Source organism: Vibrio olivae (genome assembly GCF_042428525.1).
GTDB classification, from domain to species: Bacteria; Pseudomonadota; Gammaproteobacteria; order Enterobacterales; family Vibrionaceae; genus Vibrio; species Vibrio olivae.
The window spans coordinates 1-55960 of record NZ_JBHMEP010000001.1 but is presented as its reverse complement, the minus strand read 5'-3'; the positions used below and the strand labels follow the sequence as shown (position 1 = coordinate 55960).

Annotated in this window: 60 protein-coding genes, 2 tRNA genes and 1 rRNA gene (1 of these 63 cut by a window edge); 16 read left to right on the top strand and 47 right to left on the bottom strand. The window is 45.6% G+C overall.

Annotated elements, in window-relative coordinates; genetic code table 11:
- Both tsf and rpsB read right to left on the bottom strand, forming a co-directional pair.
- A protein-coding gene (gene tsf / locus ACFFUV_RS00310) for a translation elongation factor Ts (RefSeq protein ID WP_390188927.1) crosses the window boundary here: on the bottom strand, positions 1-514 show its 5' portion. Its footprint begins 329 nt before the window's first position; the window shows 514 of its 843 coding nt (coding positions 1-514); it begins with the start codon at positions 512-514; its stop codon lies off the left edge, out of view.
- Between the two features lie 131 nt (positions 515-645).
- A complete protein-coding gene (rpsB, locus tag ACFFUV_RS00305; protein ID WP_390188926.1) occupies positions 646-1374 on the bottom strand; it encodes a 30S ribosomal protein S2 in 729 nt (242 codons plus the stop codon).
- A gap of 364 nt (positions 1375-1738) precedes the next feature.
- On the opposite strand from rpsB, the gene map reads away from it, so the two are divergent.
- The 3 genes from map (at position 1739) to ACFFUV_RS00290 (ending at position 5851) form a co-directional block, all read left to right on the top strand.
- A complete protein-coding gene (gene map / locus ACFFUV_RS00300; protein ID WP_390188925.1) occupies positions 1739-2617 on the top strand; it encodes a type I methionyl aminopeptidase in 879 nt (292 codons plus the stop codon).
- Positions 2618-2724: 107 nt separating this feature from the next.
- On the top strand, positions 2725-5349 hold the full coding sequence (gene glnD / locus ACFFUV_RS00295) for a bifunctional uridylyltransferase/uridylyl-removing protein GlnD (protein WP_390191775.1): 2625 nt from the start codon (positions 2725-2727) through the stop codon (positions 5347-5349).
- Positions 5350-5467: 118 nt separating this feature from the next.
- Positions 5468-5851 carry a DUF3461 family protein gene (locus ACFFUV_RS00290; RefSeq protein WP_390188924.1) on the top strand — a complete coding sequence of 128 codons (384 nt, stop codon included), beginning with the start codon at positions 5468-5470 and terminating at the stop codon, positions 5849-5851.
- Between the two features lie 71 nt (positions 5852-5922).
- Here the strand turns inward: ACFFUV_RS00290 and pgpA are convergent, their stop codons facing one another.
- From pgpA to vcdP, 15 genes are all read right to left on the bottom strand, one after another.
- Positions 5923-6438, bottom strand: coding sequence for a phosphatidylglycerophosphatase A (gene pgpA, locus ACFFUV_RS00285; RefSeq protein ID WP_390188923.1), 516 nt, complete (start codon positions 6436-6438; stop codon positions 5923-5925).
- 8 nt (positions 6439-6446) lie between these two features.
- Positions 6447-7415: a thiamine-phosphate kinase gene (gene thiL, locus ACFFUV_RS00280; protein WP_390188922.1), complete on the bottom strand. Its 969-nt coding sequence runs from the start codon at positions 7413-7415 to the stop codon at positions 6447-6449.
- Positions 7416-7523: 108 nt separating this feature from the next.
- Complete coding sequence (gene nusB, locus ACFFUV_RS00275) at positions 7524-7991, bottom strand: transcription antitermination factor NusB (protein WP_390188921.1); 468 nt, start codon at positions 7989-7991, stop codon at positions 7524-7526.
- Positions 7991-8461: a 6,7-dimethyl-8-ribityllumazine synthase gene (gene ribH / locus ACFFUV_RS00270; RefSeq protein ID WP_390188920.1), complete on the bottom strand. Its 471-nt coding sequence runs from the start codon at positions 8459-8461 to the stop codon at positions 7991-7993. Before ribH ends, nusB begins: the two co-directional genes overlap by 1 nt.
- Positions 8462-8609: 148 nt before the next feature.
- Positions 8610-9722 carry a bifunctional 3,4-dihydroxy-2-butanone-4-phosphate synthase/GTP cyclohydrolase II gene (gene ribBA, locus ACFFUV_RS00265; RefSeq protein WP_390188919.1) on the bottom strand — a complete coding sequence of 371 codons (1113 nt, stop codon included), beginning with the start codon at positions 9720-9722 and terminating at the stop codon, positions 8610-8612.
- A gap of 61 nt (positions 9723-9783) precedes the next feature.
- The gene (locus ACFFUV_RS00260; protein ID WP_390188918.1) at positions 9784-10440 is read right to left on the bottom strand and encodes a riboflavin synthase; all 657 of its coding nucleotides are present in this window, start codon (positions 10438-10440) and stop codon (positions 9784-9786) included.
- A gap of 7 nt (positions 10441-10447) precedes the next feature.
- Positions 10448-11542 carry a bifunctional diaminohydroxyphosphoribosylaminopyrimidine deaminase/5-amino-6-(5-phosphoribosylamino)uracil reductase RibD gene (gene ribD, locus ACFFUV_RS00255; RefSeq protein ID WP_390188917.1) on the bottom strand — a complete coding sequence of 365 codons (1095 nt, stop codon included), beginning with the start codon at positions 11540-11542 and terminating at the stop codon, positions 10448-10450.
- A gap of 10 nt (positions 11543-11552) precedes the next feature.
- Complete coding sequence (gene nrdR, locus ACFFUV_RS00250; RefSeq protein WP_390188916.1) at positions 11553-12002, bottom strand: transcriptional regulator NrdR; 450 nt, start codon at positions 12000-12002, stop codon at positions 11553-11555.
- A gap of 125 nt (positions 12003-12127) precedes the next feature.
- Positions 12128-13378 carry a glutamate-5-semialdehyde dehydrogenase gene (locus ACFFUV_RS00245; RefSeq protein ID WP_390188915.1) on the bottom strand — a complete coding sequence of 417 codons (1251 nt, stop codon included), beginning with the start codon at positions 13376-13378 and terminating at the stop codon, positions 12128-12130.
- A gap of 20 nt (positions 13379-13398) precedes the next feature.
- Positions 13399-14532, bottom strand: coding sequence for a glutamate 5-kinase (proB, locus tag ACFFUV_RS00240; RefSeq protein ID WP_390188914.1), 1134 nt, complete (start codon positions 14530-14532; stop codon positions 13399-13401).
- Positions 14533-14665: 133 nt separating this feature from the next.
- A complete protein-coding gene (crl, locus tag ACFFUV_RS00235) occupies positions 14666-15055 on the bottom strand; it encodes a sigma factor-binding protein Crl (protein WP_390188912.1) in 390 nt (129 codons plus the stop codon).
- Between the two features lie 102 nt (positions 15056-15157).
- The gene (gene frsA, locus ACFFUV_RS00230; RefSeq protein WP_390188911.1) at positions 15158-16405 is read right to left on the bottom strand and encodes an esterase FrsA; all 1248 of its coding nucleotides are present in this window, start codon (positions 16403-16405) and stop codon (positions 15158-15160) included.
- Positions 16406-16508: 103 nt separating this feature from the next.
- The gene (gene gpt, locus ACFFUV_RS00225) at positions 16509-16973 is read right to left on the bottom strand and encodes a xanthine phosphoribosyltransferase (protein WP_390188910.1); all 465 of its coding nucleotides are present in this window, start codon (positions 16971-16973) and stop codon (positions 16509-16511) included.
- A 60-nt stretch (positions 16974-17033) separates the two neighbouring features.
- The gene (locus tag ACFFUV_RS00220) at positions 17034-18323 is read right to left on the bottom strand and encodes an NCS2 family permease (RefSeq protein WP_390188909.1); all 1290 of its coding nucleotides are present in this window, start codon (positions 18321-18323) and stop codon (positions 17034-17036) included.
- A 490-nt stretch (positions 18324-18813) separates the two neighbouring features.
- On the bottom strand, positions 18814-18900 hold the full coding sequence (gene vcdP, locus ACFFUV_RS24085; RefSeq protein WP_503016478.1) for a small protein VcdP: 87 nt from the start codon (positions 18898-18900) through the stop codon (positions 18814-18816).
- 432 nt (positions 18901-19332) lie between these two features.
- On the opposite strand from vcdP, the gene ACFFUV_RS00215 reads away from it, so the two are divergent.
- The 4 genes from ACFFUV_RS00215 (at position 19333) to ACFFUV_RS00200 (ending at position 23432) form a co-directional block, all read left to right on the top strand.
- Positions 19333-20805, top strand: coding sequence for an aminoacyl-histidine dipeptidase (locus ACFFUV_RS00215; protein WP_390188908.1), 1473 nt, complete (start codon positions 19333-19335; stop codon positions 20803-20805).
- Positions 20806-21032: 227 nt separating this feature from the next.
- Entirely contained in the window at positions 21033-21476 is a 444-nt protein-coding gene (locus ACFFUV_RS00210) for an ATP-dependent zinc protease family protein (protein ID WP_390188907.1), read from the top strand.
- The gene (gene rimK / locus ACFFUV_RS00205; RefSeq protein WP_390188906.1) at positions 21473-22378 is read left to right on the top strand and encodes a 30S ribosomal protein S6--L-glutamate ligase; all 906 of its coding nucleotides are present in this window, start codon (positions 21473-21475) and stop codon (positions 22376-22378) included. The genes ACFFUV_RS00210 and rimK overlap by 4 nt, the downstream gene beginning before the upstream one ends.
- Positions 22338-23432 carry a succinylglutamate desuccinylase/aspartoacylase family protein gene (locus tag ACFFUV_RS00200; RefSeq protein ID WP_390188905.1) on the top strand — a complete coding sequence of 365 codons (1095 nt, stop codon included), beginning with the start codon at positions 22338-22340 and terminating at the stop codon, positions 23430-23432. Before rimK ends, ACFFUV_RS00200 begins: the two co-directional genes overlap by 41 nt.
- Before the next feature lie 46 nt (positions 23433-23478).
- Here the strand turns inward: ACFFUV_RS00200 and ACFFUV_RS00195 are convergent, their stop codons facing one another.
- The 13 genes from ACFFUV_RS00195 to bolA form a co-directional block, all read right to left on the bottom strand.
- Positions 23479-24840, bottom strand: coding sequence for a sodium-dependent transporter (locus ACFFUV_RS00195; protein ID WP_390188904.1), 1362 nt, complete (start codon positions 24838-24840; stop codon positions 23479-23481).
- A gap of 208 nt (positions 24841-25048) precedes the next feature.
- A complete protein-coding gene (locus ACFFUV_RS00190; protein ID WP_390191774.1) occupies positions 25049-25795 on the bottom strand; it encodes a YggN family protein in 747 nt (248 codons plus the stop codon).
- Positions 25796-25882: 87 nt separating this feature from the next.
- Positions 25883-26374, bottom strand: a complete 492-nt coding sequence (locus tag ACFFUV_RS00185; RefSeq protein WP_390188903.1) for a transcription elongation factor — start codon at positions 26372-26374, stop codon at positions 25883-25885.
- A complete protein-coding gene (dinB, locus tag ACFFUV_RS00180) occupies positions 26371-27432 on the bottom strand; it encodes a DNA polymerase IV (protein ID WP_390191771.1) in 1062 nt (353 codons plus the stop codon). Before dinB ends, ACFFUV_RS00185 begins: the two co-directional genes overlap by 4 nt.
- Before the next feature lie 172 nt (positions 27433-27604).
- Positions 27605-27838: a (Na+)-NQR maturation NqrM gene (gene nqrM, locus ACFFUV_RS00175; RefSeq protein ID WP_390188902.1), complete on the bottom strand. Its 234-nt coding sequence runs from the start codon at positions 27836-27838 to the stop codon at positions 27605-27607.
- A 24-nt stretch (positions 27839-27862) separates the two neighbouring features.
- Complete coding sequence (locus ACFFUV_RS00170; RefSeq protein WP_390188901.1) at positions 27863-28867, bottom strand: FAD:protein FMN transferase; 1005 nt, start codon at positions 28865-28867, stop codon at positions 27863-27865.
- 132 nt (positions 28868-28999) lie between these two features.
- Positions 29000-30223 carry an NADH:ubiquinone reductase (Na(+)-transporting) subunit F gene (gene nqrF, locus ACFFUV_RS00165; protein ID WP_390188900.1) on the bottom strand — a complete coding sequence of 408 codons (1224 nt, stop codon included), beginning with the start codon at positions 30221-30223 and terminating at the stop codon, positions 29000-29002.
- Positions 30224-30256: 33 nt separating this feature from the next.
- Positions 30257-30853, bottom strand: a complete 597-nt coding sequence (gene nqrE / locus ACFFUV_RS00160; protein ID WP_390188899.1) for an NADH:ubiquinone reductase (Na(+)-transporting) subunit E — start codon at positions 30851-30853, stop codon at positions 30257-30259.
- Between the two features lie 8 nt (positions 30854-30861).
- Entirely contained in the window at positions 30862-31494 is a 633-nt protein-coding gene (locus ACFFUV_RS00155; RefSeq protein ID WP_390188898.1) for an NADH:ubiquinone reductase (Na(+)-transporting) subunit D, read from the bottom strand.
- Positions 31494-32279, bottom strand: a complete 786-nt coding sequence (locus tag ACFFUV_RS00150; RefSeq protein ID WP_390188897.1) for a Na(+)-translocating NADH-quinone reductase subunit C — start codon at positions 32277-32279, stop codon at positions 31494-31496. The genes ACFFUV_RS00155 and ACFFUV_RS00150 overlap by 1 nt, the downstream gene beginning before the upstream one ends.
- Positions 32269-33513, bottom strand: coding sequence for an NADH:ubiquinone reductase (Na(+)-transporting) subunit B (locus ACFFUV_RS00145; protein ID WP_390188896.1), 1245 nt, complete (start codon positions 33511-33513; stop codon positions 32269-32271). Before ACFFUV_RS00145 ends, ACFFUV_RS00150 begins: the two co-directional genes overlap by 11 nt.
- A 4-nt stretch (positions 33514-33517) precedes the next feature.
- A complete protein-coding gene (locus ACFFUV_RS00140) occupies positions 33518-34858 on the bottom strand; it encodes a Na(+)-translocating NADH-quinone reductase subunit A (protein ID WP_390188895.1) in 1341 nt (446 codons plus the stop codon).
- Positions 34859-35247: 389 nt separating this feature from the next.
- Complete coding sequence (gene bolA, locus ACFFUV_RS00135; protein ID WP_390188894.1) at positions 35248-35565, bottom strand: transcriptional regulator BolA; 318 nt, start codon at positions 35563-35565, stop codon at positions 35248-35250.
- 140 nt (positions 35566-35705) lie between these two features.
- Here bolA and ACFFUV_RS00130 point away from each other — a divergent pair, with 140 nt between their 5' ends.
- From ACFFUV_RS00130 to ACFFUV_RS00115, 4 genes are all read left to right on the top strand, one after another.
- A complete protein-coding gene (locus ACFFUV_RS00130; protein WP_390188893.1) occupies positions 35706-36833 on the top strand; it encodes a methyltransferase in 1128 nt (375 codons plus the stop codon).
- Between the two features lie 68 nt (positions 36834-36901).
- Positions 36902-37471: a YajG family lipoprotein gene (locus tag ACFFUV_RS00125; protein ID WP_390188892.1), complete on the top strand. Its 570-nt coding sequence runs from the start codon at positions 36902-36904 to the stop codon at positions 37469-37471.
- Entirely contained in the window at positions 37471-38016 is a 546-nt protein-coding gene (locus ACFFUV_RS00120; protein ID WP_390188891.1) for a peptidylprolyl isomerase, read from the top strand. Before ACFFUV_RS00125 ends, ACFFUV_RS00120 begins: the two co-directional genes overlap by 1 nt.
- A 49-nt stretch (positions 38017-38065) precedes the next feature.
- Positions 38066-39430, top strand: a complete 1365-nt coding sequence (locus ACFFUV_RS00115; protein ID WP_390188890.1) for an AmpG family muropeptide MFS transporter — start codon at positions 38066-38068, stop codon at positions 39428-39430.
- Positions 39431-39478: 48 nt separating this feature from the next.
- On the opposite strand, the gene ACFFUV_RS00110 is transcribed toward ACFFUV_RS00115, so the two are convergent.
- The 3 genes from ACFFUV_RS00110 to ACFFUV_RS00100 form a co-directional block, all read right to left on the bottom strand.
- On the bottom strand, positions 39479-40150 hold the full coding sequence (locus tag ACFFUV_RS00110) for a ChrR family anti-sigma-E factor (protein ID WP_390188889.1): 672 nt from the start codon (positions 40148-40150) through the stop codon (positions 39479-39481).
- A complete protein-coding gene (locus tag ACFFUV_RS00105) occupies positions 40147-40731 on the bottom strand; it encodes a sigma-70 family RNA polymerase sigma factor (RefSeq protein WP_390188888.1) in 585 nt (194 codons plus the stop codon). The genes ACFFUV_RS00110 and ACFFUV_RS00105 overlap by 4 nt, the downstream gene beginning before the upstream one ends.
- A gap of 84 nt (positions 40732-40815) precedes the next feature.
- Positions 40816-41391 carry an LON peptidase substrate-binding domain-containing protein gene (locus ACFFUV_RS00100; RefSeq protein ID WP_390188887.1) on the bottom strand — a complete coding sequence of 192 codons (576 nt, stop codon included), beginning with the start codon at positions 41389-41391 and terminating at the stop codon, positions 40816-40818.
- Between the two features lie 345 nt (positions 41392-41736).
- Here ACFFUV_RS00100 and ACFFUV_RS00095 point away from each other — a divergent pair, with 345 nt between their 5' ends.
- The 4 genes from ACFFUV_RS00095 to csdA all read left to right on the top strand — a co-directional run bounded on the left by ACFFUV_RS00095 (position 41737) and on the right by csdA (position 45378).
- Positions 41737-42573, top strand: coding sequence for a nucleoside-specific channel-forming Tsx family protein (locus ACFFUV_RS00095; RefSeq protein WP_390188886.1), 837 nt, complete (start codon positions 41737-41739; stop codon positions 42571-42573).
- Between the two features lie 107 nt (positions 42574-42680).
- The gene (gene panE, locus ACFFUV_RS00090) at positions 42681-43571 is read left to right on the top strand and encodes a 2-dehydropantoate 2-reductase (protein ID WP_390188885.1); all 891 of its coding nucleotides are present in this window, start codon (positions 42681-42683) and stop codon (positions 43569-43571) included.
- Positions 43568-44173: a DJ-1 family glyoxalase III gene (locus tag ACFFUV_RS00085; protein ID WP_390188884.1), complete on the top strand. Its 606-nt coding sequence runs from the start codon at positions 43568-43570 to the stop codon at positions 44171-44173. The genes panE and ACFFUV_RS00085 overlap by 4 nt, the downstream gene beginning before the upstream one ends.
- Complete coding sequence (csdA, locus tag ACFFUV_RS00080) at positions 44167-45378, top strand: cysteine desulfurase CsdA (RefSeq protein WP_390188883.1); 1212 nt, start codon at positions 44167-44169, stop codon at positions 45376-45378. Before ACFFUV_RS00085 ends, csdA begins: the two co-directional genes overlap by 7 nt.
- Before the next feature lie 82 nt (positions 45379-45460).
- On the opposite strand, the gene ndk is transcribed toward csdA, so the two are convergent.
- The 11 genes from ndk to trmJ all read right to left on the bottom strand — a co-directional run bounded on the left by ndk (position 45461) and on the right by trmJ (position 53863).
- On the bottom strand, positions 45461-45886 hold the full coding sequence (gene ndk, locus ACFFUV_RS00075) for a nucleoside-diphosphate kinase (protein WP_390188882.1): 426 nt from the start codon (positions 45884-45886) through the stop codon (positions 45461-45463).
- Between the two features lie 75 nt (positions 45887-45961).
- Positions 45962-47248, bottom strand: coding sequence for an aminopeptidase PepB (gene pepB, locus ACFFUV_RS00070; RefSeq protein ID WP_390188881.1), 1287 nt, complete (start codon positions 47246-47248; stop codon positions 45962-45964).
- A 165-nt stretch (positions 47249-47413) separates the two neighbouring features.
- Positions 47414-47608, bottom strand: coding sequence for a Fe-S cluster assembly protein IscX (gene iscX / locus ACFFUV_RS00065; RefSeq protein WP_390188880.1), 195 nt, complete (start codon positions 47606-47608; stop codon positions 47414-47416).
- 21 nt (positions 47609-47629) lie between these two features.
- Positions 47630-47968: an ISC system 2Fe-2S type ferredoxin gene (gene fdx, locus ACFFUV_RS00060; protein ID WP_390188879.1), complete on the bottom strand. Its 339-nt coding sequence runs from the start codon at positions 47966-47968 to the stop codon at positions 47630-47632.
- Positions 47969-47985: 17 nt separating this feature from the next.
- Positions 47986-49839, bottom strand: coding sequence for a Fe-S protein assembly chaperone HscA (hscA, locus tag ACFFUV_RS00055; protein WP_390188878.1), 1854 nt, complete (start codon positions 49837-49839; stop codon positions 47986-47988).
- A gap of 20 nt (positions 49840-49859) precedes the next feature.
- The gene (hscB, locus tag ACFFUV_RS00050; RefSeq protein ID WP_390188877.1) at positions 49860-50375 is read right to left on the bottom strand and encodes a co-chaperone HscB; all 516 of its coding nucleotides are present in this window, start codon (positions 50373-50375) and stop codon (positions 49860-49862) included.
- Positions 50376-50434: 59 nt separating this feature from the next.
- Entirely contained in the window at positions 50435-50761 is a 327-nt protein-coding gene (iscA, locus tag ACFFUV_RS00045) for an iron-sulfur cluster assembly protein IscA (RefSeq protein ID WP_390188876.1), read from the bottom strand.
- Between the two features lie 63 nt (positions 50762-50824).
- Positions 50825-51205, bottom strand: a complete 381-nt coding sequence (iscU, locus tag ACFFUV_RS00040; RefSeq protein ID WP_390188875.1) for a Fe-S cluster assembly scaffold IscU — start codon at positions 51203-51205, stop codon at positions 50825-50827.
- 41 nt (positions 51206-51246) lie between these two features.
- Entirely contained in the window at positions 51247-52461 is a 1215-nt protein-coding gene (locus ACFFUV_RS00035; protein WP_390188873.1) for an IscS subfamily cysteine desulfurase, read from the bottom strand.
- 30 nt (positions 52462-52491) lie between these two features.
- Positions 52492-52998 (bottom strand): Fe-S cluster assembly transcriptional regulator IscR, encoded by a 507-nt coding sequence (gene iscR / locus ACFFUV_RS00030; protein WP_390188872.1) that lies wholly within the window; start codon positions 52996-52998, stop codon positions 52492-52494.
- A 121-nt stretch (positions 52999-53119) separates the two neighbouring features.
- Positions 53120-53863, bottom strand: a complete 744-nt coding sequence (gene trmJ / locus ACFFUV_RS00025) for a tRNA (cytosine(32)/uridine(32)-2'-O)-methyltransferase TrmJ (RefSeq protein WP_390188871.1) — start codon at positions 53861-53863, stop codon at positions 53120-53122.
- Positions 53864-54041: 178 nt separating this feature from the next.
- On the opposite strand from trmJ, the gene suhB reads away from it, so the two are divergent.
- Positions 54042-54845: an inositol-1-monophosphatase gene (gene suhB / locus ACFFUV_RS00020; protein ID WP_390188870.1), complete on the top strand. Its 804-nt coding sequence runs from the start codon at positions 54042-54044 to the stop codon at positions 54843-54845.
- 754 nt (positions 54846-55599) lie between these two features.
- Here suhB and ACFFUV_RS00015 read toward each other — a convergent pair.
- The 3 genes from ACFFUV_RS00015 to rrf form a co-directional block, all read right to left on the bottom strand.
- Positions 55600-55676 (bottom strand) — tRNA-Trp (locus ACFFUV_RS00015).
- A 49-nt stretch (positions 55677-55725) separates the two neighbouring features.
- Positions 55726-55802, bottom strand: a tRNA-Asp gene (locus ACFFUV_RS00010).
- A 29-nt stretch (positions 55803-55831) separates the two neighbouring features.
- Positions 55832-55948 (bottom strand): 5S ribosomal RNA (rrf, locus tag ACFFUV_RS00005).
- Between the last annotated feature and the right edge of the window lie 12 nt (positions 55949-55960).

The following is a 55960-nucleotide window of genomic DNA, read 5'->3' as shown; positions in this document are numbered from 1 at the left end:
CAGCAACGTGCATTGCTACGTGTTTTAGAGTTTCTGCGTCGCCTTCACCAGCAACAACCACACCGATTTTCTCACCGTGACGGTAAGAAGCAAGTGCAGAACCAGAAACATAAGATACGCGACGAATAGTCACGTTCTCACCAATTTTTGCAACTAGAGCAACGCGAGTTTCTTCGAATTGGGCTTGTAGCTCTTCAACTGTTGCTTTAGAAGCGAGAGCCGCTTCAGCAACTTGGTCTGCGAATGCAGTGAAGTTCGCGTCTTTTGCAACGAAGTCAGTTTGGCAGTTTACTTCAAGAAGAACTGCAACACCGTCAGCGTCTTTGATGATGATTGCGCCTTCAGCCGCTACGTTACCTGCTTTCTTAGCAGCTTTAGCAGCACCTGATTTACGCATGTTCTCGATTGCAAGTTCGATGTCGCCGTCAGTTTCAACAAGCGCTTTCTTACATTCCATCATACCTGCGCCAGTACGTTCGCGCAGTTCTTTTACTAGAGCAGCAGTAACAGCCATTCTCTATTCCTCAGTTTATTCTGTACGGGGTAAAAATCAGGGGCCTTAAGATTTGGCCCCTGATGCTAACTATACTTAGTTTATGCTACAACTCGGTTTCACACAGACTAAGCTTGGACACAGAGCCGCTATTATTCAGCTTCTACGAAACCGTCTTTTTCAGCAACTTCAGCAACGTCGTTGTTACGTCCTTCATTTACTGCTTCAGCAGCAGCGTTCAGGTATAGCTGAACTGCACGGATCGCATCGTCGTTACCTGGGATGATGTAGTCAACGCCGTCTGGGTTAGAGTTAGTATCTACCACAGCGAAAACTGGGATACCTAGGTTGTTCGCTTCTTTGATCGCGATGTGTTCGTGATCAGCATCGATAACGAATAGAGCGTCAGGTAGACCACCCATATCTTTGATACCACCAAGAGATTTCTCTAGCTTCTCCATTTCACGAGTACGCATTAGAGCTTCTTTCTTAGTAAGTTTATCAAAAGTACCGTCTTGAGACTGAGCTTCAAGGTCTTTTAGACGCTTGATAGACTGACGAACAGTTTTGTAGTTAGTCAGCATACCACCCAACCAACGGTTGTTTACGTAGTATTGGTTGCTTGCGATAGCAGCTTCTTTAACAGCTTCAGATGCAGCGCGCTTAGTACCTACGAAAAGAACTTTACCTTTCTTGTCGCCAATTTTGCTTAGCTCAGCAAGTGCTTCGTTAAACATTGGTACAGTTTTTTCTAGGTTAACGATATGAACACGGTTACGAGCGCCAAAGATGAATGGCTTCATTTTTGGGTTCCAGTAACGAGTCTGGTGACCGAAGTGAACACCAGCTTTTAGCATATCGCGCATTGATACAGTTGCCATTTTTAATTCCTCTATGGGGTTAGGCCTCCACATTCCCCATAACTCCGACTAGGCTTCTGCCCAGCACCCCGGAATATGTGTCGGAATGTGTGTGATTTAAAGATAAAAGTTAATGGAATTGACCCGCATCGCCCTTTCGGAAGAAAAACGGTCCAAGTTCCGGCGCGCTTTATACCATAATTCTACCCTTAGTGGCTAGAAAAAATTGTTTTGCGCACTGTTTACCCTAGCCGATTGTGGCGCATTTTCCTAAACGATTTGCCACACTTGACATAAACAAGACAAATACACTTTTTTCCCGCTTCCTGATAGAATGCGCGCAATCACACAATTGTCGTGCAATAGAATTAATAGAGAAAGTCATATGTCCATTAAAATCAAGACTCCAGAAGAAATCGAACGCATGCGTATCGCTTGTGCGCTCGCCGCCGACACGCTTGAAATGATCGAGCCTTACATCAAAGAAGGTGTAACGACAGAAGAACTCAACCAAATCTGTCACGATTATGCATTGGAGAGAGGTGCGTATTCGGCTCCGCTTGATTACCACGGCTTTCCAAAGTCAATTTGTACCTCAATTAACCATATCGTTTGTCACGGCATCCCAGCGTCACAAGATGAAGTGGGCGCGAATGGTCAAATCAAACCTGCGGTGTTGAAAAGTGGTGATATCGTTAACCTCGATATTACGGTCATTGTACCGAATGACCCTGATGCTGATCTTAGTGTGCGCCCTGAAGGCTACCACGGTGACACCTCTAAGATGTTCTTAGTCGGTGATGTATCTCCTGCGGATAAGCGTCTGTGCATGGTGACCCAAGAAGCCCTTTATGTGGGTATGCGTACAGTGAAACCCGGCTCAACCGTTGGTGATATCGGCACGGCTATCGAAAAATACATTAAAGAAAACAACAAAAAGAACCCACGCCATAAGTTCTCTATCGTCAAAGACTTCTGCGGACACGGTATTGGTGCTGAGTTCCACGATGAGCCACAAGTCGTTCACTACCGTAACTCAGACCGCCGCGTACTAAAAGAAGGGATGATTTTTACCATTGAGCCGATGATCAACGCTGGCAAGTTCGGTGTTACCGTTGATGCGGAAGACGATTGGACGGTCTATACCGGTGATGGCAAAAACTCAGCGCAATATGAACACACGATTGTCGTCACCAAAGAGGGCTGTGAAGTCCTCACCTTACGTAAAGAGGAAAGTATTCCTCGCTTTATGAACAACGCCTAGCATTTCGTATCCCCGCATCGCGGGGATATTTTTTTATCTCAACCAATTTGCTAGAGTGTGAAATATTGCATTACAACGGAAGTAAACGCATGGACGACAGTCGTATTATGCCATATCAAGCACCACTCACCTTTTCACAGCAGCAGCTCACGATTGGCGAGCTAAAATCACAACTTGAACAGTTTTCTGAGTATCAAAAAGACGCGTTTCTTCAGCATCAACCCGTCGCTGACTTAGTCTATGGGCGTGCTGAGTATATCGATATGTTACTCAATCGACTTTGGGACTTCTTTGGCTTCAACCAGCACCCTTACCTCAGCCTTGTCGCCGTTGGAGGGTATGGTCGTAGCGAACTTCATCCACTGTCAGATATTGATATTTTGGTGGTCTCGCGTAACCGCTTATCGGATGCGGTTGCGGCTAAAATTAGCGAATTCATCACTCTTCTTTGGGATTTGCGCTTAGAAGTTGGTCATGCAGTGCGTACGGTGAAAGAGTGTGCCGAAATTGGTCGTGACGATCTGACTGTCGCCACCAACTTGCAAGAAGCACGATTACTGTGTGGCTGTGAAGAAACCTTCCATCAGTTAAAATTGCTCATCCACTCTGAATCATTTTGGCCAAGTGAAACCTTTTATAAAGCCAAAGTGCAAGAACAAGTGGAACGCCACGCACGCTATCACGACACCACTTATAATCTTGAGCCGGATATCAAGTCCACTCCTGGTGGGTTGCGTGATATTCACACTCTGAGCTGGATTGCTCGCCGCCATTTTGGTGCCACCTCATTATTTGAAATGAGCCGCTTTGGCTTTTTGACGGATGCCGAATACCGAGAACTGGGTGAATGTCAGGACTTTCTATGGCGCGTGCGCTTTGCGCTGCACATTGAATTAAAACGTTACGACAACCGGTTAACCTTTGAACATCAAGCACAGGTCGCAGAACACCTAGGGTTCAGTGGTGAAGGTAATCACGGCGTTGAAATGATGATGAAAGAGTTCTACCGCACATTACGCCGCGTTGCAGAACTCAACAAAATGCTGATTAAACTGTTTGATCAAGCCATTTTGGACAATTACATCGACGAAGAACCGGAAGAGTTAAGCGCCGACTTCCTTCGACGCGGGCACCTTATCGAAGCACGAAAACCGGTACTGTTCCAAGCGCGTCCAGAAACCATCTTGGATATGTTCATCCATATCGCTAATGACTCGACGATTGAGGGGGTTTCACCGGCGACATTGCGTCAATTGCGTACCGCGCGCCGTCGGTTGAATAAGTTTTTGCATACCATCCCTGCAGCGCGAGAAAAATTCATGGCGCTGTGCAGCCATCCCAATGCGCTCAATCGTGCATTTGGGTTGATGCATAACCTCGGGGTACTCGCCGCCTATTTGCCTCAATGGAGCCAGATTGTCGGTCAAATGCAATTTGACCTGTTCCATGTATACACTGTTGATGAACACAGTATTCGCCTGCTTAAGCATATCAACATGTTTAGCTACGAAGAAAATCATGAACGTCATCCGATTTGCTGCGATATCTATCCGAAAATGCAGAAAAAAGAGCTGCTGATTTTGGCTGCCATTTTCCATGACATTGGTAAAGGCCGAGGGGGCGATCACTCAGAAATCGGTGCAGAAGAAGCTTATGACTTTTGCCTTGAACATGGATTGTCCAAACCTGAAGCCAAGTTGGTTTCATGGTTGGTTCGCCATCACCTCTTGATGTCCGTGACCGCACAGCGCCGCGATATTTACGATCCTGAGGTCATTACCGAATTTGCCAAACAAGTTCGTGATGAAGAGTACTTGGATTATCTCGTGTGTCTTACGGTGGCTGATATCTGTGCTACCAACCCGGAGCTTTGGAACAGTTGGAAGCGTACACTGTTAGCCGAACTTTATTATTCCACCCAGCGAGCACTGCGCCGTGGGCTTGAAAACCCGGTTGATGTCCGCGATCGTATTCGTCACAACCAACAAATGGCCTCAGCGCTATTGCGTAAAGAAGGCATCGCCGCTCAAGATATTGAACGCCTATGGAAACGCTTAAAAGCTGACTACTTCTTGCGTCACACTCATAAGCAAATCGCCTGGCACTGTAGCCACATTCTGGCACATGAAAACCCTGACCAACCGATGATTCTGGTTAGCAAAAAAGCAACGCGTGGTGGCACTGAAGTGTTCGTCTATTGCAAAGACCAACATGCCTTATTTGCGACCGTCGTTGCCGAACTTGATCGACGAAACTTCAACGTTCACGACGCCCAAGTCATGACCAGCAAAGATGGGTTTGTACTCGATACGTTCCTCGTCCTTGATCAACAAGGAGACTCGATTGAAGAGAGCCGACATGAAGTGTTGATTAACCAGTTAATGGCAGCACTAAAACAAGGGCGTACTCAGGAACTGCGCACTCGGCGAATTCCTCGCCAACTGAAACACTTTAAAGTACGCACCCAAGTGGACTTTCTGCCAACGCGCAGCAAAAAACACAGCTTATTGGAATTTGTCGCGCTCGATACGCCTGGGTTACTCGCTACCGTTGGTGAAACCTTTGCTGATTTTGGCATTCATCTTCACGGTGCCAAAATCACAACAATGGGTGAGCGCGCGGAAGACTTGTTCATCATAACCAATGAAAGCGGATTAAAATTGGATGAAGACCAACAGCAGAGTTTACGTGAACGTTTGATTGAGAACGTGGCGGAGTTAGCACCAAATTAAGCGCGATCTTGCCCACAACTTGTTATGTTGCACGAAAAATCAGCTAGGTGAGGCGAATATAGGCTGCTAAAGTAAGGTTATAGAAGATTATTTTAATCACTCAACGTTGAGGTAGCCTATGTTTCCACACCTCTCGGCTCTTGGGATACAAGATCCGCAACAAATTGAGCGTTATAGTCTACGCCAAGAAGCGCATAAGGATGTGTTGAAGATTTACTTTCTCAAACAAAAAGGGGAGTTCTTCGCAAAAAGCGTCAAGTTCAAGTTTCCACGTCAAATTAAAAATGTGCTGGTTGATGGAGGCAGTCACCAATACCGGGAAGTCACGGAAATCAGTCGTAACCTAACTTTAGTGATCGATGAATTAAATCAAATCACCAAGCCAGAAACGTTATCTGAAGAAGACATTAAACGTAAAATTCTCGCGGATTTAAGCCACTTGGAAAATGTGGTTTCCAACAAAATTGCCGAGATTGAAGCGGATCTTGAAAAACTGAAGTGATGCATAATGAACAAGATAAAGGCTCCTGTTAGGAGCCTTTTTATATTGCCATTTACCTGTCATCGTGGCCTCTACAGCCAGAAGTAAGCACCGACACCATAAAGGACAATACCAGAGACAATACCGGCTACAATGTCATCAACCATAATGCCAAAGCCACCGTGGATATTTTTATCAAACCAAGAGATAGGCCATGGCTTCACCATGTCAAAGAAACGGAAAATGATAAAACCCGCAATAGGCCAGCGCCAATCCTGTAATGGCACGCTCAGGAGCACAACAGGTAGCATGGTTAACCAAAAACCCACAAACTCATCCCAAACAATGGATCCATGGTCATGAACGCCCATGTCGTCAGAAGTTTTCTGACAAATTGTCACCCCAACAAACGAAGAAATGACCACCACGGCGAGGTATACAGTGATAGGCAAACTCGCGAGTATGAAATAAAACGGGACGGCAGCCAGTGTTCCCATCGTTCCTGGCACAACAGGCGACAGCCCACTGCCAAACCCAGTCGCTAACAGGTGCCAAGGATTACTCAAGCGAATTCGTTGCTTTGGGTTGTGTGATACTGAAAAATTCATCGCGTTCTTTAAGCTTTAAAGTGGTCGAAACCGTCGAGTTGCCAATCCACGACTTGACCTTGGTTATGTAATTCAAATACGCCATAGGGACGAATCTGGCCGATGCATGTGACCTTAACGCCGCAATGAGCCAGTGCGCTTTCTATCATCCCTTTGTTTTCTTCAGGAACAGTGAAGCACAGCTCATATTCTTCTCCGCTGGTAAGCGCATACTGCTGCGCAGTGCTACGGCTACCAACAAACTGCAGCAATTCGGAAGACAAGGGTAACAGGCTAACATCTATCGTCGCGCCAACTTGTGAACGCGTTAAGATATGCTGTAAGTCGGCAATTAAACCATCGGAAATATCAATCGCCGAATTGGCTAAGCCGAGTAATGCCTGCCCGACTAACACTCGAGGTGTTGCGCGATAGTGACGCTGCTCTAGCACTTGTGCATAGGGTTTATCGGCCAATGACTTATCAAGAATGACATCTAACCCCGCTTTACTGTCGCCGAGTTGTCCCGTCACGTAAAGCCAATCACCATTTTTAGCTTGAGAACGCGTGAGCGACTTACCCTCTGGTAGCGTTCCTTGAACGGTTAGCGTAATACTTAATGGGCCTTTGGTGGTATCCCCACCAATAAGCTGAATACCAAAGTAATCCGCAAGCTGAAAAAACGCCTCACTAAAAGCTTCAAGCCAAGTTTCATCAACAGAGGGTAAAGTTAAAGCGAGCGATGCCCAAGTGGGTGTTGCTCCCATGGCAGCAAGATCACTAATGTTCGCAGCTAGCGCCTTATGAGCGACCCAAGCCGGATTTGCATCAGCAACAAAATGGGTACCACATACTAAGGTATCCGTCGTGATAGCAATCGCAACGTTGTCGCCAGGTTTCACTAACGCACAATCATCCCCTGCAGCCAGCAGTACATCTTTACGATTGGTTTGGCGACCGACGAAATATTTGTCGATCAGAGTAAATTCACCAGACATGTTAAAGTCTCAAAAAAGATCTTAAGCGAATACGTTGTCTGATGCCGATATCGGCATCAAGCCACATAAAAAAGGTCAGCAGTTGCTGACCTTTTTCTTCATCTTCAATTATTTTTTGCGCACATGCGGTGCGGCTTTATCCAGCACACCATTGATGAACTTGTGGCTTTCTTCAGCAGCAAACACCTTTGCCAACTCTATGGCTTCGTTAATCACCACTTTGTATGGAACATCATCTCGACGTGTCATTTCATACATGGCTAAACGTAGCAATGCCAGTTCCATCATATCCAAATCTTGCATTGGACGAGAGGTATATGGACGAATTTTGCTATCGAGCTGAGTGTGACTAAGCACTACGCCTGTTAGCAGATCACGGAAGTAAGCGACATCTGTATCGGGTGCAGAAAGTGCAGGTTCAGAAGCATGGTTTTCTTCTTCATCATACTTATCACCGGATAAGAATTGCTCTTCGATTGTGGCAACATTTTCGTTGGTAATCTGCCAAGAATAGATTGCTTGTAAAGCGAATCGACGTGCGTTACGACGTGCGGCTGGTTTCACACTGGCCCCCATTAGGAATCAATTTCTGAAAGAACATTAATCATTTCAAGTGCGCTTAGTGCAGCCTCTGCACCTTTATTACCAGCCTTGGTTCCTGCGCGCTCGATAGCTTGATCGATAGTATCAACAGTCAAAACACCAAATGCGACTGGAAGACTAAATTCCAATGACACTTGCGCAAGACCTTTATTCATTTCACTACAAACATAATCAAAGTGTGGAGTACCACCGCGGATCACACTCCCTAAAGAGACAATCGCATCATATTTTTGTGTTTTCGCAACACGCTGAGCTACCAAAGGCAATTCAACCGCACCCGGGCAACGAACGACGGTAATGTTATCATCGCTAACTTGACCGTGACGCTTTAAAGTATCGATTGCACCAGACAATAGACTTTCGTTAATAAAACTGTTGAAACGAGAAATAACGATAGCAATTTTTGCATTTGGCGCTGGGAAGCCACCCTCGACCACTTTCATAAGCCTTCCTTTAACTATGTTCATCAAGTGAGAATCGCCGGATTCTAGCACAATTTTGTGAGCAATATCTAATGATATTTCGCATTGGAAACCGCTTTAAATCAGGCGTGACAATAAATGGAGAAGGAAGCAAAGAGCTTCCTTAACCTTATTCGCAGATGTATTCCACGACATTCAAACCAAAGCCACCCAGAGCGTGGTACTTTTTATTCGTCGATGATAATAAGCGCATATCACTGATGCCTAAATCCGCCAAAATTTGCGAACCCACACCAACACGGCGCGAGGTGCCTTGCTTTTTGGCTAAAGTCGGCGCTTCACCTTTGTCTTGCGCTTGGAACATCTTAACGCGATGAATAAGAAGCTCTGGAGACTCTTCGTTACCCAGGACAATAAGCACACCGCCTTCCTCACCAATACGTTTCATGGCTTTTTCCAGTGTCCAACTGCGTTCGGCATTGCGGTCACTGCGTAGCAAGTCAGTAAATGTATCTTGAAGGTGGACACGAACCAATGGCGCCGGATCAGAAGAGACCTCACCTTTACACATCGCATAGTGAACTTGGTTATCAATAACATCGCGGTAGGTCACTAATTTAAACTCACCAAATTCGGTGGGAAGGCGACACTCGGCAACGCGCTCGATGGTGGTTTCTGTGTTGTTGCGATATTCAATCAAATCAGCAATGGTGCCTAACTTGACATCGTGCTGCTGGGAGAACACTTCAAGGTCAGAACGGCGCGCCATCGAGCCATCGGCGTTCAAAATTTCAACAATCACCCCAGCGGGTTCAAACCCAGCCATACGCGCTAAGTCACAGCCGGCTTCGGTGTGTCCAGCACGAACTAATACACCACCATCTTGCGCGGCCAGTGGGAAGATATGCCCGGGTTGAACCAAATCAGACGCTTGGGCATCTTTGGCCACTGCAGCTTGTACCGTACGCGAACGATCGGCCGCAGAGATACCAGTGGTCACGCCCTCAGCCGCCTCAATCGAAACCGTAAAATTGGTGGTGAACTGTGCATTGTTATCTTGAACCATCGGAGGAAGTCCAAGGCGTTCACAGCGCTCTTTGGTCATGGTCAAACAAATCAAACCTCGACCGTGAGTCGCCATAAAGTTGATCGCTTCTGGCGTAACGCACTCCGCCGCCATGATCAGATCACCTTCATTTTCTCTGTCTTCGTCATCCATCAGAATGACCATTTTTCCTAAGCGAATATCTTCAATAATTTCTTGTGGCGTACTAATTGGCATCGTGTTGTTCCTATTCGTGGAAAGCGGTCAATAAAGCCTGTTGTCGCGAATCAAAATGGGGTTAGGCAAAACCATTTTGTTGTAAAAATTCCATGGTGAGTGATGATTTAGGCTGCGACTCTTGCTGACGAGCCTCAAGCAAACGCTCCATATAACGAGCGAGAACATCCACTTCGAGATTCACAATGCGCCCAACATGGAAATGGTCAATGGTCGTCTCCGCCGAAGTATGAGGGACGATGGTTAATTTAAACGCATTCTTGCGTAGGTCATTCACCGTTAGACTAATGCCATCAACGGTAATGGACCCTTTTTCGGCGATATAACGACTGATTTCTTCAGGCACGGCCACCCAGAATTCAATGGCACGACCCACTTGATGACGCTCAATGATTTCACCGACCCCATCGACATGACCAGAGACAATGTGCCCACCAAAACGCGTGGTAGGCAACATCGCCTTCTCTAGATTTACGGCATCACCCACTTGGTAGTGCGTGAACCCGGTTTTTTTCATCGTTTCTAACGATAGATCCGCGCTGTAGCTGTTGTCGTCGAAATCAATCACGGTTAAGCACACGCCATTGGTAGCAATACTATCGCCAAGTTGGACATCAGACATATCCAAATGACTGGCGTCTACCGTAATCGTAATATCTTCACCCTTTGCAGTGATCGCTTTTAGATGACCAACAGCTTCAATAATTCCTGTAAACATAGTGACTCTATCTTGTTTTCGGTGTAGCAATAATACGGATATCCGCACCGACTTGACGAACGTCTTGAAATTCCAGTTCAGGAACCTCAGTCATCTTAGTCAGTCCTAACCCAGCAAATATACCTCGGCTATCGCCTCCCATGAGCTTCGGCGCTAAGTAAATAATTAACTCATCAACCAACTGCTCTTGGAGTAAACTGCTGGCAAGCGATGCGCCTGCTTCAACCCAAATATGCTGGATATTATGCGCTTTTGCCAACTCAGCGAAAAGAGCTGAGAGAGAAATTTGTCCATTGGGGCCCAGTGACGCCGATATATCCCCTTTTTCACCGACCACAAGAATCTCTCCTTGTGTCTGAAATAACTTAAGTTGCGGCGAAAGCTTTGCTTGCCGATCCAAAATAACACGGACGGGCTGACGTAAATCTTGCTGCTGGTATTGCGCTTGAATAGATTGGGGGAGCTCGTGCCAACGTACGGTCAACGAAGCATCATCATCACTAACGGTTTTTTGGGTCGATAAAATAGCGCCAGCCTGAGCACGAAACTGCTGTACATCACGTCTTGCCGGTGGGGAGGTGATCCACTGGCTTTGACCGTTAGCAAGCGCACTTTGCCCATCGAGACTGGCAGCCATTTTTAACTGCACAAACGGCATGCCGCTTTCCATACGTTTGAAGAAACCGCGATTGAGTTGATATGCCTCTTGCTCTAAAACACCGACTTCAACCTCAATCCCAGCTTGGCGCAGCATGTCAATGCCTTTTCCGGCAACCTGAGGGTTGGGGTCTCGCATTGCACACACCACTTTCGCCACTTTCGCGTCAATTAAGCCGAGCGCACACGGTGGCGTGCGACCAAAATGCGAACAGGGCTCAAGAGTGACATAAGCCGTGGCTCCTTGTGCTCGCTCCCCTGCCATTCTTAGTGCATGCACTTCAGCGTGAGGCTCTCCTGCACGAAAATGAAACCCCTCGCCGACAACCTCCTCACCTTGGGCGATCACACAACCAACATTAGGATTTGGCGCCGTGGTAAAACGCCCCTTTTTAGCCAGCGTTATTGCTCGAGCCATCATTTGAAAATCGAAAGGCGTAGCCATGATGTTCCTGTTAATCTTCGAGTTTAGCGATCTCTTCACCAAACTCTTTAATGTCTTCAAAGCTGCGATATACCGATGCGAAACGGATATACGCGACTTTATCTAATTCTTTTAATTGGTCCATAACTAGATTACCAATCATCTTACTCGGTACTTCTCGTTCTCCGGTCGCCCGTAACTGAGATTTAATCATGCTAATCGCAAGCTCTATGGCATCAGCACTGACTGGGCGTTTTTCAAGTGCCCGTTGAATGCCCCCAGCCATTTTGTCTTCATCAAAAGGCTCTCGGTTGCCATTTGACTTCACGACTTTTGGCATCACAAGTTCAGCCGTTTCAAAGGTAGTAAAACGCTCATTACACGCCAGACACTGACGCCTACGGCGCACTTGATGGCCATCAGCGACCAGACGAGAATCGATCACTTTGGTATCGTTCTCAGAACAAAAAGGACAATGCATATCACCTCCACATTATGCAACAGCTTGTTTTCACAAGTCGCTGGCTAGTTTACCGGAATTGAGAATGCGAAGAAAAGAAAAAGGGGCATTCCGCCCCTTTTTTGCTCACTGATGAAATGATTTTGTTAACTGCGCGACAAGTAATCCGCTTTGCCCACCCACTTATAACTGGTGAGTTCCTCCAATCCCATCGGCCCTCGAGCATGTAGTTTTTGAGTGGAAACAGCCACTTCTGCGCCAAGCCCGAATTGTGCGCCATCGGTAAAACGCGTCGACGCATTGACATAAACCGCGGCAGAATCCACCGAGTTAATAAAGCGCTCAGCGCTATTAAGATCGTTGGTCATAATCGCATCAGAATGGCTCGCGTTATGTACTCGCATGTGTTCAATGGCTTGGTCCAAATCCTCGACGACTTTCACTCCTAAGGTGTAACTCAGCCATTCGGTATCAAAGTCACCGACTTGCGCCTCACGCCATTGCTTCGCACCAGTAATTAGAGCTTGAGCAGAGCTATCAGCCACAAACGTTACGCGATCTTGCAGTCGCGCCACCAGCTGCGGCAAAAATTGCTCAGCCACTTGGCGATGAACCAACAACGAATCGAGCGCATTACATGCAGAAGGGCGCTGAGTTTTAGCGTTATCGACGACATCAAGAGATTTGACTAAGTCTGCGCTTTGGTCGACAAAAATATGACTGATACCAAAACCACCGATGATCACAGGAATCGTACTGTTTTCTTTACACATTTTGTGAAGACCAGCACCGCCACGAGGAATAATCATGTCAACGTATTGGTCGAGCGTCAGTAGCTGAGAGACCAATTCACGATCAGGTTTTTCAATGTATTGCACACATGCTGCTGGTAGCTTGGCTTTGGCTAACGCGGTTTGAATCACATTCACCAACTCCATATTGGAATAGAATGTCTCTTTACCGCCTCGTAAGATACTGGCATTCCCAGTTTTTAAGCACAGAGCAGCGATATCAATCGTGACATTCGGGCGAGCTTCATATATCACGCCAACGACCCCAAGTGGGACTCGACGGCGAGCTAATGACATCCCGTTTTCAAGCACTTTATGGTCTATTTCACTGCCGACCGGATCATTCAAGCTGATGACGTTGCGCACATCGCTGGCGATAGCGTTCAGACGCTCTGTGTTGAGTAGCAAGCGATCAAGCAATGCCTCACTCAGCCCGGCTTCACGGCCAAGTTCAATATCTTTACTGTTGGCCGCTAAAATCTGCTCTGAATTGGCTTGCAGTTCATCAGCAATGATCGCCAATGCTAGATTCTTTTGTTGTGTTGAGGCCGTTGCCAGAGCGAACGCCGCTTGTTTTGCGGCTTTGCCCATGTTGATTAAATCCACGATACGTTCCCTTATTTCGATTATTCTTGAATCACGACCAAATCATCACGGTGAATGACTTCTGAACCATAGTCATAACCTAAGATCGTCGAAATATCCTTGCTGTGTTTGCCGATGATTTTACTTAAATCTTGGCTTGAGTACGCCGAAATACCCCGAGCGATTAAATGCCCTTCGCCATCACAGACTCGAACAACTTCACCGCGACCAAACGAACCTCGGGTTTCAAACACACCTTTTGCCAATAAGCTACTGCCCTTAGCCACTACCGCCTTAACCGCTCCGGTATCAATTAAAATATCGCCCGAGGCCGATGGACCAGCGAGAATCCAACGTTTACGATTTTCTAGTGACTCTGTGCATGGCAAGAATTTTGTGCCATTGGGCTTATCACTCAATGCATCGATGATGACATTCGGCGCACTGCCTGCAGCAATCATCACTTCGATTCCAGCTCGACGCGCGATATCCGCAGCTTGCAGTTTGGTCGCCATGCCGCCAGTACCGAGGTTGGTGCCACTGCCACCTGCAATTTCACGCAAGGTATCATCAATGGTTTTGACCTCTTTAATCAGCTCTGCGTTTGGGTCTTTTCGAGGATCAGCGGTGAACAAACCTTTTTGATCGGTCAATAACAAGAGTTTATCTGCGCCACACAAAATCCCCACTAGTGCGGACAAGTTATCGTTGTCACCAACCTTGATTTCATTGGTTGCAACGGCATCATTTTCGTTAACGACAGGAATAATACCGTTGTCGACCAATGCATTAACGCTGTCACGCGCATTTAAAAAGCGCTCACGGTCTTCAAGGTCGGCTCGAGTTAACAGCATTTGACCAATCTTGATTCCGTAAATCGCAAACAGTGACTCCCAAACTTGAATAAGTTGGCTTTGCCCAACTGCCGCCAACAATTGTTTGCTGGCGACGGAGTTGGGCAGTGCGGGGTAACCTAAGTGTTCACGGCCTGCGGCAATAGCGCCTGATGAGACCAAAACCACTGAGTGGCCTAATTTTTTTAACACAGCGCATTGGCGCGCAAGCTCAACCATATGAGCTTTATTAAGTGCCAATGTCCCACCGGTTAAAACACTGGTTCCTAACTTCACAACCACGGTTTGTGATTGAGAGTCTTTTCCGCTTTTTTTATTCATGTTGGTTTATAACTACACTGAGAAAAATAGATGGGTGAGAGCTGATGTTTTATCAATCCAGTTGGAAATTAACAAGAAGAAAAGGTGCATAAATGCACCTTTTTAGTAATAAGGAAAAAATACGAGCGGTTATTTAGACAAATTCGCAGGAATCGCTGTGAAGTTCTACTGTCATTTCAAACTTGTCGCTTAATGTATCGGTTAACTTGGTGTGAAATGCTTCTTGCGTACGTTTGACCTCTTTCAAGGCCGCAGCAGAAATCTCACATGGAACCCAATCGCCTACATCGTTATATAAACCGATATGGTATTTAGCCACGCAGTGATGCTGGTTTTGTTCAAGTTCTAACCACCACCCCCAGAACTCACGCTCCTCTGGTGATTTCTTTTCATCGACACACACCGACAGACAATCAAATAGATAGAAGCCATCGCGACACTGCACCTCTCGCAAATAGGGCCCTACCGCGCGGAGTGTGGATAGCAAACGGTAATGTGTTGGTAACTTGGTCACTTCTGACATATTGACTCTCCATTTCAAATGTTAAGAATGACAATTATTATTATTTATCAGGAATTTATTATTATTCCGTATACATCACTGTTAACTAATTTAGGAGGTTTGTCATCTAAATAGCTCGTCTTCTAACCATTTTATGGCTAAATCGAGGGATTGCTCATATCCTTTTGTAATTGTTTGAGAACTGATTTTCTTCGCTTGACCATGGTGACTGAACAGTGCCACCAGCTTATTATCAGAGAACGGTGACACCGGATCCCCTTCCAAACTCAAAGATAAAATCGGCACTTTCGTTCTTCTACCAGAAAGAAACCCCTGTACTTTCAGTGACCAAGCAACCAACTGCCCAGCAAGACTATCAATATCTACCCCATTTTTATTTAGGCGATTGGCCAAAATATCGAGATACATCTTACTCATGAGCTTCATTTTTGTCGGCGATGAGAAGATATCGTGAATCGGCGCACCCATTGAGACACACGCTTTAATCTTCTCTTGCTCTAAGAATGACAAGCGCACCATCGCATTGCCACCAAACCGAAAGCCGATTAGGCCGACACGATGGTGATCAACCCAGGGCAATTTAGGCAGTTCATTGAGCACCGCTTGGTGCAAACAAGAGGTATCTTCAGACAGCGGCCATTGGCTACTATGCCCAAGCGCCGGCATATCAACCGTTAACATCGCAATATCACGTTCAGCCAAGTGATCACGAAACAGCCGCCACATATCGGTTTGTAAACTGTCGAGACCCGCACTGACAATAACTACGGGTTTGGGCTTATCGGTATTCGCCAGATGCAAATTGGCAGTAATGGTTTTATTTTTGTACGGAATCTCTATAGGTTTAATGACGTAGCGCGTATGCTTAGCGGCCTGTTGATATGCATTATTGGCTAAGGTTTGTGCTTGCAGAGCGAGGTTATCATTTTTCAGGTGCGGGTAACCGGCAATGCTAAAACACAAAGAGGCGCGAAACAGCTCATCGGCTGCCGCCTCACCGTCTAAGTCATCAGCCTGCTTTTGATGCTGCATGCCAAGGCGTGTCCACTCGTAAGCCCAGTTTCCACCGTGATAGCCCATAACAGTATCAAGCAGTTCATCATTGGTACGTGAATGCGTTGAAGAGGCAATTTTTGCCAGTACCGCTTCTTGTTCTATGGGGTCAATTCCCTGCCAAGCCCACTGCAATCTTCGTAGATTACGGTACCATTTGCGACCTTCTTGCTGCTGTTTTTGCTCAAGTACCGCAAGGCTACTTGGCATGTATTGGGTCAGTGCCGATGTTTCCTTTGCTTGTTTGTGTTTCGCAAACAAGGTTTCGGAAAGATTCTTACTGGTGGGTTCTGACATAGTATCGCCTTAGAAGATGGACCGAAGTGTTTATACTAATAAAAAAAATGACCCATGAAAGGGTCATTTTTAAAAAACTAAGCTTTTGAAAAAGCAAGATTGCTTATTTACGCTTACGGTTGATTGGCTCAGCAAACTGAACAACCATATCCCACGGTTGTTCAATCCATGTATCTTGAGCAATATCGACAATGTATTCGTCAACCAGCTCACGGCCTGCAGGTTTGGCGCAGACAGTAACAAATTTCGCTTTTGGATACATTTCGCGAATTTTACGGGCTGTATCACCACTATCAACTAGGTCATCTACGACTAAGAAACCTTCACCATCGTGGTCCGGTGCTTTAAGTACGCTCATATCACGTTGATGGTCATGATCGTAACTTGAAATACACACAGTATCGACATATCGAATGCCCAGTTCACGTGCCAAAATAGCAGCAGGAACCAAACCACCACGACTTACACCAAGAATTCCTTTCCACTGTTCAGCTGGCATTTGTTTTTCAGCTAGCTGACGACAGTAAGTCTGCATATTGTCCCAAGTAATAACGAATTTGTTGCTCATTGAAGTAACCTAATTAAATACATTTAGGGCCTGAAAACTGTGTCCAGGCCCGTCGAGCGTTTACGCGAAAATCAGTTTCGCGACGAAAACAGCTGACATCACCCAAACGCTAAGTGAGATTTCACGGCCTTTACCACTCAATACTTTAATAGCAGTATAAGAGATAAAGCCAAGAACGATACCTTCAGCAATGGAATAAGTCAGCGGCATTAGCAAGCAAGTAACCACAACAGGAGCCGATTCTGTCAGATCACGCCAGTCAATGTTGACCAGGCCTGAAAGCATCAAGATCGCAACGTAAAATAACGCGCCTGCGGTTGCATATGCGGGGATCATACCAGCTAATGGTGAGAAAAACAGTGCGAGAAGGAACATTACGCCAACAACAACCGCCGTTAAGCCCGTACGTCCACCTGCGGCAACACCTGCCGTACTTTCTACGAATGAGGTGGTGTTTGACGTCCCCAATAACGCGCCGACTGACGTCGCGGTTGAGTCAGCAAGCAGTGCCTTATTCAAGCGAGGGATTTTGCCATCTTTACCAATCAGATCGGCTTTTTGCGCGACACCAACCAGCGTGCCCGCTGTATCAAATAAATCCACGAATAAGAAGGCGAAAATGACTGAAATCATGCCAACTTCAAATACCGCAGAGAAATCAAGCTGAAGGAAAGTCGGAGCAATACTTGGTGGCATAGACACCACGCCATGCCATTCAACATCACCAAAAATCATTCCGAGAATAGAGGTAATTAGAATCGCAATCATAACCGCGCCACTGACACCGCGGTACACAAGTCCGATAGTAAGGAAGAAACCGACAGCCGCTAGAATCACAGGGACAGATGTAAAGTCACCGACAGAAACTAACGTGGCTGGGTTATCCACTACGATTTGTGCATTTTGTAGTGCGATAAAGGCCAGGAATAAACCAATACCTGCAGAGATACCCGTGCGCAGAGACATCGGAATTGAGTTGATGATCCACTCGCGAATCTTAAACAAGCTCAAAAGAATAAACAGCACGCCTGACACAAAAACCGCCGCCAAAGCGACTTGCCATGTGTAGCCCATACCGAGTACAACTGAGTAGGTAAAGAAGGCGTTTAGCCCCATACCTGGAGCTTGAGCAATGGGGTAGTTAGCAACAACACCCATAATAAAACAGCCAATTGCAGCGGCCAAACAAGTCGCAACAAATACTGCGCCTTGATCCATCCCCGTGGCTGATAAAATCGCCGGGTTAACAAAGATAATGTACGCCATTGTCAGGAAGGTAGTAATACCTGCAATGACCTCAGTTTTCACATTCGTGCTGTGTTCACTGAGTTTAAATAGCTTTTCAAGCATGATTTAAATCCTATAAATCCTGTAAAGAGAGAGTAAAACGGTTGCGTAATCGATTGGCGGCGATTATAAAGTTATCAAATTCTAAATTCCAGATAGAATTAAAGCTCTAACCCATTTTTCGTAGAAATCGCCATTAAATGAATGCGTCAGCAAGCGAATATTTTTAAATTAGTAAAAATAAAACAACAAGATAAGTACAAATATTAACACCCACCATACTGTTTAATTTTCCACCACCCCACCAAACTAATTAGTAAGAATGAGAGAAAAACCAAGCTCTAATTATGCTATTAAAGTCATAAAAATTAAGTTTTAGGTGCAAAACAAACGCACATTCAAAATGGTCAAAGGAGAGTAAAACGCAATCAGCAGGATAAAAAAACGCCACTCAATTTGAGTGGCGGCAGAATTATGTCAGCTTGGTAAGGCTGTAAAAAAATTCCAATTATAGGGGTGAACAAACTGCTCAATTAACGGCTTTGGTCAGGTTTCAGTAACCAAAACTCGTTGGGTATGCAAAATTACCGGTATAAACGGAACGATTAATCCAGAACACTGCACTTGGTAAACCTTTCATAACTATCACCTTCTCTATTACAACATGTTAAACAGATGTCTCAGTTCCTTGGAGGCGATAAATCGGACTCATCCTTTGAGCGTTTTTACTCTCTTTTACGAGAAGCTGGTTATAAATATACCACTAAGAAATTTTATTACAATACACAAAGTGACTTAAATCACACAAAATTAGCTTTAGCGGCCAATTTTCGTAATTTAATTACAAAATCATTATCAGCATTACGTTTTGTTTAACCGCAAGTAGGGAAAAAGACTGAACGCAAGCTCTACTAAATTCCTTCGTCTACAGATGGGTTGACTACTCTACTCTAGAAACTAGTGATATGCTTAGCCCATCATTTTTGGCCAGCCTATTGTTGTGGTATCGAGTTTTACTGGGACCACTTCAACCCCTATTTTCTCTGGCTTTTTGACAATAAAGGAGTCACTTGTGTCTGAGTTCCATTCTGAAATCAGCAACTTATCACCCACTCCAATTTGGCAGTTTTTTGATAAGATCTGTTCTATTCCTCACCCTTCCAAACATGAAGAGGCCCTAGCAAGCTACGTTGTTGACTGGGCTACCCAACAAGACTTAAGTGTACGTCGCGATCCAACAGGCAATGTGATTATAAAAAAACCAGCCACAGCCGGTATGGAGCATAAGAAAGCCGTCGTCTTACAAGCACACATTGATATGGTGCCGCAAAAAAATGAAGACACGATCCACGACTTCACGACAGATCCTATTCAACCTTATATTGATGGCGAGTGGGTAACCGCTCAGGGAACAACTCTCGGTGCGGATAATGGCATGGGCATGGCTTCTTGCCTCGCCGTTTTGGCCTCAAATGACATCAAACATGGTCCGCTTGAAGTCCTACTCACTGTCGATGAAGAAGCAGGCATGTCTGGCGCGTTTGGACTTGAAGCCGGCTGGTTAGAAGGTGAGATTCTTCTGAATACCGATTCCGAACAAGAAGGCGAAGTCTACATGGGCTGCGCTGGCGGCGTTGATGGCGAAATCACCTTCCCTATCGAGCGTGAAGCCAAACCAGAGCAATTCGAAACTCGTAAGCTGGTGATTAAAGGCCTGAAAGGTGGTCATTCTGGTGTTGATATTCACACTGGCCGCGCGAATGCCAACAAACTGATGGCTCGTTTTCTTGCTCAACACGCGAAAGCGCTCGACCTTCGCCTTGTTGAATTCCGTGGTGGTACTTTGCGAAACGCGATCCCTCGAGAAGCTTTTGCCACCGTCGCGCTACCCGCAAAGAATCTTGAGCAGCTTAACAGTGTATTTGAAAGCTACACTGAACTGTTGAAAACTGAACTGGCGGCAATTGAAACCAACCTTGTGTCTTTTAATGAAGCAGTCGCCAGCCAAGAGCCTGTGTTTTCGTCACCATCTCAGCAACGTTTTATCGCCGCACTCAACGCTTGTCCTAACGGCGTGATTCGTATGAGTGATGACATCGAAGGCGTGGTTGAAACGTCACTGAATGTCGGTGTAATCAGTACAGAAGAAAGTGCCGTAAAAGTCTTATGTCTGGTTCGCTCTCTGATCGACTCTGGCCGTGACCAAGTAGAAGGCATTTTGAGTTCTGTTGCCGAATTAGCAGGCGCAAGCATTGCTTTCTCTGGTGCCTATCCAGGTTGGAAGCCAGACCCAGACTCCGAAATCATGCATATTTTCCGTGACATGTATGAAGGGATCTACGGTCATAAACCCAACATTATGGTGATCCACGCAGGCCTAGAGTGTGGACTGTTTAAGAAACCTTATCCGAATATGGATATGGTCTCGTTTGGCCCAACCATTAAGTTCCCGCATTCACCTGATGAAAAAGTGGAGATCAGCAGCGTCGCTCTGTTTTGGGAACAAATGGTCGCCATCCTTGAAAACATTCCTGAGAAAGCCTAAACCTCAGTCAAAAAAGCCAGTAGTCATACTGGCTTTTTTTGTTTTTATCGATAAATAATTTTTGTCATTAAGAACAAAATTTATCGTTAGCGTCTCTTTCCTCATGCTGCTAGATTGCGCCAACTCTGGCACTTCAGACCACCGCTCATTCCCAGAAAAATCGAGCACAACCATCAGGATATCCTATCCTTGGATATCAAATACCCATACTTAATTTTGTGATTACAATGAAAAATAAGATGCTTGTTGGCTGGCGCGAAAACTTCAGCTTACCGACACTTGGGATTCAAAAAATCAAAGCCAAGATTGATACAGGTGCGAGAACCTCTTGCTTGCACGCGTTCAAAATTGAAACATTCGATAAAAACGGTCAATTGTGGGTGCGCTTTTGGATTCATCCCAGGCAACATGATATTGAGTTTGAAAAAGTATGTGAAGCCGAGGTGATCGATCAAAGAAGTGTGCGTGATTCTGGCGGTCATGAAGAAATCCGTTACGTCATTAAAACCACACTAAAACTCGGGCCACAGGCGTGGGACGCTGAAATCACCCTGACTAACCGAGAGAATATGGCGTTTCGAATGCTACTAGGCCGAACCGCCATGCACGGTCGCATCATTGTTGACCCTATTGAATCGTATTTAATTCCCTTTGAGGAGCCCCAATCATGAAAATTGCTATTCTATCTCGCAACACGAATCTGTATTCGACCAAACGTTTGATTGAAGCAAGTAAAAACCGAGGCCATGAGGTTAAAGTGGTCGACGCGTTGCGTTGTTATATGAATATCAATTCCGAAAAGCCAGAGATTCACTATAAAGGTGAACAACTGTCTGACTTTGATGCCGTCATTCCTCGTATTGGCGCTTCGGTAACTTTTTATGGTACAGCGGTGCTACGTCAATTTGAAATGATGGGCACCTACCCGGTGAATGAGTCTGTGGCGATTACCCGCTCACGAGATAAGTTACGCTCAATGCAACTGTTATCTCGTAAAGGCATCGGCATGCCGATTACCGGTTTTGCCAGTAAGCCGGATGACGTCAAAGATCTACTGAACATGGTTGGTGGAGCCCCTGTCGTAATCAAACTGCTTGAAGGCACACAAGGTATCGGTGTTGTTTTAGCCGAAACACGCAAAGCTGCTGAGAGCGTGATCGAAGCTTTTATGGGTTTAAAAGCAAACATCATGGTTCAAGAGTATATTAAAGAAGCCAATGGCGCGGATATTCGTTGCTTTGTCATTGGTGACCGTGTGATTGCTGCAATGAAGCGTCAAGGTGCTGAAGGGGAATTTCGTTCAAACTTGCACCGAGGCGGTTCGGCTTCCCTCGTTCGAATTACACCAGAGGAACGTCGCACTGCAGTCGCTGCGGCAAAAATCATGGGCCTAAATGTTGCGGGCGTTGACTTATTACGCTCCGCTCGCGGCCCTTTGGTGATGGAAGTGAACTCCTCACCAGGCCTTGAAGGTATCGAACTTGCCACCGGTAAAGATATTGCCGGTCTGATTGTGGAGTTTATTGAAAAGAATGCAGCCAGTAAAAACACCAAAACCCGCGGTAAGGGCTAAACCGAACCGCAGCTTTTCTTTCCTAGGAGAAGACGTGTTACCTGGGGAGCGTAAAGCGATTCAAATGGAAGCAGCGAAGCTCTATACCCACTCACCGCTGTCCATACCGATTGAAATTATTAATGGTGTCCATCAAGGGCCAGTGTTGATGGTCAATGCCGCCATTCACGGTGACGAGCTAAACGGTGTCGAGATTGTTCGCCAGTTGATCAATACCATTGACCCCAAAAAACTTAAAGGCACACTGATTGCTGTGCCGATTGTTAATGTCTTTGGGTTTATCCATAAATCACGCTACCTCCCCGATAGACGGGATCTCAACCGATGCTTTCCTGGCAGTGAAAATGGCTCGGTCGCTTCTCGTATGGCGCACACCTTTTTCTCGCAAGTAGCGTCAATGTGTGACTATATTATCGACTTACATACAGGCGCGATTCACCGTACTAACCTGCCACAGATTCGCGCCAATTTAAGCAATCCAGAAACATTGCGAATTGCACAAGCCTTTGCAACGCCAGTAATCATCGACTCACCACTTCGTGAAGGTTCACTGCGCAGTGAGGCAGAAACACATAAAATTCCGGTTCTGACTTATGAAGCAGGAGAAGCTCTGCGCTTTGAGCCTTTGTGTATCAATGCCGGGTTTATTGGCGTTAAACGAGTCATGCAAGCCATAGGTATGCTGAGACAAAGCCGCAAGAAGGTGCCAACCTCGGTGATTGCTAAGTCAACCTCATGGCTTCGCGCGGAAAGTGACGGAATTTTACGTACAATGGTGAACTTAGGTGACCGCGTGGTGAGAAACCAAGTGCTGGCTTACATTAGCTCGCCACTAGGTCACGGAGAGATCGCTTTAAAAGCTCGAAAAGGCGGGATTGTGATTGGCCAACAAACACTGCCCCTCGTCAATGAAGGCGACGCCGTGTTTCACCTCGCCTACTTCAAAGAAGACTATGAAGAGGTCGAGCAGATGGTTGGAGACTATATCGATGAAATCTCGGATATTGATGTTGAACCTTTAACCACTGGTCAAATAACAGCGCCCTCCGCTTAAAACGAAAAAGCCCGCACAGTGCGGGCTTTCAGTTATTGTGTGTTGATCAACCAAATGACGCCCAAATCACCGTAACCACCAGCAGAGGACAGACAAATTTCACGTAACTTGGCCACACTTTGCCAAACCAACCTAGTGAGAACTCCGCACAGCCTTGCTCTAACTCTTTAATCTTGGCTTGACGATTCCATACCCAACCGCCAAAAACACAAAACAGTAATGCCGCAGTTGGCTGCAAATATTGGGTTGCGATAGTCGCAACCAGACCAAATAGCTGAGCAAAATTAAAGATAATCGCAATGCTAAATAGTGCAATCAATCCTCCAAGCACCCAACTCGTCGTGCTTCGTTTGATATCGAAACGTTCGCTCACTAATGCAACCGGGCATTCAAGCATCGAGATACTTGACGTCAACGCGGCAATCGTTAATAGCAAGAAGAAGATGATGGAAAACAGCTCTCCCCACCAGCCAAGACTGTCAAACATTAAGGGTAAAACGGTAAAGACGAGAGTATCAGAGCTGAGCAGCGAACCATCTTCGGCATAAATTTGCACGCCTTTTTGCATCGCAACAAACATTGCTGGCATTACAACAAGCCCAGCGATAAAGGCAACCGCCGTATCGACTAAAGTGACGTTCATCGCCATTTTAGGTAGATTCTCTTTTTTGCTGAGGTAAGAACCATAAATCAGCATCGAGCACCCGCCAATCGTCAAAGAGAAAAAGCCTTGGCCCATCGCGGCAAGAATTAACTTGCGGTCCCATATTTTCGAAAAATCAGGTAGTAAGTAATGCTTTAGCCCTTCCATCGCGCCTTGCTGAGTAATGATATACACAAACAGCAGCGCGAACAGTACGAACAACGCAGGCATTAAGCGTGTTGACCATTTTTCGATGCCCTTTTTCACTCCGCCCTGAACGATCAAGATCGTAAACGCATAAAAAACAATCGCGCCAAATAAGTTTCGCTCAACGCTAAACCCTTTAAACCATTCTGTGGCCTGCTCTAAACCGAGTAAGCTAGAGATAGCGCCGAGTAAAAAGCAAATCAGCCATCCACCGACAATACTGTAAAATGCTAACACGGCGCTCGGTACGCTAAGCCCAATCCAGCCGACTAAACCACCCAGCTTTTTCGCTGCTGGGTTGCTGGTTAATGACTTCATGCTATCAACAGGATTAGCTTGGCCATAACGTCCAATTGCCATCTCCACGACCAGCATCGGGAATGCAACAATCAAAATCATAACCAGATAGACCAGCAAGAACGCGCCACCGCCATTGCTGGCAGCTTGGGTTGGGAATCCCCAAATATTACCAAGACCGACAGCTGCCCCCGCCGCCGCTAGAATAAAACCAAGGCGTGAGCCAAAGTGCTCACGGTTCGAATTTGTTTCAGATGCCATACAACTCACACGACAGTAAACTAGTTAACTAGTACAATATTACACTATGTAAGGTTTAAAACCCAATCAAAATATGGCGACTTGCGCAGAAACCAGTCATTTGTGTTCACGAATTGCTATTCAACTATCATTTTTATCTAGTACTTGCCGGTTAGATACAAAAAGAGCGCCCTAAAGCGCTCTTTCGTATCGTCATCCACACGACAAATTAAATCGTAAACACCGGATAACCCTTAAGCTCTGGGATTTTCTCATGCAGTGATTGCTCTTTATCCGCGATGTCATCAAGTGAGTCACAGAAGTCATCACCCTGCTGTTTCAATTCCTTGCCACGTTCCTGAATGCGTTTTTCGATGCGCGCTTTCAACTCCGCCATATTATCCGTCAATTCAGTGAGATTCAGACCGCCATCTTTTTGCATTTTTTCTGACATGGCAGAAAACGCGCTAGTGATAAACTCTTGATTGAAGATCTCTCGCGCTTTCGCAAAATCCGCACTCCAATCGCGTTTCATTGTGCTGAAGGTATCGGCAGGCAGAATGAGGTCCCCGTCTTTGTAATAACGAGATTCGATATCTTGCCAAAAACTTTGCATTGATGCTTTGACGTTATCGAACGCGTTTGGCGCGTCAATACTCTCAGCCACATCATCTATCAGATTATTGACGAACTCCAACCCATCATCTGCAAATTGTTTTACTTTCGGGACATACTCATTCAGCTCATCACGATAATCGCTAATCGCGGCACGCTGGTCGTTATCAAGTGGGATCGTCTCGCCATGGATAATCAGATTATCATGCGCGTCAACGATGGCGGTATCGCCATTTTTCTGGTGGATTTCTAACTGTTCACCCGTGAGATGAACTTCATTTTTCAAATCCACTTTACATTGAGCTGCCCACGTTTGGCTACTGACCATAAGTAGAGCAGCAAAAACCGTCACTTTTTTCATCATTTCAAACCCAAAAAAATAAGAGTTAGTGTTGTTCCTAGTTGTGCCCACCTTAGCAAAGTTGAGACAAACTAAGTTAGCCTAGCGTCAATCTATTTGGCCTATTTCATAACAATATTGACGACCTTCAACGTCGTAAATCACTTCATCACCGACATTTTTCCCTTTCAATACGGCGCCAAGTGGTGATTGAATAGTAACTAACGTCACTTCGTCGTCACCAAAACGTATTTTCATTCCACCCGCACTCGGTGCAAAAAACACCCAGCGTCCAATACCGGATTCATCAAGCAGGCGAATCAGACAACCCACCATGACTTTCGTTGGGTTACGAACGTCTGACAGCGAATTAAATGCTTGAATATCTTGTTCGCACTCTTGTAAGCGCTTTGCTTGTCCGTGGGCAAGGTAAGACGCTTCAAGCGCTAAGGTATCGTACTTATGCTCAGGCACAGTCTGTTCGTTGGTCGCCGCATCAATCGCACTACGAACCGATTCGAGAGCGACTCGATGGTTGGCAGTGAGCATCTGTTGAATCTTATCAATAACCTCCGCTTTGCGGATCGCTTCGCTCATCATTGGGTATCAAAAAAGCTCAGTTGGCGACTATATTCTTGAGGTTTTAGCATAACATTTAATCCAAGTAATCGAATTTCTCGTCCTTTTTGCCGTTTAAGTATCTCGCGCAATAAGTTCTTAAAGTCTTCAAGCTCCAGCTGAGTATGACCGTGCTCAATGGTGGTAAGTTGAAAATCGGCAAACTTGACCTTAATCCCTTGTTTAATAATATCGCGGTCGCCATAAGCGCGTTGAAGGCGTGAAAAAAGCTCTGGATAAAGCTGCGTTTCAATCACCTGCCAACATTGCTCATAAGATTGAATATTTTGGCTAAACGTTCGCTCAACCCCCACCGATTTTCGCTCACGCTCCACTACCACTTGGCGTAAATCAATGCCATGACTGCGCTTCCACAGTGACTCACCTAAGCGGCCAAACCGGCGCAGTAACTCGATATAATCCGTGTTTTTAATATCTTCGCAGTAATAAAAACCGGCTTGGTGAAGCTTTTCAAGACTCACCTTGCCAACCCCTGGAATTTTTTCAAGCGGCAGTTTATCAACGACAGATTGCACTTGCTCAGGCGGGATCACACACAAACCATTCGGCTTATTAATATCAGAAGCGACTTTGGCTAAAAACTTAATCGGTGCGACACCAGCAGAAGCCGTCAGCTGTAACTCACGCCAAATATCTTGCCGTATCGCTTCAGCAATTAAGGTCGCTGAACCATGGTGTTGTTTGCAATCAGTAACATCAAGGTAAGCTTCATCTAAAGATAGTGGTTCTATTAAATGGGTGTAACGTGAAAAAATCTGTTGAATATGCGCGGATACGCTTTTATAGACTGACATTCTTCCGGGAATGACAACAAGATTTGGACACAACTGTAATGCTCGAGATGTCGGCATGGCACTGCGCACACCAAATTCGCGCGCTTTATAATTGCAGGTACTGATGACACCTCGCTGTTTTTCGCTACCACCAACCGCAAGCGCAACATCCCGATATTGGGGAAAGTCGCGCATCTCTACGGCCGCATAAAAACAGTCCATATCAATATGTATGAGTTTACGAATGACGTTTGGGTTCACGAGCACAGTTAAGCTGTATAAAAAAACAGTATAAACAATCCACACTCGAAGTGGTAGCTTTCGCTGCTATTATTCGCGTCAAGGTCGATAATTCTGACAGGCTCGCACAAAAAAGCTCGAACTGATGTTCGAGCTTTTCGTTATCGCATCTTAATGTTTAAGCGATACGATCTTTTTCCCATGCAGCAAGCTTTTCAGCCCTCGCCGCTTCACGAGCCTCTCGCTTCTTGCGAGCGTCACAGGGTTCAGGGCAATTACATACTTTTTCAATGCCTACCGCGCCAAGCCCCCCACAGCTTCCTTTAACCACTTTTCGCTGAAAGATATAACCAACAGCCATCGCGGCGATCACTGCGACAAAAATGCCAAAGGTGATTAGAAATGTATTCATACGACACGCTCTTCTCTTGCTCTGTTACTTTTTAATATATGGCTTGTATGCTTCTGAGGCAATCTCTTGGAAGCCATCATCGGTTTTTACAATCATAAACACGGGGATATTGTGCTGATTCGCCACCTCAATACCTTTCACCTCACCGAGAACCATCAACCCTGTGGCTAAGCCATCAGCCGTCATACATGACTCATCTAATACCGTCACTGACACGACTTTGTGACTGATTGGGTACCCTGTATCCGGGTCAATAATATGCGAGTAACGAATACCATCTCGCTCAAAGTAGTTACGGTAATCCCCAGAAGTCGCGATCGCCATGTCACCCGGCTCAATAATCTCTTGGATACTGCGCTCGTCAACGGATGGTTTTTCTATAGCGATACGCCAAGGCACACTTTCTTTGTTAATGCCTTTCAAGCGAATTTCACCGCCAACTTCGACCATATAGTTATGAATACCTTGCGACTCAATGTAGTTGGCTACAACGTCAACGCCCCAGCCTTTCGCTATCGTTGACAAGTCCACATATAGGTGAGGCAAATCTTTAACTAATTTGTTCCCGTTAACGTGCAAGTGATTGATACCAATATTGGCTTTGCGCTCTGCCAGCTCCTGCTCCGTGGGCACTACATCACGACGAGCTTCAGGGCCAAACCCCCATAAATTGACTAACGGCCCAACCGTAACATCAAGTTTACCTAATGTCAGTTTGTTGAGGCGAATCGCTTCTTTGACAACCGTTGCGGTTTGCTCGGAGACATCAAATGCTTCCGTACCTTGATATTGATTAAAACGGCTGAGTTCCGAGTCTTCTCGGTAGGTCGACATTTGATCGTTCACTTGTTCAAGTAACCGGTCAATGCCTTGATGTAAGTCTTTCGAAGAAGGTGTACCTTCAGCAGTGAGATATTTTACGTTGTAGGTTGTACCCATGGTTGGGCCGCTGAGATGAACTTGTTCTGGGGCTTTTTCACAGCCCATGAGAATAAGCACAGAAGCAATTGCAACAAGCCATTTTTTCACTTGTTTGACTCCGATAAAAATTGAAACATGTATAGCGATAGCCATTCTTTGCGGCAAATCGCTATCGCTATACAGGCTAAAAAAATATGGCTGGCCCAATGAGCCAGCCATGGTTTTTATCACTTTGCTGAATTAACCACCAAAGTCATCCAGTAGAATGTTTTCATCTTCTACACCGAGATCTTTTAGCATGCCGATAACCGCTGCGTTCATCATCGGTGGACCACACATGTAGTACTCACAATCTTCAGGCGCTTCGTGGTCCTTGAGATAGTTTTCATACAATACATTGTGGATAAAGCCTGTGTAGCCATCCCAGTTATCTTCCGGTAGCGGATCTGAAAGAGCACAGAACCATTGGAAGTTATCGTTTTCATTTTGAAGCATATCGAAATCTTCTACATAGAACATTTCACGCTTAGAACGAGCACCATACCAGAAAGACATCTTACGTTTTGACTTCAAGCGCTTAAGCTGGTCGAAGATATGAGAACGCATTGGCGCCATACCTGCACCACCACCAATGAAGACCATTTCGGCATCGGTATCTTTGGCGAAGAACTCACCAAATGGGCCAGAAATAGTACATTTATCACCTGGTTTCAAAGACCAAATGTACGATGACATTTGACCTGGCGGTACATCAGGATTGTTTGGCGGCGGCGTAGCGATACGCACGTTAAGCATGATGATGCCAAACTCTTCAGGGTAGTTCGCCATTGAATACGCACGGATGATGTCTTCATCAACTTTAGACTCATAACGGAACAAGTTGAACTTATCCCAGTCTTCACGGAATTTTTCCGGAACGTCGTAATCGGCATATTTAATATGGTGAGCTGGCGCTTCAATCTGAATGTAACCACCCGCACGGAACGGTACTGATTCACCATCAGGGATTTGTAGCTTAAGCTCTTTAATGAAGGTTGCTTTGTTATCGTTTGAGATAACTTCACATTCCCACTTCTTAACACCGAAGATCTCTTCTGGCAATTCGATTTCCATGTCCGTTTTCATGGCAACTTGACATGAAAGACGTTCACCTTCTCGTGCTTCACCTTTTGTAATGTGGTCAAGCTCAGTAGGTAGAATGTCACCACCACCAGATTTAATTTTCACGCGGCATTGGCCACAAGAGCCACCACCACCACAAGCAGACGATACGAAAACACCTGCGCCCGCGAGAGCACCTAGAAGCTTACCGCCTGGTTGAGTCACGATCGCTTTATCAGGATCGCCATTGATAGATATTGTAATGTCACCTGTTGGAACTAGTTTAGATTTAGCGAATAGAATCACTAAAACTAACACTAGAACAATCAGAGTAAACATCACTACACCAAGAATAATGTCCATTGACTATTCCTTTATTGTTGCGGTTTACCCGACTTACAGTTGAACACCAGAGAAAGACATAAAGCCTAACGCCATTAAACCTGCAGTGATAAAGGTAATACCTAAACCACGAAGACCAGGAGGCACATCAGAGTACTTCATTTTCTCACGGATACCTGCAAGCGCTACAATCGCCAGCATCCACCCGATACCAGAACCAAAGCCGTAAACGATCGATTCTCCGAAGTTGTAATCACGTTGTACCATGAAAGATACACCGCCGAAGATCGCACAGTTTACGGTGATCAAAGGTAGGAAGATACCTAGAGCGTTGTACAGAGGTGGGAAGAAACGGTCTAAGATCATCTCTAGAATCTGTACGAGTGCCGCAATAACACCGATAAAGGTAATAAAGTTCAGGAAGCTTAAATCAACTTCTGGGCTAATAGCACCTGGTTTAAGAATCAGGTTGTAGACCAAGTTGTTGACTGGCACAGCAATAGTCAATACCACTGTAACCGCAATACCCAAACCAAATGAGGTTTTAACTTTCTTAGAAACCGCTAGGAATGTACACATACCTAGGAAGAAAGCGAGCGCCATGTTTTCGATAAAAATCGATCTGACGAGCAGACTAATATAATGTTCCATGACCGTTATTACTCCTTCGCTTCTACTTGTTCAGGCTTAATGGTACGGATAACCCAAATCAAGAAGCCAATTAGGAAGAACGCAGAAGGCGCCAATAGCATCAAGCCGTTAGGTTGGTACCAACCACCGTCTTTAACTAGAGGTAGAATCTCCATACCGAAAATTTTGCCAGAACCAAACAGCTCACGGAAAAAACCAACCGTAATCAAAACGAAACCATAACCTAAGCCATTGCCAATCCCGTCAATCAGAGACGGTACTGGTGATGATTTCATCGCAAACGCTTCAGCACGACCCATTACAATACAGTTAGTAATGATCAAACCAACGAATACTGATAACTGCTTTGAAATTTCGTACAAGTAAGCTTTCAGTACTTGGTCTACCACGATAACCAATGACGCGATAATCGCCATCTGAACGATGATACGCACGCTGCTTGGAATGTGGTTACGGATAGTGGAAACAAAGAAGTTAGACAATGCAGTAACAAAAGTTACCGCTAGGGTCATAACGAATGCTGTCTCTAATTTTGTTGTTACTGCAAGCGCAGAACATACACCAAGAACCTGTAGCGCGATTGGGTTGTTATCCAATACTGGCGCTAAAATGCTCTTTTTCACATTTTGTGCACTAGACATTAGTTCAGACCTCCGTCACGAACTTGAGCTAGGAATGGGCCGTAGCCAAGGTCGCCTAACCAAAAATCAAACTGGTGCTGTACGCCGTTACTTGTCAGTGTGGCACCAGAAAGTGCATCTACACCGTGCTCTGAGCCTGCCGGAGCGCCACCTTTAACCACTTTGATTGCGGGTTGATTGTTTTCGTCAAACAGCTTTTTGCCCTCAAATTGAGCGCGCCATTTCGGATTCTCAACTTCACCACCAAGTCCGGGAGTTTCACCTTGTTCGTAGTAAATGATGCCATCCACTGTGTTGCCGTCAGTTTCAACAGCGACAAATGCATACATCATAGACCACAAACCATTACCATGGATTGGTAGAATTAAACGCTCGACGTCATCGCCTTGCTTCACAAGGTAAACCAAACCGTAATTCGCACGGTGAATGATTTTCGCCGGGTCATTTTCTGGATCTAAGCGAGTAGAACGGCTTGGATTGTTGGCTGCTTTACGCTGATCGTAATCAGACGCGGCAACGCCATCCGCCGTTTCATCGACCAATTTGCCTGTTGAGAAATCAACAAGCTTAGGTTCAATGTATTGATCATACAATTCTGGGATAGAATCTTGCGTCATATCGACACCAGACACTTGCAGAATTTTTGATTGCTTATCCAGCGCTGCGTTAGTGACTTGCTTACTACGCAGACCGACCGCCGCTGTTGACACGATAATTGAGCACACAAGGCTCAAAGCGATAACAACAAACAGCGTCTTTTTAATGCTATCGTTATTACTTGCCATAGCGTGATAGTCTCCGTTTGATGTTCTTCTCAACGACAATGTGGTCGAACAATGGTGCAAATAGGTTCGAGAATAAAATCGCCAGCATCATCCCTTCAGGGTAAGCCGGGTTCACGACACGAATCATTACACACATGCCGCCGATCAAAATGCCGTACCACCATTTACCACTATTGGTAAATGAAGCCGATACAGGATCAGTTGCCATGAAGAACATACCAAATGCGAAGCCACCTAGAACTAGGTGCCAGTGCCAAGGCATATTAAACATTGGGTTAGTATCAGAACCGATGAGATTAAACAGGGTTGATACTGCAATCATACCGATCATTACACCAGCAATAATGCGCCAAGACGCAATGCCCATGTAAACAATCAGTGCGGCGCCAATAAGTAACGCTAACGTTGAAACTTCACCAATCGAGCCAGGAATGTTACCAATAAAGGCATCCATCCAAGAAATTGGCGAACCTGTTACGGTGTTAACTAATGCGCCGTTACCACCTTGAGCCCATTGGCTCAATGCCGTTGCACCCGAGAAACCATCAGCTGCTGTCCAAACAACATCACCAGAGATTTGCGCTGGGTAAGCAAAGAATAGGAAAGCACGACCCGCTAGTGCAGGGTTAAGGAAGTTACGTCCCGTACCACCAAAAATTTCTTTCGCAACTACAACACCAAACGTAATACCTAAAGCGGCTTGCCAAAGCGGCAATGTTGGTGGAACGATCAACGCAAAAAGAATGGAAGTGACAAAGAAACCTTCGTTAACTTCGTGCTTGCGCACCATACAGAACAACACTTCCCAAAAACCACCAACGATGAATACCGTTGCGTAGATAGGTAAGAAGTAAGTCGCGCCCAGTAACATTTTACTGCCCCAACCCGCATCCGCGGAAATCGTCCCGCCGATGGCTTCAGTTAGCCAGTAATGCCAGTTACCCTCGATAACAGAGGTCAGCTCTGTGCCCGAGTACATATGTACGAGTGCTGCAATTGCTTGGCCGCCGGAGTTGTACATCCCCCAGAACATCGCAGGGAAGACCGCGAACCAAACCATAATCATGATACGTTTTAAATCAACGCTATCACGTACGTGTGAGCTTTTTTTCGTCACTAGACCCGGCGTGTATAAAACGGTCGCAACGGCTTCATACAATGCAAACCATTTTTCATGTTTGCCGCCTGGCTCAAAATGATGCTCGACATCTTCAAGAAACTTCTTAAGGCCCATGAAATTACCCTTCCTTCTCGATGGTATCCAAGCACTCACGTAGCAATGAGCCATATTCGTATTTGCCTGGACATACAAAGGTACATAGTGCTACATCATCTTCGTCTAGCTCTAGAACACCTAAACGTTGTGCGCTGTCTGAATCGCCAGCACATAGATCACGAAGCAGCAATGTTGGCTCGATATCAAGAGGCATAACGCGTTCATAGTTACCAATTGGCACCATAGAACGATCACTACCATTGGTAGAGGTTGTCATGTTAAACAACTGCCCTTTGAACAAGTGACCTAAGAATGCGCGAGTAACAGAGAATCTGTTTTTACCAGGCATCGCCCAGCCAAGCAGTTCTTTATCACGACCTTCACGCAACACAGACACTTGTTGATGATAACGACCAAGGTAGGCATGAGGACCCGTCGCATGAGTTCCGGTCAAAACAGAGCCAGAAATCACACGGACTTCACCTTGCATAAGCTCGTTGTCCGTCAACTCATCAAGGCTCGCACCAATCGTGGTACGTACGAGACGCGGATTGTTCACAACAGGGCCAGCAAGAGAAACGACGCGGTCAGTATAAAGCTCACCTGTCGTGAACAACTTACCGAAAGCAATAACGTCTTGATAGTTAATGCTCCAAGCAACATTGTCCATGTTTACCGGATAGAGAAAGTGCATGTGCGTACCCGCAAGACCTGCTGGGTGAGGGCCATTAAATACATGCTCTTCTACATTTGATTGGCTTGAGCGTGGCAGGCTGGAGCCTGATTTACAAACGTAAACCTTGCCACTGGTTAAAGCAGAAAGAATATCTAAACCCGCAATGAAAGCATCGGCTTGCTCATTGATCACCACTTCCGGGTTTGCCGCCAGAGGATTGGTGTCAATCGCCGTTACGAAGATTGCTTGAGTTGTAGAATCGATTGCTGGAACCTTGCTGAACGGTCGAGTACGTAAAGCGGTCCAAAGGCCAGATTCAATTAGCTGAGTTTTCACTACTTCGCGGTCAAGACCGGCTAGTTGATTGGCTTCAAACTTATCAAAAGTTACCTGTTCGTCGCCGTTCACTTCAATCACTACAGATTGGAGTACACGCTTCGCACCACGGTTAACTTCGATCACTTTACCATTCGCTGGCGAAGTAAACTTCACTCCTGGGTTCTTTTTATCTTCAAAAAGAATTTGAGCTTTTTTTACTTCGTCTCCTACGCGAACATGCATCGTAGGACGCATGCCAACGTACTCTTCGCCAAGCAAGGCGACTTTTTTGATGGTTTTACCATCATTAATCACCTGGGAAGGAGTTCCTGCGATAGGAAGATCCAATCCCTTCTTTATTGTAATCATACGCACTTGCACTACTTTATCGGGAAAAAGATTTTTTAATTGCGTAACTTTAAGACACGACATGAGTGTCCGGTTTTGCTGTTGTTTAAAAACACCAAAATCGCAACATCCTAGTAAAAACCTCGTCACTAAATTTTAGCGAGATTTATCAGGTGCGATAGTGTAGCATTTTTTCGGAAGTTGATGCCATGACCATTATACGGAATAGTGGTTATATTTCGGAAGTTACGTGTTTAAAAGGTTAAGAAAACACCATATTTTTGAGCTAACGCACAAAGATAATCTACCTGAAAGCACTCTGTTTCAAGCAACAATTTGCCTACAAAATACCAAAACTGTCATTCAGTGACGCAGTGATTTGTTTATAGGCTGTTAAAACATTTGGGTGATTACTGATCCGCTTTACTGCCACCCATACACATTGGACTATCTGGCGCTTGTTGATTTTCGCTCATCCATTCTTGTGGTGTATAAGTGTGCATTGAAAGCGCATGAATTTGCCCAGCTAACTCTTGTGCTAAAGTCTGGTTCACAGAGCGATGTCTTGCAAGTAAGCGTTTTCCATCAAAGTTCTCAGAGACAATGATCACTTTAAAATGACTCTCTGAGCCGGCTGGTACATTGTGCATGTAACTCTCATTGATCACCTCAAGATGCTGAGGTTCAAATGCAGCAAGAAGCTTTTGCTCTATAATCGGCTGAAGCATGCGAAATCATCCCATAGATATTATTTATCACGACTGCTCAGTCTAACGTGCTACCGAGATAATCGAAAGGTTTTGGTTTGCACTTCTCTAACCTTTTGCGACAATAGCGTGAGTTCCTTAACTGAAAAGTCTTTCCAAAAATGCAAACTGAGCTTACGCTAAACGAGCGTCATTTATATCTGCACCGCTACCCAACCCGCCAAAATGAAACGCTTCAAGCTTGGGACGCGGGCGATGAATACTTAATCAACCACGTCGAGCAACTCGGCTTACCCCCCGCTCAGAATATCGTTATTATCAATGACAGCTTTGGCGCGCTTTCGTGCTATTTATCCAAGCACCACAATGTCACTATGGTAAGCGATTCGTTTATCGCTCATCAAGGTGCGAAAGCAAATCTGAGCCGTAACCAATGCGTAGCTATCACGCATTTAAATACCCTCAATGAGCTGCCATCAGATACCGACTTAGTCTTACTTAAAATCCCCAAAAGCAATCGCCATCTCAGCTGGATTTTAGACAAAATTCGTAACACTTTACCGGCAAATTGCAGGGTAGTTTCAGTTAATAAAGTACGAGAAATACACACTTCGACCTTAAAACTGTTTGAAAAGCATTTGGGAACCACAACCACATCACTCGCATGGAAAAAACATCGCTTAGTATTTTCGCAGTTAGATGCGTCACCCCAGCCAATCTCTCCCTTTGTCGAATGGTCCGTCGATGGAGAGAACTATTCCTTAAAAAACTTGCCCAATGTCTATTCCGGTGAAAGCTTGGATCTTGGTGCACGGTTTTTATTGCCCTATTTACCAAAAGACGAACGTTTTAAACGGATTATCGACCTGGGCTGTGGCAACGGTGTCCTTTCTGTGAAACTCGGTCAACTCAATCCTAACGCTGAAATTATCGGTGTCGATGAGAGTTATATGGCGGTTGAATCCGCAACGCTGAATGTGAAAGCGGCTTTGGGACCCGAGTTCCAATTTGAAGCCAAGGTCAATAATTGCCTTGATGATTTTGCACCACAGAGTGCAGACTTAATTGTCTGTAATCCCCCGTTTCATCAACAATTAGCCGTGACTGATCATATTGCTTGGCAAATGTTCTGTGATGCTAAGCAAGTTCTACGCGCAAAAGGTAAGTTATTGGTTATCGGTAACCGTCACCTCGGATACGATAACAAGCTTGCAAGGCTGTTTGGTAAAGCTCAGCTACGTCAAATCGCAGTCAATAAGAAATTTGTTATTTTACAAGCGACTAAATAATTCACTATTATCTGCTAAAACAGATACCACTCATCTCGAACAAGAGAAAGTAGAAAGGAACCATTAGCATGAGAAAATTCGTTCTGGCAGCCTCTATTGCTTTATTAACAGCATGTTCTGCCCCACAACAAGAACAGTTGAATTTGACACTTCAGCCGCAACTGAGCATGAACACCATAACTCAAGGCAAAGCCTTCTCTCTAACCAGTAAAGATGTTCGAGCTGCGCAATATGTCGCCCTTGTTGACAGTGGACGTTCTAACATTGAACCTCTGCATGCTAAGCAAAATGTACGCATTGCCTTAGAGAATGCCCTGTTGGAACAGTTTGAATCTCAAGGTTTCAAAAATACGGTAAATAGCGAAAACAATGTCGAGTTAGAAATCCAAGAAGCTTTGGTTTCCGTTAAGCATTCCGTACTAGAAAACCAAATGGATGCCAACTTGGTGCTCGAAGTGACCGCAGAAACACCAAAAGGTAAGCTGGTTAAGACGTATACCGGCACCGCAAGTCGCAACGGAATGATGAGTGCATCTAACGAAGAAATTCAAAGCGTGCTCAATGATGTGATGAACCTAGTGCTTGAAGAAATAGCCAATGATAATGAACTGCAAAACTACATGAAGGAACGTTTCTGATGTGGAAATCACTGGTTCTTGCCCTGACTCTGGTCAGTAGCTCCGTATTTGCAGGCCCCAAAGTAACGTTTGAGACCAATCTTGGCCCATTCACGGTTGAGTTGAACCAAGAAAAAGCGCCTATCAGTGTGGCTAACTTTATGAAGTACGTGGATGACGGCAGTTATGTCGGTAGTCAATTTCACCGCGTGATTCCTAATTTCATGGCACAAGGTGGTGGTTTTGACCAAGAAATGAATCGTCTACCGACTTACGCGCCCATCACCAATGAAGCGACTAATGGCTTAAGCAATAAAACCGCTACCATCGCGATGGCGCGTACCAACGATCCTAACTCGGCGACTCGTCAGTTTTATATCAACCTTGTCGATAATAACTTTCTTGACTACAAACAGCGTCCGCCAGGTTACGCAGTATTTGGTGAAGTAACCCAAGGGTTTAATGTCATTCAGAATATGGCTAAAAAACCAACGACTGCGAAGCAAGGCATGCGAGATGTGCCAGTCGAACCGATTATCATCACTGCGGTTAGCGTAGAAAAATAAAACTTATGGGCTCTACTTTGTAGAGCCTTATTCATCTTAAGGACCATGCATGTCGTCTAATCCTTCTCATCTATCGTGGGCCGAGACCTTCCGTAGTTACCTCGATCGCCGCCTACTATGGGTTTTGATGCTTGGTTGCTCAAGTGGCTTTCCTTGGGTATTAATTGGCTCAAATATGTCGGGTTGGCTAACCGACGCAGGGCTCAGCCGTACTGCAATTGGCTATTTTGGTAGCGTATTTGCCGTTTATAGTATTAATTTTCTCTGGGCTCCGTTGGTTGACCGAGTAAAACTGCCCTTTCTGCATTCATTGCTGGGCCAGCGGCGCAGTTGGATCTTCTTCTGCCAAGCCATCATCTTAGCCTGCACATTAGTGATCGCAGGGATAGACCCACGTCATGACTTGATGTTTGCGTCTATGGTGGCTCTTGGAATCGCCACCGCTTCGGCAACTCAAGATATCGCCATCGATGCCTTTAGGATTGATACCTTTCCTCGTTCTCAATCGGAAAAACTGCCACAGGCGTCTGCCATGGCTGTTATCGGATGGTGGACGGGGTACTCCCTTCCTGGTTACTTAGCGTTTATCAATGCCGACCAAATTGGCTGGAATGGGGTTTACTATGGCATGGCATTTGTTGTCGGGCTGTTGATGGTGTTTACACTACTGGTGGGCGAACCTGTCACTTTGCGAGATCAATTGCAGTCAGAAGCGGAAAAACGCCATACGAATGTTGTAGGCAACCGAGTCATCTCTTGGTTAACCGTGACGCTATTCGAACCCTTCATTGATTTCTTTCGACGTAACGGAACACGCGTCGCCCTGACTCTGTTGCTCTTCGTATTTCTGTTTAAGATTGGGGAAGCTTTCCTTGGCCGAATGTCGATCACTTTCTATAAAGAGATCGGTTTTACCAACGAACAAATCGGTAACTACTCAAAACTTATGGGCTGGGGGGTCACCATGCTATTTACCTTTATTGGCAGCATGGTTAACGTACGATTTGGCATCGTTAAAGGGCTGATGATTGGTGGCACTGCGATGGCGGCCAGCAATTTAATGTTCTCATGGATTGCAAATGTTGGTCCCAATGAACACCTATTTGTGGCCACTATTTTTGTCGATAACTTCACAACCGCTTTCTCGACCGTGGCGTTTGTTTCGTTTCTAACGGTGCTGACTGGTCAAGCTTTTTCCGCCACTCAATATGCGCTGCTAGCCTCTCTGGGGAACTTTAGCCGCACCGTACTGGCTTCATTTAGTGGAGAGTTAGCCGATTTACTCAATAACTGGTCACTGTTCTTTGTCATCACTGCACTAATGGTAGTACCGAGTTTGCTGATGCTGTATTCCCTTCGTCACTACTTCAACCGGTTACTGGATAAAGCACATCGAGAGAATCAATCACCTTGACGATAAAAGGGCGACTCATCGGAGTCGCCCTTTTATCGTCAGGATTATTTACGGATACAGCCCTTTACCAAACATATTAAAGATTCTGGCAACACCTTGAGTAAATAACATGGGTTCAGTCAGAACACTCAAACATAAGCAATCTTCATCTTGGGGTGTGGTTGGACTGTGTTTGACTGACGCATCTTTCAACAAAAAATCTCCCGCACGGTAGTGCCCATCTTCGTCACTAAACCCGCCATGCAGTACCAGAGTCGATTCATAGCCTTTGTGCGTATGCTGCGGAACCGAAACGCCTGGCGCCATGTACATCAGGTTCACTCGCGCTTCTTCTTCCAAATCAATCACCGCACTGAACACCTTGCCGCCATAGTTGCGCCAATCACCGATTCTATCTCTAAACGGATACAAGGCTTTTGGTAACGTGAAACGTCGGCTATTGACCGTCACTTGATGTGGTTTACTCGGTACGAGAAGCTCCTCCCTACTCTTCTGAGGTAAAGTAAGAATCTGAGACAGCATATCTTCAGACGGTAAGTCGTCCGACGGCTTCATCGCTTGGTGTTCAAGCTTTGCGCCAAGTTGCCGCTCAAAACGGACAACCTGTTGGTGACACTCCGGGCAAGACTCTAAATGCACCGCAAGAGCAAGACCTTGGGTTGCATCTACATCACCTTGCGCATATTGCTGAAGTAATAATTTGTCAGGATGGAACCTCATGGCCTATCGCCCTCCATACTTAACCGAAGCTTTTCAACCGCTAAACGCAGCCTAGATTTGACTGTACCAAGAGGAATATCAAACATGTCCGCCACCTGCTGGTGAGGAATCTCCTCTATGTATACAGCCTGAACGACTTTGCGCTGTGGCTCCGGTAATAAATCTAAAAACTTTAAAACTTGCTGCTTGAGACGGTCTTGTTCCGGCGAGTAATGCTCGACCATATCAGGGGGCGTAAAATCACTCGGCCAAATATCGTCAGCAAGCACGTGTGGTTCACGTCCTTTTTGTTTACGCATCATGTCAAAACACAGGTTGCGAGCAATCGTGTAAATCCAAGTCGACAGCGCACTTTTCTTGCCGTCGAACAGAGCGGCTTTTTGCCAAACCATCGCCAATGTGTCCTGAACCACTTCAATCGCAACGTGCTCATTGCCGAGATGCTTGAAAGCAAATTGCTTCAAGCGCGGCGAGAAATGATTAAAAATCAGACCGAAAGCGTGTTTATCCTGTTGCTTTACTTGTTCCATGCACAAACGCCAGTCTTCCCGACTAAACCCTTGTGGATCTTTATTTAACATTGCAGCACCCTTTGCCCCTTGGCGATAACCCTGCACTCGTATTTCATACGTACAAAGTTCAGAACTCGATCATTGTGAGTATAGCTATTTTTCGACCTCAATCGCCTGATCCAAGAAATCCAACGCCTGCGAACAATCTGGCTGCAACGTTAAGTGATCAAACTGGCGCCTTTTCAGCGGTAACAGTTCTAACCAGCGCTGTGCGACCCAACTCTCGTTATCAAAAAAGCACTGGTCATAAAGCTGCCCTAACTCGGGAATCTGCTGGTAAATGGACTGTAATTGACGACTCAATGTTTGATGATCCGGGTTGAGGTCGCGATCAGGCCACGCAGACAACCATTCCACTCTCGCGATACGTAGTCCGTCAGGTTCAAAGCGAACTTGCTGAATTAAAAACCGCTTAAGTCCGACGACGGTAATCCCCAGCAAACCATCATCGAGCGCCTCAAAATCAACAATACGAACTAAAGTACCAGTGGCTGATAGCAAGCCGGATGATGAATCAGGCTCAGATTCAAACAGGCAAATACCGAACGTATTGTCCCCTTTACTCGCCTCCGTGACTAACCGTTTATATCTCGGTTCAAAGATTCTTAGTCGCATCTTTCCTTCAGGCAAAATCACCGCGCCTAGCGGAAACAACATAATGTCAGACATTGGGCACTCCTCACACTCTTTGACACGTTAATACGTATTCCGGTCATATAGCGATCAATTACTCAATGTGTTGATTATTTGATAAACATAAAAATAAGAACAACCGCTTGCGCAATCGATTTCGGTATCAAAATTAATGCAAAAATATGAAACAAGACCGTCGCAGTACAACCTTTGTTTAATAGTGAGACACTCGTCACTTATTAAAGTCATGTTTACATACATTTAGACTTCAATTTGAGATTGAAATCGCTATTATTCGCAGGATAACAACTCGGCAACAAGAAACGAGTGCAGCAAGAACGGTGATTCCACTTTCACTTTTACAAACATAGAGAACTCCTTATGCGTAAATCACTTTTAACTCTAAGCATGCTAGCAGCAATGTCAGCGCCAGCTATGGCCGCTGATTACTCTGATGGCGACATCCACAAAAATGACTACAAGTGGCTACAATTCAACCTAATGGGTGCTTTTAATGAGCTACCAGGTTTCCCTGACGGTTCTGATCACGATTACCTAGAGATGGAATTTGGCGGTCGCTCTGGCCTATTTGACCTCTACGGTTACGTTGATATTTTTAACCTAACGAATGATCCAGATAGTGACAAAGCTGGGGCAGATAAAATCTTTATGAAATTTGCACCACGTATGTCTCTGGATGCATTAACTGGTAAAGATTTGTCGTTCGGTCCGGTCAAAGAACTCTACGTTGCATCGTTGATCGAGTGGGGTGGCGGCGGTGCTACAAACTGTAATGCAGATTTTTCCGTATGTGTCGAAGGCCCAACAACAAACAACCAGAAAATTGGTCTAGGTTCTGACGTTGAAGTGCCATGGTTAGGAAAAATCGGTCTAAACCTGTATGCGACATACTCTGGCAACGATCGTGACTGGAACGGCTACCACTTAGCAACTAACTGGTTCAAACCACTGTACTTCTTTGAAAACGGCTCATTTATCTCTTATCAAGGTTACATTGACTGGCAATTTGGGATGAAATCTGAGTATGCAAATCATGCCACGGGTGGCGCGATGTTCAATGGCCTATACTGGCACTCAGACCGTTACGCTGTAGGTTATGGTCTAAAAGGCTTCAAAAACATCTACGGTATCAAACAAGAATCTGGTGTAGATTCTACCGGTTTCGGTCACTACATCTCTGTGACCTACAAGTTCTAAGCTTTGTTAATACTTTTAAAAAATGGCGCCCAAGGGCGCCATTTTTATTTGCTTTCTGATTATGAATTATTATCCTTGCCTGCATTATTTGGCATCGAGAACAGTCTGTGAATATTGTCGTGGTTGGCCCTGGTTCTATCGGCACCTTATGGGCATACAAATTAAAGCAAGCCGGGCACAAGGTGAGTATTCAAAGTCGTGTTGATGGCGATACATTAAGTCTGACGATAAATGACCAGCGACCTGTAACCTTGCCGAATAACCACTTAAGGCAGATTGCTGACGCCGACCTTATCTTAGTCACGCTTAAAGCCTGGCAGGTCTCATCGGCACTGAATCAAATCAGGAGTCACATCGCACCAGAGGCGATGATTCTGCTGCTTCACAATGGCATGGGGACGGCAGAATCTGTCAGTCAGGTCTTTTCCAGTAACCCTATTTTACTGGGCACGACGACACATGGGGCGTTTCAACCGCAAAAACACCACTCAAAACATGTTGGTTTAGGCCAAACGCTGATTGGCGCACATAACCACCAAGCATTGCAATGTGGGTTTATCGCAGACGTATTAAACCATGCGCTGCCCGAGTGTATTTGGCAAAACAATATTCAAAGCGCATTATGGAATAAATTGGCGACAAATTGTGCCATTAACCCACTCACCGCGCTGCATAACATTCGTAATGGCGCGCTAAGTGAAATGCAATACCAAGAGACGCTTGACCAGATTGTATTGGAAGTCAGTCAAGTCATGGCATGTGAAGGGTTTGCAGTTGCTCAACAGGCGCTTCGCCAACAGGTCGATAGTGTTATTGAGAAAACCGCAGAAAATTATTCCTCAATGCAGCAAGATATTTTTTATCAGAGGCCGACTGAAATCGATTTTATTAGCGGGTATTTACTCAATTGCGCACGTAAACATAGCATTGAGACACCAGCAAACCAAAAGCTCTACACTGCCATCAAACAGATTGAAAACATCGGGAGTTGCTCATGAGTAAACACGTCCTCGTTCCTATCGCTCAGGGAACGGAAGAAATGGAAGCCATTACTATTATCGATATGATGGTACGCGCAGGATATCAAGTCACAACAGCCAGTGCTGATTTTGAAGGAAGACTGGCACTAAAAGCCTCCCGTGGTGTTACGCTAACCGCAGATTGTGCCTTAGTCGATATTGCCGATGATCAATTTGACGCCATCATTCTTCCCGGTGGCGCAGAAGGGGCACAAACGTTTGGCGACAGTACGCTGCTTATCGAAATGGTTCGCCAACAGATGTTCGAAGGTAAACTCGTCGCGGCCATATGTGCTGCTCCCGCCTTGGTATTGCAACGCCATCAACTCTACCCGAACGCCTTGATGACAGGCCACCCAAACTTTCGTCAGCATATTCCCGAAGCGCGTTGGCGTGACAAGCGAGTAACCATTGATATCAACCATAATCTCATCACCAGCCAAGGTCCGGGAACTGCACTGGAGTTTGCGATGGAAATTATTATTCATTTTTCAGGAAAAGCTCATGCGTGGACGGTCGCTGAGCCAATGGTTACTCTACCGACCCTTCACTACCATAAGATGGGTCAGCAAGAATGCTAGAAACAGTCAGTATTAGAGCGCAATTTCCAGCACTAGCGCAGACAGTTAATCATCAACCACTGATTTATCTAGATAGTGCTGCGACGACTCAAAAACCCGATGTCGTTATCGATGCGATAGCTGACTACTATCGCCAGCAAAACGCAAACGTACACCGCGGTAGTCACAGCTTAACCGCCAATGCGACAACCCAGTTTGAGCATGCACGAGACATCGTTCGTCAATTTATTGGAGCCCAAGCGATAGAAGAGATCATTTGGACTCGCGGGGCAACCGAGGCAATTAACCTAGTTGCGCAGACCTATGCCCGTAATCACTTATCCGCAGGTGACGAAATTTTAGTGGGAGAGATGGAACATCACGCCAATATTGTTCCTTGGCAGATTGTCGCGCAGCAAACTGGGGCAAAAGTGGTTAAAGTGCCGATGACGGACAATTGCCAACTCGATATGGATGCTTTTCAATCTCTGCTAAACCACAAAACAAAGATTGTCGCGCTAGCACACATCACCAATGTGACGGGCACGCGTCAACCAATAGAACAGTGTATTGATCTGGCGCATCGGTTTGGTGCTATGGTACTGATCGATGGCGCTCAAGGTATTGTGCATGAAGCCGTGAACGTCGCTGAGCTAAATGCCGATTTTTATGTTTTCTCTGGTCATAAGCTTTATGCGCCTGCTGGTATTGGCGTTCTGTATGGCAAGCGAGACATACTTGAAGCGATGCCACCTTGGCACGGGGGAGGGAAAATGGTCGAAAAAGTCAGCTTTGAACATACCTCTTTTTCTGCACTTCCCGGAAAATTCGAAGCGGGCACGCCGAATGTGGCAGGAGCCATTGCTCTTGGCAAAGCCATTGAATGGTATCAAGGCTTTAAGCTCGCCGATATTGAACAGCACATCGCTCAGTTGCAACACATGGCTTACACACAACTTAGCTTAATCGATGATATCGACATCATCGGCTACCAACCGGGCTCATCACTTTTAAGTTTTGTAGTTCAAGGTGTTCATCATCAAGACATGGCGACTTTACTTGATCAGCAAGGGATCGCTGTTCGCTCTGGCCACCACTGTGCACATCCCTTTATGGATGCGCTTAACATCACAGGTACGGTACGAGTTTCGTTTGGTATTTATAATACGGAACAAGATGTGACACGCTTGGTTGCAGCCGTCCACAAAGCATGTGATTTGCTATAGCTACGGCTGACGGTCCATAAAAAGAAAAGCCTCCCGTTATAGGGAGGCTTACTGAAAATATCAAAGCTCTACAAACTTCAAATCAGTGAGAAAATACTTCAGACTGCGGGAAGAAAAATTCGATCTCACGCGCGGCTGATTCAGGGCTGTCTGAACCATGTACCGAATTTTGACGCATATTCAGTGCATAATCGTTACGTAGAGTACCGCAAGCTGCTTCTTGAGGATTCGTTTTCCCCATCAATTCTCGATAGCGCGCAATCGCATTTTCACCTTCAAGAACTTGAACCATAATCGGCCCTGAAGTCATAAACTCTTTCAGTGGCGGAAAGAACTCTTTGCCTTGGTGTTCAGCGTAAAAACCGCTGGCTTGCTCATCGGTCAAATGCACCATTTTCGCCGCCACAATTTTCAGGCCGGCTTTTTCGATTCGCTGATAAATTTCACCGATCAAATTACGTTCTACCGCATCGGGTTTAATAATTGAAAATGTTTTCTCTAGCGCCATAGGGTACTTTCCTTTTGAATTGTAATAAATTTTCTTGGAGCAGAAATGTGTCTGCTTATCCTTAGTTGACTTTGATTATTGAGCTAAAATGCGCGCTAAGGTGCGAATACCCGTTCCCGTTGCGCCGGCTGCCCATTTATCTGTCGCTGATTTACGGTAAGTTGCCGCACAGTCAATATGTAACCAACCTTGCTTGTAATCTTCAACGAAATACGACAAGAAAGCCGCCGCGGTACTTGCACCTGGGGAGTAATCGCCACTACTGATGTTACACAAGTCAGCAAAATTCGACGGCAACATATCACGGTGGAAGTCCGCTAACGGCAGAGGCCAAAGCCCTTCGTTCTCTTGCTGCGCAGCCTTCAGCGCTTGCTGAGATAACTCTTGGTCAAAACTCATCAACGCATGGTAATCATTACCAAGCGCATTTTTAGCGGCACCGGTAAGCGTTGCACAGTCAACAATCAGCTGTGGTTTTTGCTCACAAGCATAAATCAAACCATCAGCCAGAACGAGACGTCCTTCCGCATCAGTGTTTTGTATTTCAACCGTTTTACCATTCTTATAAGTGATAATATCGCCCAATTTAAGCGCACGACCAGAAATCATGTTTTCCGCGCAGCACAAAATGAGTTTTACACGCTTGTTAAGGCCACGCATAATCGCCAGTGCAAGGCCACCGGTTACGGTTGCCGAACCACCCATGTCTGACTTCATCGCTCCCATCATATTCGATGGTTTAAGGCTGTAACCGCCGGAGTCAAAAGTAATACCTTTACCGACTAAACACGCGTAAACCGGCGCGTTTTCATCACCCGTTGGGTTGTAATCCAACTGCAGCATGGCAGACGTACGTTCAGAACCACGTCCTACTGCGTAGATGCCCTCCCAACCTTCAACCAGTAAATCTTTATCTTTGACAATTTTGATGCTCACAGTGCCTTCAGGTGCAACCGACTTGATAAATTCAGATGCCATCGTTGCCAATTGGCGAGGTGCCACTTCTTCTGCCGATTTATTGATGAGGTCACGCGTAAAGTCGGCCGCCTTGATGCGAGCTTGAAGTTCAGCACTGTCAGCTTCGCTTAACTCAGGTAACGTCAACTCATTATTCAGTTTTGGGTTACGGTAAGCTTGAGAGAATGCCCAAGCCGCTTCTAAATTCCAACCCTCACCTTGCAAAGCAATTTGTTTAATTCCTTGCGCGTCCAATTTGCGAGCGGCGCGCTGAATGGCGGCAAGATCAAAACCTTGATCTAGGTGAATAACCGCACCATTTTCATTAAATGACAACGTCGCTTTTTCACCCCAATTAGGTAAAGCGGCCTCTTGGCTTATAAATACAGACATCTGTGTAGACATGGTTTCTCCTTGTCTTTGTGTAGCGTTGCCTACGCTTTTATTATCTAAACCCTAGGATGTTAGCATTATGTAGGGTAACTATGTCAACTTGATAAAAAAGCGGACTATTTAGCCCGCTTTTTTTAGTGCAAATTGTTAATAATGTGAGATTAAGAAGATAATCTTCTAGTCCATCTCATCCATCCAGCAAAGAATGATGGCTTCCAGAATCTTCTCATTTGAACGATTCGGATCATCATCAAACTCTTCGAGCTCGGTAATCCATTGATGCAAGTCGGTAAAACGTACGTTTTTCGGATCTACATCAGGATATTGGTCACAAAGTTCTATCGCGATATCGCGAGAATCAGTCCATTTCATTGTTTCACCTTACCGGTTGTCTTAATGATCTTCTTTTGCCAAGTTGATGGTGTATTTTGGAATCTCGACCACCAAGTCTTCATCGGCAATACGCGCTTGGCAGCCAAGACGAGACTCAGGCTCCAATCCCCATGCTTTATCCAACATGTCATCTTCCAGCTCATCACTCTCTTCCAGTGAATCAAAACCTTCTCGGATAACGACATGGCACGTCGTACAAGCACAAGATTTTTCACACGCATGCTCGATACCGATGCCGTTTTTTAGTGCCACATCCAGTACCGATTCGCCCGTTTGAGCGTCTAAAACCGCCCCCTCTGGACATAAATCTTCATGAGGTAAAACAATAATCTTAGGCATATAACTAAAAACCTCTATTAAATATCATTCACAGACTGACCAGCGAGAGCAGCACGAATCGATTTATCCATTCGGCGAGAAGCAAAGTCTTGGCTGGCTTTATCTAAGTCTTTAATGCCTTGTTCAATGGCATCTGCATCATCGCCATTTCTCACTTCAATCAGTGACTCTATGACTTTAACTAATTGTTGGCTTTCTTGCTCACTCAGCAGTTCATCGCCATCGGCTTGCATCGCCGCTATCAGGCCTTCAATCACTCGATCAGCTTCAACGCGTTGCTCTGCAAGCGCTCGTGCCTGCATATCTTCTTTCGCGTAAGTCATTGAGTCATTGAGCATGTCCGCGACTTCCGTATCACTTAACCCGTAGGACGGTTTAACTTGAATATCAGAATGCACGCCAGTGCTTTTCTCCATCGCGGTGACAGACAAAAGACCATCTGCATCAACTTGATAAGTCACACGCACATGCGCAGCGCCCGCCGCCATGAGAGGAATGCCTTTTAATGAAAAACGGGCCAGCGAGCGACAATCATCAACCATTTCACGCTCACCTTGCACTACATGGACGCTCATGCCAGTTTGCCCATCTTTAAAAGTGGTAAACTCTTGAGCTCGTGCAACAGGAATCGTGGTATTGCGTGGAATAATTTTCTCAACTAAGCCGCCCATGGTTTCAATTCCTAAAGAGAGAGGAATGACATCCAAAAGTAGCATTTCAGAGTCGGGCTTATTGCCGGCAAGAATATCGGCCTGAATGGCCGCCCCTATCGCGACGACTTCGTCAGGATTAATGCTCGTCAATGGCGTGCGGCCAAAGAAATCACCGACCATATCACGAACTGCAGGCGTGCGTGTTGAACCACCGACCATGACCACTTCAAGGACTTCATCACTGTCTACGTGTGCATCTTTCAATGCTCGGCGACAAGACAATAAGGTCTTTTTAACCAGCGGTTCAATCAGCTCATTCAATGTATCCCGAGTCAATTCGCCTTCCCAACCAAGTACTGAAATCGAGGTGGTTTGAGACTGAGATAGGGCAATTTTGGCCTCAGTCGCGACATTGAGCAAGATTCGATTTTGCTCAGCCGACAGTGGACGCTCGATAGAGATTTGCTCGAGTAAATGCTCAGCAATCAAATGATCGAAGTCGTCGCCACCTAATGCTGAATCTCCGCCCGTTGAAAGCACTTCAAACACGCCTTTAGACAAGCGAAGAATAGAAATATCGAATGTGCCGCCACCTAAATCGTATACAGCGATTACGCCTTCTTGACCAGAATCAAGGCCATAGGCAATGGCTGCAGCCGTAGGTTCATTTAGTAGGCGTAAAACATGAAGGCCCGCCAACTTAGCAGCATCTTTGGTACCCGCTCGCTGTGCATCGTCAAAATAGGCAGGTACAGTAATCACGACACCGGCTAATTCGCCCCCTAAGCTTTTTTCAGCACGCTGTCCAAGCGCTTTAAGTATGTCTGCAGAGACTTGAATCGGATTTCGGCTTCCTTGAGCGGTGTTAAGCAGAGGTAATCCAGATTCACTGGCCGTAAAACGGTAAGGCAACGTGGGGTAGCGAGATTGAATATCCTCGAGCGAACGACCAATCAAACGCTTCACGGAAATAATGGTGTTTTGAGGGTCCAATTCCGCTTGCTGTTTCGCTTCATAGCCAACAACGGGTTGCTGTTGAGCGTAGCTAACGACAGACGGCAAAATACTTCGGTTGAGATCGTCCGCTAACGTGTTCGCTTCACCACTTCTTACCGAAGCAACCAGCGAATTGGTAGTACCTAAATCGATACCAGCGGCCAATTTGTGTTCGTGAGGCGCCGAACTTTGTCCGGGTTCTGCGATTTGGAGTAACGCCATAATTGGTCCTTTATTACAATCTAGCCCAGGAGTTTATCTTCGACTAGCTCTATTTCTCTCTTTAACTTGGCAATGAATTTGAGCTTTCGTACACGATCAGCCGCTTGGGACCAAAGTTCATCGCCCAACTCTTGCTCAACAGCAGCAAGGTGCTGCTTGTACATTTTAGAGACACGACTATCGAAATCGAGTAATTTTGATTCAGGGTCTGATGAATGAGCAATGCTTTCGAGTTGCTCGCGCAACTCCATCTGCTCCATCAGAAACATGGGATCTTGCATCGTTTGCTGTTCGCTACGAATGTCCACCCCTTGCTCAGCCAGTAAATACTCAGCACGAGTAATTGGGTCTTTTAAAATCTGATAAGCATCATTGATTTGTGACGCTTTTTGCACCGCTTGTAAGCGTTCGCTATCCGATCCGGTAGCAAAGTTATCTGGGTGGAAGCGCTTCTGCAGTTCACGGAACTGTGAAGAAAGAAGGCTACCATCCAGCTGGAACTGAGTTGGTAGCCCAAATAATTCAAAGTGATTCATGGAGTGTCAGGTCCTTTGCGAGATGTCTGACTGCTGTGCAACAACCAGACACTTAGTTATTAAACGTTAAAGCTTTCACCGCAGCCACATTCACTTTTCGCATTGGGGTTATTGAACTCAAAACCTTCGTTTAGCCCCTCTTTGACATAGTCAAGTTGAGTACCATCTAAGTAAACAAGGCTCTTTTTATCAATGATCACTTTTACGCCAGAGTGCTCAAAGACTTCATCTTCGTCTTCATTGAGCTCATCAACAAACTCCAGCACGTAAGCCATTCCCGAACAGCCAGTCGTCTTGACCCCAAGGCGTAAACCAATGCCTTTACCACGGTTTTCAAGGAAAGCTTTTACTCGAGAAGCTGCTGCGTCTGATAATGTGATGGCCATACTGCACCTTAAACTGATTCTATCGATGGAATGGGAGCAAGAAAGCTCCCATTATAAACGGTTTTACTGATGTTTCTTCTTATAATCAGCAACAGCCGCTTTAATTGCGTCTTCGGCAAGAATTGAACAGTGAACTTTCACTGGCGGCAACTCAAGCTCTTCTGCAATTTCAGAGTTTTTGATTGCTGCGGCATCGTCGATCGATTTACCTTTTACCCACTCTGTAACCAGTGAGCTCGATGCGATAGCACTACCACAACCGTAAGTTTTAAACTTAGCATCTTCAATGATGCCTTCTGGCGTCACTTTGATTTGAAGCTTCATGACGTCACCACACGCTGGAGCACCAACCATGCCGCTGCCAATCGCTGGATCTTCATTATCAAATGAACCAACGTTACGTGGGTTCTCGTAGTGATCAATTACTTTTTCGCTATATGCCATAATAAGTTACCTCGAATCCTCTAGTTCTATCCTTGAGACGATTAGTGATGCGCCCATTCAACAGAGCTCAAATCAACACCCTCTTTGTACATATCCCATAGAGGAGACATTTCACGTAGCTTGCTAACGGCTACGCGGATTTGTTCAATTGCGTAATCCACTTCTTCTTCGGTCGTGAAACGGCCAAAAGAGAAACGAATTGAGCTATGAGCTAATTCATCATCCAAACCCAGTGCACGTAGTACATAAGACGGCTCTAGACTGGCTGACGTACAAGCACTGCCAGAAGACACTGCTAAATCCTTCAGTGACATCAGCAAAGACTCGCCTTCTACAAAGGCAAAACTGATGTTTAAGTTGTTTGGAAGACGTTGCTCCAAATCACCGTTAATCGTCACAGCTTCCATATCACTGACTCCAGCCAGTAAGCGGTCGCGCAGTGCTTTACCGTGATTGTAATCTTTTTGCATGTCTTCTTTTGCGATACGGAATGCTTCGCCCATACCAACAATTTGATGTGTCGGTAGTGTACCTGAACGGAAACCACGCTCATGACCACCACCATGCATTTGTGCTTCTAAACGAATGCGTGGCTTACGACGTACATACAAGGCACCAATACCTTTAGGGCCATACACTTTGTGTGCTGACATTGAGATCAAATCAACTTTCATCTCTTGTACATCAATAGGTAACTTACCCGCTGATTGCGCGGCATCAACATGGAAAACGATTTTACGGTCGCGGCACAATTCACCAATCGACGCGATATCTTGAATCACACCGATTTCGTTATTTACGTGCATGATCGACACTAAAATAGTGTCATCACGCATTTCTGCTTCTAACTTCTTGAGGTCAATTAAACCATTTGGTTCAGGCTGAATGTAAGTGACTTCGAAGCCTTCACGCTCAAGTTGACGACAAGGGTCAAGAACCGCTTTGTGCTCGGTTTTGCAGGTAATGATGTGCTTACCTTTTTTACCGTAAAAATGCGCAGCACCTTTAATCGCTAAGTTATCAGACTCAGTCGCGCCAGACGTAAAAATAATTTCACGCGGGTCAGCATTAAGAACATCTGCAATTTGCTCACGAGCGGTATCAACTGCTTCTTCAGCCTGCCAACCGTAACGATGTGAACGCGACGCTGGATTACCAAAAGTACCGTCCATCGTCATGTACTGAACCATTTTCTCAGCTACACGAGGATCAACTGGACAAGTCGCTGAATAATCTAAATAAATAGGCAGTTTCATTTTCTACTCCAATGTAACTTGCAGACCCGCTTACGAGCGGACATTAACTCCGATAGGCGCGCTACTTGTTGTTGTATTGGCTGCGCCATGACTAACCGCCAAATCGATATCTTGTCGGTCGGATATTTCGAGAACTTCGTTATCAACCATCAACTCACCAAGAGTGATGTTATTTAAAAAGTCGCTAATACGAGAACTTAAATCACGCCACAAAGTATGAGTTAAGCAACGAGAGCCACCTTGACAATCCGCTTTACCATTACACTTTGTCGCATCAACAGATTCATCTACAGCCGCGATGACAGTACCGATAGCAATAGTTTGCGCATCAGCACCCAAGCGATAACCACCACCTGGTCCGCGAACGCTCGCGACGAGTCCAGCTTTGCGAAGCTTTGAAAACAGCTGCTCAAGATAAGAGAGTGAAATACCTTGTCGCTCAGAAATATCCGCAAGAGGTACTGGGCTTTGCTGCGAGTGAAGCGCCACGTCTAACATGGCAGTTACTGCATATCTTCCTTTTGATGTTAGTCTCATATTACACCATATCCACATCGTTTATGTGGTATGGATTTTTTCATACCTGAGTAATTTGGTCAAGTATTTATTTGACTAATTTACTCAGGTATTTTGGATTATTCTTTTGTCGTGCTACGTATTACCGCTTACTGCCTATCGATTTCTCAACCGCAGTTAAAATACCACGCAAAGTATTCAACTCTTGAATCTCTGGTCTCGCTCGCGAAAACAAGCGGCGCAACTTATTCATCACTTTTCCAGGCTGGTCTTTAGAAGTAAATTGAGTGTCGACCAGTACCTTTTCAAGGTGTGAGTAAAATAATTCCAACTCTTTGTTACGTGGATACTCGGCTTGGTACTGAGAAATATTGCCAGAATACGCCCGCTCCTGACGTTCTAAATACGCCATTCTTACTTCATAACTTAAGGTTTGCACCGCCATCGCAAGATTGAGAGAGGAATACTCAGGATTTGCAGGTATCGCAACGTGATAATGGCACTTTTGCAATTCATCATTGGTTAAGCCTGTTCTCTCACGACCAAACACTAGAGCAGAATGCCTGTGATGCGCTGCTTGTTCAATCATTTTACGTCCGCAATCTCTAGGTTCCAGCATTGGCCATTCCAGCGTTCTTGAACGAGCACTAGAGCCGACGACCAAAGTACACTCTTCAACGGCTTGCTCTAGTGACTCAACCACCTGAGCATTAAGTGCGATATCACTAGCGCCAGCTGCGAGCGCAATCGCCTGAGCATCGACTTCACACTGCGGTGCAACTAAGACCATTTCACTTAAGCCCATCACTTTCATTGCTCGAGCCGCTGAGCCGATATTACCGGAGTGAGAAGTGCCAACAAGGACGACTTTGACATGATTAAGCATTGATGAATCCGCAGTAGCCAATAAATGAGACGCGGATATTAACACATACCTGACTCAATTGGTCAGTCTCTAAAGAGCTTAGTGTTTAAAAGTGCAAAAATTAACCACTTCCCTTTTACTGTCACTCTGTTATACTCGCCGCCGTTTTCTGTTCTTTAACATCCGTTGGGAAATTCGTATGCATCCTATGCTTAATATTGCGATTCGCGCTGCGCGAAAAGCAGGCAACCATATTGCCAAATCTCTAGAAAATGCTGAAAAAATTGAATCAGTACAAAAAGGCTCGAATGACTTTGTTACTAACGTAGACAAAGAAGCAGAAGCGATCATTATCAATACCATCAAGCAATCTTACCCTGAACACAGTGTTGTGGCAGAGGAAAATGGGTTAATTGAAGGTAAAGACAATGACGTGCAATGGATCATCGACCCACTGGATGGCACGACCAACTTTATCAAAGGTCTCCCTCACTTTAGTGTTTCTATCGCTGTACGTATCAAAGGCAAAACAGAAGTAGCCTGTGTATACGACCCTATGCTTAATGAACTGTTTACCGCTCAACGTGGTGCCGGCGCTCAGCTGAACAGTGCTCGTATTCGAGTTAAACCACTTAAAGACCTACAAGGTACTGTATTAGCAACGGGCTTTCCGTTCAAACAAAAGCAGCACTCTGAAAGCTACCTAAAAATCATTTCTGCACTTTTCGTCGACTGCGCTGATTTTCGTCGTACAGGCTCAGCAGCGCTAGATCTCTGCTATGTTGCAGCCGGCCGTGTTGATGGTTACTTTGAATTAGGTCTAAAACCTTGGGATCTTGCGGCAGGTGAACTGATTGCTCGTGAAGCGGGAGCTCTTGTTACTGATTTCGCTGGTGGCACTGATTATATGAAATCAGGAAATGTCGTCGCAGCCAGTGCACGAGGCGCTAAAGAATTACTCAAACATATCCGTGAAAACGGTAATGAAGCGATTCTAAAATAAGTTAATCAGCCCGTCACAGCTGAAAGCCGAGCATACGCTCGGCTTTTTTGTATACGTCGAAAGCTATCAAAGCCGTCAGTGCAGATTGATGAACGTATTTTCACTTCTCTGAAGCAAACTTGATTGGGATCTACGCCTATTTCAAGCACCTAACACCTTAAGTAGCCCTCCTTTTAATATCGCCTAGATAAAGGACTACAGAACCTAATATAAACGGAAATGGCTCTAGTAATTCTAAACCCGCATATATGGTAGAAGGTGACAGGACAACTTTCCCACCACCACACTGATATAGATATTAGTGACCTCCAAGTATACAACACCAACGTAGAAACGAAAACGCAAAATTTAAACATGTAAAAAGCTCCGCTCTTTTCGAACGAGGCTTCTTAACTATCGCAGAAGTGGACTCGGACGGCACACCGAAGATTCGATGGGACTTTCCTACAAGCTCCCAACACGCGCCAATTTTAGGTATGAGTGGAATCCGCTGCTATGTCACTCAGACATAGAACGACAACAACAAATTTCGGATGTAAAAAAGCCCCGCTCTTTCGAACAAAGCTTCTTAAATATGGCAGGGGTGGACTGGGTCGGCACACCGAATATTCGATGGGACTTGCCTACAAGCTCCCTGCACGCGCCAATTTTAGTCATGAGCGGAATCCACTGCTATGTCACTCAGACATAGACACGCAACAACAAATTTCGGATGTAAAAAAGCCCCAGTCTTTCGACTGAGGCTTCTTAAATATGGCAGGGGTGGAGAGATTCGAACTCCCAACACGCGGATTTGGAATCCGCTGCTCTGCCAATTGGAGCTACACCCCTGTAGTTCGTGTTTTATGAGACGACTCTCATTCTTTATAACAAATAATAGTGGCGGAGCGGACGGGACTCGAACCCGCGACCCCCGGCGTGACAGGCCGGTATTCTAACCAACTGAACTACCGCTCCGCAGCGTGTCTGGTTAGACAATAATCAAAGCCTGGCGATGTCCTACTCTCACATGGGGAAACCCCACACTACCATCGGCGCTAATTCGTTTCACTTCTGAGTTCGGCATGGAAATCAGGTGGGTCCAAATCGCTATGGTCGCCAAGCAAATTCTTTTT

What these genes read in the sequence shown, in the direction of transcription:
- iscR (WP_390188872.1), bottom strand. Translation starts at nt 52,998, where the DNA reads ATGAGACTAACATCAAAAGGAAGATATGCAGTAACTGCCATGTTAGAC.
- glnD (WP_390191775.1), top strand. Translation starts at nt 2,725, where the DNA reads ATGCCATATCAAGCACCACTCACCTTTTCACAGCAGCAGCTCACGATT.
- ACFFUV_RS00210 (WP_390188907.1), top strand. Translation starts at nt 21,033, where the DNA reads ATGAAAAATAAGATGCTTGTTGGCTGGCGCGAAAACTTCAGCTTACCG.
- ACFFUV_RS00085 (WP_390188884.1), top strand. Translation starts at nt 43,568, where the DNA reads ATGAGTAAACACGTCCTCGTTCCTATCGCTCAGGGAACGGAAGAAATG.
- iscU (WP_390188875.1), bottom strand. Translation starts at nt 51,205, where the DNA reads ATGGCATATAGCGAAAAAGTAATTGATCACTACGAGAACCCACGTAAC.
- ribH (WP_390188920.1), bottom strand. Translation starts at nt 8,461, where the DNA reads ATGAAAGTGGTCGAGGGTGGCTTCCCAGCGCCAAATGCAAAAATTGCT.
- rimK (WP_390188906.1), top strand. Translation starts at nt 21,473, where the DNA reads ATGAAAATTGCTATTCTATCTCGCAACACGAATCTGTATTCGACCAAA.
- ACFFUV_RS00185 (WP_390188903.1), bottom strand. Translation starts at nt 26,374, where the DNA reads ATGATGAGCGAAGCGATCCGCAAAGCGGAGGTTATTGATAAGATTCAA.
- fdx (WP_390188879.1), bottom strand. Translation starts at nt 47,968, where the DNA reads ATGCCTAAGATTATTGTTTTACCTCATGAAGATTTATGTCCAGAGGGG.
- frsA (WP_390188911.1), bottom strand. Translation starts at nt 16,405, where the DNA reads ATGTCAGAACCCACCAGTAAGAATCTTTCCGAAACCTTGTTTGCGAAA.
- ACFFUV_RS00105 (WP_390188888.1), bottom strand. Translation starts at nt 40,731, where the DNA reads ATGTTAAATAAAGATCCACAAGGGTTTAGTCGGGAAGACTGGCGTTTG.
- csdA (WP_390188883.1), top strand. Translation starts at nt 44,167, where the DNA reads ATGCTAGAAACAGTCAGTATTAGAGCGCAATTTCCAGCACTAGCGCAG.
- nqrF (WP_390188900.1), bottom strand. Translation starts at nt 30,223, where the DNA reads ATGGACATTATTCTTGGTGTAGTGATGTTTACTCTGATTGTTCTAGTG.
- ACFFUV_RS00115 (WP_390188890.1), top strand. Translation starts at nt 38,066, where the DNA reads ATGTCGTCTAATCCTTCTCATCTATCGTGGGCCGAGACCTTCCGTAGT.
- ACFFUV_RS00290 (WP_390188924.1), top strand. Translation starts at nt 5,468, where the DNA reads ATGTTTCCACACCTCTCGGCTCTTGGGATACAAGATCCGCAACAAATT.
- ACFFUV_RS00260 (WP_390188918.1), bottom strand. Translation starts at nt 10,440, where the DNA reads ATGTTTACAGGAATTATTGAAGCTGTTGGTCATCTAAAAGCGATCACT.
- ribBA (WP_390188919.1), bottom strand. Translation starts at nt 9,722, where the DNA reads ATGCCAATTAGTACGCCACAAGAAATTATTGAAGATATTCGCTTAGGA.
- rpsB (WP_390188926.1), bottom strand. Translation starts at nt 1,374, where the DNA reads ATGGCAACTGTATCAATGCGCGATATGCTAAAAGCTGGTGTTCACTTC.
- hscA (WP_390188878.1), bottom strand. Translation starts at nt 49,839, where the DNA reads ATGGCGTTACTCCAAATCGCAGAACCCGGACAAAGTTCGGCGCCTCAC.
- ACFFUV_RS00195 (WP_390188904.1), bottom strand. Translation starts at nt 24,840, where the DNA reads ATGGCATCTGAAACAAATTCGAACCGTGAGCACTTTGGCTCACGCCTT.
- pgpA (WP_390188923.1), bottom strand. Translation starts at nt 6,438, where the DNA reads ATGAATTTTTCAGTATCACACAACCCAAAGCAACGAATTCGCTTGAGT.
- proB (WP_390188914.1), bottom strand. Translation starts at nt 14,532, where the DNA reads ATGAATAAAAAAAGCGGAAAAGACTCTCAATCACAAACCGTGGTTGTG.
- ACFFUV_RS00130 (WP_390188893.1), top strand. Translation starts at nt 35,706, where the DNA reads ATGCAAACTGAGCTTACGCTAAACGAGCGTCATTTATATCTGCACCGC.
- thiL (WP_390188922.1), bottom strand. Translation starts at nt 7,415, where the DNA reads ATGTCTGGTGAATTTACTCTGATCGACAAATATTTCGTCGGTCGCCAA.
- iscA (WP_390188876.1), bottom strand. Translation starts at nt 50,761, where the DNA reads ATGGCCATCACATTATCAGACGCAGCAGCTTCTCGAGTAAAAGCTTTC.
- nrdR (WP_390188916.1), bottom strand. Translation starts at nt 12,002, where the DNA reads ATGCATTGTCCTTTTTGTTCTGAGAACGATACCAAAGTGATCGATTCT.
- bolA (WP_390188894.1), bottom strand. Translation starts at nt 35,565, where the DNA reads ATGCTTCAGCCGATTATAGAGCAAAAGCTTCTTGCTGCATTTGAACCT.
- ACFFUV_RS00155 (WP_390188898.1), bottom strand. Translation starts at nt 31,494, where the DNA reads ATGTCTAGTGCACAAAATGTGAAAAAGAGCATTTTAGCGCCAGTATTG.
- iscX (WP_390188880.1), bottom strand. Translation starts at nt 47,608, where the DNA reads ATGAAATGGACTGATTCTCGCGATATCGCGATAGAACTTTGTGACCAA.
- trmJ (WP_390188871.1), bottom strand. Translation starts at nt 53,863, where the DNA reads ATGCTTAATCATGTCAAAGTCGTCCTTGTTGGCACTTCTCACTCCGGT.
- hscB (WP_390188877.1), bottom strand. Translation starts at nt 50,375, where the DNA reads ATGAATCACTTTGAATTATTTGGGCTACCAACTCAGTTCCAGCTGGAT.
- ACFFUV_RS00110 (WP_390188889.1), bottom strand. Translation starts at nt 40,150, where the DNA reads ATGAGGTTCCATCCTGACAAATTATTACTTCAGCAATATGCGCAAGGT.
- ACFFUV_RS00200 (WP_390188905.1), top strand. Translation starts at nt 22,338, where the DNA reads ATGCAGCCAGTAAAAACACCAAAACCCGCGGTAAGGGCTAAACCGAAC.
- ACFFUV_RS00125 (WP_390188892.1), top strand. Translation starts at nt 36,902, where the DNA reads ATGAGAAAATTCGTTCTGGCAGCCTCTATTGCTTTATTAACAGCATGT.
- map (WP_390188925.1), top strand. Translation starts at nt 1,739, where the DNA reads ATGTCCATTAAAATCAAGACTCCAGAAGAAATCGAACGCATGCGTATC.
- pepB (WP_390188881.1), bottom strand. Translation starts at nt 47,248, where the DNA reads ATGTCTACACAGATGTCTGTATTTATAAGCCAAGAGGCCGCTTTACCT.
- nusB (WP_390188921.1), bottom strand. Translation starts at nt 7,991, where the DNA reads ATGGGGGCCAGTGTGAAACCAGCCGCACGTCGTAACGCACGTCGATTC.
- ACFFUV_RS00100 (WP_390188887.1), bottom strand. Translation starts at nt 41,391, where the DNA reads ATGTCTGACATTATGTTGTTTCCGCTAGGCGCGGTGATTTTGCCTGAA.
- vcdP (WP_503016478.1), bottom strand. Translation starts at nt 18,900, where the DNA reads ATGAAAGGTTTACCAAGTGCAGTGTTCTGGATTAATCGTTCCGTTTAT.
- gpt (WP_390188910.1), bottom strand. Translation starts at nt 16,973, where the DNA reads ATGAGCAACAAATTCGTTATTACTTGGGACAATATGCAGACTTACTGT.
- nqrE (WP_390188899.1), bottom strand. Translation starts at nt 30,853, where the DNA reads ATGGAACATTATATTAGTCTGCTCGTCAGATCGATTTTTATCGAAAAC.
- ACFFUV_RS00120 (WP_390188891.1), top strand. Translation starts at nt 37,471, where the DNA reads ATGTGGAAATCACTGGTTCTTGCCCTGACTCTGGTCAGTAGCTCCGTA.
- ACFFUV_RS00190 (WP_390191774.1), bottom strand. Translation starts at nt 25,795, where the DNA reads ATGAAAAAAGTGACGGTTTTTGCTGCTCTACTTATGGTCAGTAGCCAA.
- ribD (WP_390188917.1), bottom strand. Translation starts at nt 11,542, where the DNA reads ATGGCTACGCCTTTCGATTTTCAAATGATGGCTCGAGCAATAACGCTG.
- ndk (WP_390188882.1), bottom strand. Translation starts at nt 45,886, where the DNA reads ATGGCGCTAGAGAAAACATTTTCAATTATTAAACCCGATGCGGTAGAA.
- ACFFUV_RS00095 (WP_390188886.1), top strand. Translation starts at nt 41,737, where the DNA reads ATGCGTAAATCACTTTTAACTCTAAGCATGCTAGCAGCAATGTCAGCG.
- ACFFUV_RS00150 (WP_390188897.1), bottom strand. Translation starts at nt 32,279, where the DNA reads ATGGCAAGTAATAACGATAGCATTAAAAAGACGCTGTTTGTTGTTATC.
- ACFFUV_RS00035 (WP_390188873.1), bottom strand. Translation starts at nt 52,461, where the DNA reads ATGAAACTGCCTATTTATTTAGATTATTCAGCGACTTGTCCAGTTGAT.
- ACFFUV_RS00145 (WP_390188896.1), bottom strand. Translation starts at nt 33,513, where the DNA reads ATGGGCCTTAAGAAGTTTCTTGAAGATGTCGAGCATCATTTTGAGCCA.
- ACFFUV_RS00140 (WP_390188895.1), bottom strand. Translation starts at nt 34,858, where the DNA reads ATGATTACAATAAAGAAGGGATTGGATCTTCCTATCGCAGGAACTCCT.
- suhB (WP_390188870.1), top strand. Translation starts at nt 54,042, where the DNA reads ATGCATCCTATGCTTAATATTGCGATTCGCGCTGCGCGAAAAGCAGGC.
- nqrM (WP_390188902.1), bottom strand. Translation starts at nt 27,838, where the DNA reads ATGAATACATTTCTAATCACCTTTGGCATTTTTGTCGCAGTGATCGCC.
- ACFFUV_RS00220 (WP_390188909.1), bottom strand. Translation starts at nt 18,323, where the DNA reads ATGCTTGAAAAGCTATTTAAACTCAGTGAACACAGCACGAATGTGAAA.
- crl (WP_390188912.1), bottom strand. Translation starts at nt 15,055, where the DNA reads ATGTCAGAAGTGACCAAGTTACCAACACATTACCGTTTGCTATCCACA.